The organism is Streptomyces sp. NPDC093065 (assembly GCF_044754585.1).
Classification (GTDB): Bacteria; Actinomycetota; Actinomycetes; order Streptomycetales; family Streptomycetaceae; genus Streptomyces.
On record NZ_JBIVPJ010000026.1, the window covers coordinates 1 to 56,540 of the forward strand.

48 protein-coding genes and 3 pseudogenes (1 of these 51 running past the window's edge) are annotated in these 56,540 nt (G+C 72.7%); 25 read left to right on the forward strand and 26 right to left on the reverse strand.

Going from position 1 to position 56,540, the window contains the following annotated elements; all coding sequences use genetic code 11:
• Positions 1-99: 2-oxo acid dehydrogenase subunit E2 (locus ACIQFU_RS32780; RefSeq protein WP_402556601.1), on the forward strand; the 99-nt coding region annotated here is incomplete at its 5' end.
• Between the two features lie 80 nt (positions 100-179).
• On the opposite strand, the gene ACIQFU_RS32785 is transcribed toward ACIQFU_RS32780, so the two are convergent.
• The 4 genes from ACIQFU_RS32785 to ACIQFU_RS32800 all read right to left on the reverse strand — a co-directional run bounded on the left by ACIQFU_RS32785 (position 180) and on the right by ACIQFU_RS32800 (position 3,743).
• Complete coding sequence (locus tag ACIQFU_RS32785; protein ID WP_402556463.1) at positions 180-1,163, reverse strand: BRO family protein; 984 nt, start codon at positions 1,161-1,163, stop codon at positions 180-182.
• A gap of 145 nt (positions 1,164-1,308) precedes the next feature.
• Positions 1,309-2,295 carry a DUF1648 domain-containing protein gene (locus ACIQFU_RS32790; protein WP_402556465.1) on the reverse strand — a complete coding sequence of 329 codons (987 nt, stop codon included), beginning with the start codon at positions 2,293-2,295 and terminating at the stop codon, positions 1,309-1,311.
• Positions 2,292-2,639 carry a GntR family transcriptional regulator gene (locus ACIQFU_RS32795; RefSeq protein WP_402556467.1) on the reverse strand — a complete coding sequence of 116 codons (348 nt, stop codon included), beginning with the start codon at positions 2,637-2,639 and terminating at the stop codon, positions 2,292-2,294. The genes ACIQFU_RS32790 and ACIQFU_RS32795 overlap by 4 nt, the downstream gene beginning before the upstream one ends.
• A gap of 171 nt (positions 2,640-2,810) precedes the next feature.
• A complete protein-coding gene (locus tag ACIQFU_RS32800; protein ID WP_402556468.1) occupies positions 2,811-3,743 on the reverse strand; it encodes a D-alanyl-D-alanine carboxypeptidase family protein in 933 nt (310 codons plus the stop codon).
• Between the two features lie 265 nt (positions 3,744-4,008).
• On the opposite strand from ACIQFU_RS32800, the gene ACIQFU_RS32805 reads away from it, so the two are divergent.
• Both ACIQFU_RS32805 and ACIQFU_RS32810 read left to right on the forward strand, forming a co-directional pair.
• Positions 4,009-4,659 carry a GntR family transcriptional regulator gene (locus ACIQFU_RS32805; RefSeq protein WP_402556470.1) on the forward strand — a complete coding sequence of 217 codons (651 nt, stop codon included), beginning with the start codon at positions 4,009-4,011 and terminating at the stop codon, positions 4,657-4,659.
• A complete protein-coding gene (locus ACIQFU_RS32810; protein WP_402556471.1) occupies positions 4,656-5,996 on the forward strand; it encodes a nitrate/nitrite transporter in 1,341 nt (446 codons plus the stop codon). The genes ACIQFU_RS32805 and ACIQFU_RS32810 overlap by 4 nt, the downstream gene beginning before the upstream one ends.
• A gap of 155 nt (positions 5,997-6,151) precedes the next feature.
• Here the strand turns inward: ACIQFU_RS32810 and ACIQFU_RS32815 are convergent, their stop codons facing one another.
• The gene (locus ACIQFU_RS32815; RefSeq protein ID WP_402556473.1) at positions 6,152-6,976 is read right to left on the reverse strand and encodes a maleylpyruvate isomerase family mycothiol-dependent enzyme; all 825 of its coding nucleotides are present in this window, start codon (positions 6,974-6,976) and stop codon (positions 6,152-6,154) included.
• 181 nt (positions 6,977-7,157) lie between these two features.
• Here ACIQFU_RS32815 and ACIQFU_RS32820 point away from each other — a divergent pair, with 181 nt between their 5' ends.
• Both ACIQFU_RS32820 and ACIQFU_RS32825 read left to right on the forward strand, forming a co-directional pair.
• Complete coding sequence (locus ACIQFU_RS32820) at positions 7,158-7,955, forward strand: carbon-nitrogen family hydrolase (RefSeq protein ID WP_402556474.1); 798 nt, start codon at positions 7,158-7,160, stop codon at positions 7,953-7,955.
• Positions 7,956-8,033: 78 nt separating this feature from the next.
• Positions 8,034-8,492: a DUF2867 domain-containing protein gene (locus tag ACIQFU_RS32825; protein WP_402556475.1), complete on the forward strand. Its 459-nt coding sequence runs from the start codon at positions 8,034-8,036 to the stop codon at positions 8,490-8,492.
• 21 nt (positions 8,493-8,513) lie between these two features.
• Here ACIQFU_RS32825 and ACIQFU_RS32830 read toward each other — a convergent pair whose 3' ends face one another.
• The 4 genes from ACIQFU_RS32830 to ACIQFU_RS32845 form a co-directional block, all read right to left on the reverse strand.
• Positions 8,514-9,008: an LURP-one-related/scramblase family protein gene (locus ACIQFU_RS32830; protein ID WP_402556476.1), complete on the reverse strand. Its 495-nt coding sequence runs from the start codon at positions 9,006-9,008 to the stop codon at positions 8,514-8,516.
• A 76-nt stretch (positions 9,009-9,084) separates the two neighbouring features.
• Positions 9,085-9,336: a DUF6458 family protein gene (locus tag ACIQFU_RS32835; protein WP_402556477.1), complete on the reverse strand. Its 252-nt coding sequence runs from the start codon at positions 9,334-9,336 to the stop codon at positions 9,085-9,087.
• 114 nt (positions 9,337-9,450) lie between these two features.
• On the reverse strand, positions 9,451-10,749 hold the full coding sequence (locus ACIQFU_RS32840) for a M18 family aminopeptidase (protein ID WP_402556479.1): 1,299 nt from the start codon (positions 10,747-10,749) through the stop codon (positions 9,451-9,453).
• Positions 10,750-10,879: 130 nt separating this feature from the next.
• The gene (locus ACIQFU_RS32845) at positions 10,880-12,721 is read right to left on the reverse strand and encodes an acyl-CoA dehydrogenase (RefSeq protein WP_402556481.1); all 1,842 of its coding nucleotides are present in this window, start codon (positions 12,719-12,721) and stop codon (positions 10,880-10,882) included.
• Between the two features lie 149 nt (positions 12,722-12,870).
• Between ACIQFU_RS32845 and ACIQFU_RS32850 the strand changes: the two genes are divergently transcribed.
• A complete protein-coding gene (locus ACIQFU_RS32850; protein WP_159324998.1) occupies positions 12,871-13,341 on the forward strand; it encodes an SseB family protein in 471 nt (156 codons plus the stop codon).
• Here ACIQFU_RS32850 and ACIQFU_RS32855 read toward each other — a convergent pair.
• Both ACIQFU_RS32855 and ACIQFU_RS32860 read right to left on the reverse strand, forming a co-directional pair.
• Positions 13,338-14,342 carry an IS481 family transposase gene (locus ACIQFU_RS32855; protein ID WP_402556483.1) on the reverse strand — a complete coding sequence of 335 codons (1,005 nt, stop codon included), beginning with the start codon at positions 14,340-14,342 and terminating at the stop codon, positions 13,338-13,340. The two genes, ACIQFU_RS32850 and ACIQFU_RS32855, sit on opposite strands and share 4 nt — an antisense overlap.
• Complete coding sequence (locus ACIQFU_RS32860; protein WP_402556485.1) at positions 14,339-15,511, reverse strand: MFS transporter; 1,173 nt, start codon at positions 15,509-15,511, stop codon at positions 14,339-14,341. Before ACIQFU_RS32860 ends, ACIQFU_RS32855 begins: the two co-directional genes overlap by 4 nt.
• 64 nt (positions 15,512-15,575) lie before the next feature.
• On the opposite strand from ACIQFU_RS32860, the gene ACIQFU_RS32865 reads away from it, so the two are divergent.
• The 3 genes from ACIQFU_RS32865 to ACIQFU_RS32875 all read left to right on the forward strand — a co-directional run bounded on the left by ACIQFU_RS32865 (position 15,576) and on the right by ACIQFU_RS32875 (position 18,246).
• Positions 15,576-15,926: an ArsR/SmtB family transcription factor gene (locus tag ACIQFU_RS32865; protein WP_402556486.1), complete on the forward strand. Its 351-nt coding sequence runs from the start codon at positions 15,576-15,578 to the stop codon at positions 15,924-15,926.
• 191 nt (positions 15,927-16,117) lie between these two features.
• A complete protein-coding gene (locus ACIQFU_RS32870; RefSeq protein WP_402556488.1) occupies positions 16,118-17,095 on the forward strand; it encodes a pirin family protein in 978 nt (325 codons plus the stop codon).
• A 65-nt stretch (positions 17,096-17,160) separates the two neighbouring features.
• Positions 17,161-18,246 (forward strand): AI-2E family transporter, encoded by a 1,086-nt coding sequence (locus tag ACIQFU_RS32875; RefSeq protein ID WP_402556489.1) that lies wholly within the window; start codon positions 17,161-17,163, stop codon positions 18,244-18,246.
• Here ACIQFU_RS32875 and ACIQFU_RS32880 read toward each other — a convergent pair.
• Positions 18,177-20,342, reverse strand: coding sequence for a SpoIIE family protein phosphatase (locus tag ACIQFU_RS32880; RefSeq protein ID WP_402556491.1), 2,166 nt, complete (start codon positions 20,340-20,342; stop codon positions 18,177-18,179). The genes ACIQFU_RS32875 and ACIQFU_RS32880 overlap by 70 nt on opposite strands.
• A gap of 185 nt (positions 20,343-20,527) precedes the next feature.
• Between ACIQFU_RS32880 and aspS the strand changes: the two genes are divergently transcribed.
• Positions 20,528-22,291 carry an aspartate--tRNA ligase gene (gene aspS, locus ACIQFU_RS32885; RefSeq protein WP_402556493.1) on the forward strand — a complete coding sequence of 588 codons (1,764 nt, stop codon included), beginning with the start codon at positions 20,528-20,530 and terminating at the stop codon, positions 22,289-22,291.
• A gap of 76 nt (positions 22,292-22,367) precedes the next feature.
• Here the strand turns inward: aspS and ACIQFU_RS32890 are convergent, their stop codons facing one another.
• The 3 genes from ACIQFU_RS32890 to ACIQFU_RS32900 form a co-directional block, all read right to left on the reverse strand.
• The gene (locus tag ACIQFU_RS32890) at positions 22,368-22,733 is read right to left on the reverse strand and encodes a PH domain-containing protein (RefSeq protein ID WP_402556494.1); all 366 of its coding nucleotides are present in this window, start codon (positions 22,731-22,733) and stop codon (positions 22,368-22,370) included.
• Positions 22,734-22,834: 101 nt separating this feature from the next.
• Positions 22,835-24,451 carry a methionine--tRNA ligase gene (gene metG, locus ACIQFU_RS32895; RefSeq protein ID WP_402556496.1) on the reverse strand — a complete coding sequence of 539 codons (1,617 nt, stop codon included), beginning with the start codon at positions 24,449-24,451 and terminating at the stop codon, positions 22,835-22,837.
• A 117-nt stretch (positions 24,452-24,568) separates the two neighbouring features.
• The gene (locus ACIQFU_RS32900; RefSeq protein WP_402556498.1) at positions 24,569-26,065 is read right to left on the reverse strand and encodes a VWA domain-containing protein; all 1,497 of its coding nucleotides are present in this window, start codon (positions 26,063-26,065) and stop codon (positions 24,569-24,571) included.
• 264 nt (positions 26,066-26,329) lie between these two features.
• Between ACIQFU_RS32900 and ACIQFU_RS32905 the strand changes: the two genes are divergently transcribed.
• Positions 26,330-28,408: a PhoX family protein gene (locus ACIQFU_RS32905; RefSeq protein ID WP_402556500.1), complete on the forward strand. Its 2,079-nt coding sequence runs from the start codon at positions 26,330-26,332 to the stop codon at positions 28,406-28,408.
• A 38-nt stretch (positions 28,409-28,446) separates the two neighbouring features.
• Here ACIQFU_RS32905 and ACIQFU_RS32910 read toward each other — a convergent pair.
• The 3 genes and pseudogenes from ACIQFU_RS32910 to ACIQFU_RS32920 form a co-directional block, all read right to left on the reverse strand.
• Positions 28,447-28,736 (reverse strand): annotated as a pseudogene (locus ACIQFU_RS32910) (ADP-ribosylation/crystallin J1); the annotation flags it as partial.
• 44 nt (positions 28,737-28,780) lie between these two features.
• Entirely contained in the window at positions 28,781-29,701 is a 921-nt protein-coding gene (locus ACIQFU_RS32915) for a hypothetical protein (RefSeq protein WP_402556502.1), read from the reverse strand.
• Between the two features lie 72 nt (positions 29,702-29,773).
• Positions 29,774-30,253 carry a hypothetical protein gene (locus ACIQFU_RS32920; RefSeq protein WP_402556504.1) on the reverse strand — a complete coding sequence of 160 codons (480 nt, stop codon included), beginning with the start codon at positions 30,251-30,253 and terminating at the stop codon, positions 29,774-29,776.
• A gap of 81 nt (positions 30,254-30,334) precedes the next feature.
• Between ACIQFU_RS32920 and ACIQFU_RS32925 the strand changes: the two genes are divergently transcribed.
• From ACIQFU_RS32925 to ACIQFU_RS32935, 3 genes are all read left to right on the forward strand, one after another.
• Positions 30,335-31,591 carry a PP2C family protein-serine/threonine phosphatase gene (locus tag ACIQFU_RS32925; protein WP_402556506.1) on the forward strand — a complete coding sequence of 419 codons (1,257 nt, stop codon included), beginning with the start codon at positions 30,335-30,337 and terminating at the stop codon, positions 31,589-31,591.
• Between the two features lie 114 nt (positions 31,592-31,705).
• A complete protein-coding gene (locus tag ACIQFU_RS32930) occupies positions 31,706-32,773 on the forward strand; it encodes a hypothetical protein (RefSeq protein WP_402556507.1) in 1,068 nt (355 codons plus the stop codon).
• Between the two features lie 441 nt (positions 32,774-33,214).
• A complete protein-coding gene (locus tag ACIQFU_RS32935; protein ID WP_402556508.1) occupies positions 33,215-34,564 on the forward strand; it encodes a helix-turn-helix domain-containing protein in 1,350 nt (449 codons plus the stop codon).
• Positions 34,565-34,590: 26 nt separating this feature from the next.
• Here the strand turns inward: ACIQFU_RS32935 and ACIQFU_RS32940 are convergent, their stop codons facing one another.
• From ACIQFU_RS32940 to ACIQFU_RS32960, 5 genes are all read right to left on the reverse strand, one after another.
• Positions 34,591-35,379 (reverse strand): hypothetical protein, encoded by a 789-nt coding sequence (locus tag ACIQFU_RS32940; protein ID WP_402556510.1) that lies wholly within the window; start codon positions 35,377-35,379, stop codon positions 34,591-34,593.
• Positions 35,380-35,508: 129 nt separating this feature from the next.
• The gene (locus ACIQFU_RS32945; RefSeq protein ID WP_402556511.1) at positions 35,509-37,179 is read right to left on the reverse strand and encodes a glycoside hydrolase family 13 protein; all 1,671 of its coding nucleotides are present in this window, start codon (positions 37,177-37,179) and stop codon (positions 35,509-35,511) included.
• 112 nt (positions 37,180-37,291) lie between these two features.
• Positions 37,292-38,272 carry a nucleoside hydrolase gene (locus ACIQFU_RS32950; RefSeq protein WP_402556513.1) on the reverse strand — a complete coding sequence of 327 codons (981 nt, stop codon included), beginning with the start codon at positions 38,270-38,272 and terminating at the stop codon, positions 37,292-37,294.
• Positions 38,273-38,358: 86 nt separating this feature from the next.
• A complete protein-coding gene (locus ACIQFU_RS32955) occupies positions 38,359-39,435 on the reverse strand; it encodes a M24 family metallopeptidase (protein ID WP_402556603.1) in 1,077 nt (358 codons plus the stop codon).
• Positions 39,436-39,698: 263 nt separating this feature from the next.
• On the reverse strand, positions 39,699-40,070 hold the full coding sequence (locus tag ACIQFU_RS32960; protein ID WP_402556515.1) for a DUF6479 family protein: 372 nt from the start codon (positions 40,068-40,070) through the stop codon (positions 39,699-39,701).
• A 158-nt stretch (positions 40,071-40,228) separates the two neighbouring features.
• On the opposite strand from ACIQFU_RS32960, the gene ACIQFU_RS32965 reads away from it, so the two are divergent.
• The 3 genes and pseudogenes from ACIQFU_RS32965 to ACIQFU_RS32975 form a co-directional block, all read left to right on the forward strand.
• Positions 40,229-41,860, forward strand: coding sequence for a right-handed parallel beta-helix repeat-containing protein (locus tag ACIQFU_RS32965; protein ID WP_402556517.1), 1,632 nt, complete (start codon positions 40,229-40,231; stop codon positions 41,858-41,860).
• A gap of 342 nt (positions 41,861-42,202) precedes the next feature.
• Positions 42,203-43,267 (forward strand): alpha/beta hydrolase family esterase, encoded by a 1,065-nt coding sequence (locus ACIQFU_RS32970; protein ID WP_402556519.1) that lies wholly within the window; start codon positions 42,203-42,205, stop codon positions 43,265-43,267.
• 95 nt (positions 43,268-43,362) lie between these two features.
• A pseudogene (locus tag ACIQFU_RS32975) lies at positions 43,363-43,566 on the forward strand (penicillin-binding protein); the annotation flags it as partial.
• A 24-nt stretch (positions 43,567-43,590) separates the two neighbouring features.
• On the opposite strand, the gene ACIQFU_RS32980 reads toward ACIQFU_RS32975, so the two are convergent.
• From ACIQFU_RS32980 to ACIQFU_RS32990, 3 genes are all read right to left on the reverse strand, one after another.
• Positions 43,591-43,821 (reverse strand): twin-arginine translocase TatA/TatE family subunit, encoded by a 231-nt coding sequence (locus tag ACIQFU_RS32980; RefSeq protein ID WP_402556520.1) that lies wholly within the window; start codon positions 43,819-43,821, stop codon positions 43,591-43,593.
• A gap of 104 nt (positions 43,822-43,925) precedes the next feature.
• A complete protein-coding gene (locus ACIQFU_RS32985) occupies positions 43,926-44,381 on the reverse strand; it encodes a tellurite resistance TerB family protein (protein ID WP_153178834.1) in 456 nt (151 codons plus the stop codon).
• A gap of 102 nt (positions 44,382-44,483) precedes the next feature.
• Positions 44,484-45,509, reverse strand: a complete 1,026-nt coding sequence (locus tag ACIQFU_RS32990; protein WP_402556605.1) for a sporulation protein — start codon at positions 45,507-45,509, stop codon at positions 44,484-44,486.
• 309 nt (positions 45,510-45,818) lie between these two features.
• Between ACIQFU_RS32990 and ACIQFU_RS32995 the strand changes: the two genes are divergently transcribed.
• The 8 genes and pseudogenes from ACIQFU_RS32995 to ACIQFU_RS33030 form a co-directional block, all read left to right on the forward strand.
• On the forward strand, positions 45,819-47,195 hold the full coding sequence (locus ACIQFU_RS32995; RefSeq protein ID WP_402556523.1) for a hemolysin family protein: 1,377 nt from the start codon (positions 45,819-45,821) through the stop codon (positions 47,193-47,195).
• Positions 47,192-48,217, forward strand: coding sequence for a hemolysin family protein (locus ACIQFU_RS33000; RefSeq protein WP_402556525.1), 1,026 nt, complete (start codon positions 47,192-47,194; stop codon positions 48,215-48,217). Before ACIQFU_RS32995 ends, ACIQFU_RS33000 begins: the two co-directional genes overlap by 4 nt.
• Before the next feature lie 235 nt (positions 48,218-48,452).
• Positions 48,453-50,517: pseudogene (locus ACIQFU_RS33005) on the forward strand (TerD family protein).
• A gap of 76 nt (positions 50,518-50,593) precedes the next feature.
• Positions 50,594-50,956 (forward strand): hypothetical protein, encoded by a 363-nt coding sequence (locus ACIQFU_RS33010; RefSeq protein ID WP_402556526.1) that lies wholly within the window; start codon positions 50,594-50,596, stop codon positions 50,954-50,956.
• Between the two features lie 529 nt (positions 50,957-51,485).
• Positions 51,486-52,727 carry a sensor histidine kinase gene (locus ACIQFU_RS33015; RefSeq protein ID WP_402556527.1) on the forward strand — a complete coding sequence of 414 codons (1,242 nt, stop codon included), beginning with the start codon at positions 51,486-51,488 and terminating at the stop codon, positions 52,725-52,727.
• A complete protein-coding gene (locus ACIQFU_RS33020; RefSeq protein ID WP_402556529.1) occupies positions 52,724-53,431 on the forward strand; it encodes a response regulator in 708 nt (235 codons plus the stop codon). The genes ACIQFU_RS33015 and ACIQFU_RS33020 overlap by 4 nt, the downstream gene beginning before the upstream one ends.
• 134 nt (positions 53,432-53,565) lie before the next feature.
• Positions 53,566-54,429 carry an ABC transporter ATP-binding protein gene (locus ACIQFU_RS33025; protein ID WP_402556530.1) on the forward strand — a complete coding sequence of 288 codons (864 nt, stop codon included), beginning with the start codon at positions 53,566-53,568 and terminating at the stop codon, positions 54,427-54,429.
• Positions 54,426-56,540, forward strand: the 5' portion of a protein-coding gene (locus ACIQFU_RS33030) for an FtsX-like permease family protein (RefSeq protein WP_402556532.1). 402 nt of this gene lie beyond the right edge of the window; 2,115 of the gene's 2,517 nt are visible here — the first part of the coding sequence; its start codon is at positions 54,426-54,428; the stop codon falls past the right edge of the window. Before ACIQFU_RS33025 ends, ACIQFU_RS33030 begins: the two co-directional genes overlap by 4 nt.

Below are 56,540 nucleotides of genomic sequence, written 5' to 3' on the forward strand. Positions count from 1 at the left end.
TTCGACCACCGCCTGGTCGACGGCGAGCTCGGCTCCAAGGTCCTCGCCGACGTGGCGGCGGTCCTGGAACAGCCCAAGCGGTTGATCAGCTGGGCATGAGAGCTGTGGACCGAGTAGGTTCATGACGGAGGGGCGCCGCAAGTTGGAGTTGCGACGCCCCTCTTGTTGTCTGGTCGGGCTCAGACCTGGTGCAGCACGTACACCGGAGCCCCGTCCTCGGCCCCGCCCCGCGAGCGGATGCAGGCGTGGGTGCGCAGCAGTCGCAGGCATTCGTTGACCCGCCGTACGGAGAGCCCCGTGCGGGCGGCGATCGACTCCAACGGCTCCCGCAGCTCGCCCTTCTCGACGAGCACCGGTGCGATGACCAGGGCGACCGTCCACACGTCCTCCGTCACGGACAACCGCTGCCGCCAGCCGGCCAGTACGGCCTCCGTGGTCGGTACCGGAGCCAGGTGGAGGTGGCCGCGGGGCACACCCTGGTGGAGGACGAGGGTGTCGAACCGGTCCGCGATGCGCTCCAAGGCGTGCACCATGGCCTGTTGCACGGCGAGGGTGGCCTGTTGGGTGGCGAGGGTGGCCTGCTGCGTGGACAGCATCTCCTTCTGCAACGCGATCGACGTGCGTTGGCCTGCCGCCAGCTCCTCGTCCAGCTTCAGGTTGTGCGCCTCCAGTCGGACGATGGCGTCGGCGACCTGGTCCGGCATGGCGTAGGCGATGGGGGCACCGGGTTCGACCGGCTGCACTTCCGCCTCGTCCAGAGAGTACGAACCCTCGCGCTGCACGCTCTCGATGACTTCGGCGACCCACTGCTTGAAGGGGGCGCAGGCCGGTTTGGTGCAGGCGTTGACGAGGAGGATGAGGCCCTGGAGATCGATGAGTTGCAAGTCTCGTCGCCAGTTCCTACCTGCGGGAACGCTGAGACTGTGACTTCCAGTCACAGTCTCGAGATTGTCTCGATGTTCCTCCGGGACGTGATCGAGAAGCGCCTTTCGGGTCGTGGTGTATCCCAACTCCTTGCACACGTCCACCGCCGGGAACCAGTGGCTTCCGTCCGGCATGGTCAGCCGCCGCACCCGGGCGCCGGTGGCCGCGTACACGAAGTCGCCGGCGTCGATCGCCTCGTGTCGCGCGCCGGGGTTCTGTCGCTTGCTGGGTTCGTTCATGTGAACCACCTCCGTCGCGGAACGTAGGGCGGAGGCATGGGCATATGCCAGCCAGCCCGCGGATGTTCACGACTGCGAGCGAAGGTGATTCAAAGTCCTGCGGCGTCCGACGAGTTTGTGTATGACGGCCCCGAGGCCGCCGTGCTCAGCCCCGGGTCCGGTCCGTGCGCAGTGCGTTGAGGAGCGCCGCGCCGCGTTCGGCGTCGTCGATGCTGATCGCGAAGTCGCTTCGGCGGCCCCGGGGGCGCACGACGAGGCACTCGCCGGCGCGGAGCATCACCGTGGTGCCGAGGCCGCTGAGGCGGTAGCCCCAGCCGCCGACCTGCGCGGGCCGGCGGACCTCCATCCGCGCCGTGTCGATGTCGTCGGGTGCCCAGCGGCGTCCGGGCCAGCCGAAGGGGCCGAAGGACACCTCCAGGCCGCGCTCCGAGACGCGGGCCTGGACCGAGGAGAACACGGCGCAGGCGAGGGACGCGACGGCGCAGCCGGCGAACAGTGGCCACAGGCCGCGCGGGGCGGCCAGGCCGCCGACCAGGGCGACGAGCGCGCCCACGGCCACCAGGCCGGTCGCGGCCGCGAGCAGTTGGAGCCAGAGGTTGGCGGTCCGGGAGAACCAGACCAGCCGCCTGCCCTTCGGGATGTCCAGCGCGGGGGCGCCGTCGTCCGGCGTCGTGTGGTCGGCCGAGGCGCCGCGCCGGGTCATGAGCAGCCATCCGCCCGCTCCGGCGAGTACGGCCGCGACGAGGATCGCGACGACCCAGACGGTGGGCTGGCGGGCCTCGTGCCAGTCCGAGCGGTCCAGGTTGGAGCGGATGACCGCGGCCTGCGCGCCGGTGAGGACGATGCCCATGGGGAGCAGGACCGCGGTGGTCCACGGCCGGGCCGCCGGGCCGGCCCGCATCAGCGGGACGGTGACCGCGGCCGCCGTCACCAGCCAGATCAGCGCGGGCACGAGGGACACCGCCCACAGGGGCATCGAGCCGTCGGGGGCTTCGCCGTTCAGGCCCCAGTGGGTCGCCAGCCGGTCGGGGAGCCGATCCCGGGCCCAGAGCGGCATCCCGGCGAGCACGGCCGTGACCCCGATCGTCCAGACCGCCGCCGTCGTACGTCCCGCCGCTGTCGCGTTCCTCATGGCATCCCCCTGATCATGTCGATGAGATCGGTCCTGCTGTAGCCCAGCCGAGCCGCCTCGGCGAGCAGTTCCCGGGCGCGGATCTGCAACTCGGAGTGCGGTCGGGCGCCCTCGGCCACCGTGACTCCCCGGCCCCTGCGGAACTCCAGCAGGCCCTCGTCCCGCAGGCCGCGCAGGGCGCGCAGCACGGTGTTGACGTTGACGTCCAGGGCCTCGGAGAGGTCGCGGGCCGAGGGCAGGCGGTCCCCGGGAGCGCACTCCCCCTCGGCGATGGCGCGCCGGACGGCGCCGGCCACCTGTTCGTGCAGGGGGCGGGTGTCGGTCTTGTCCAGACTCAGCAGCATGGTGCTAATGAGACTATCACCATGTGCTTCATCGGTACAGGGGAAGGGGGATGGGGGGCGAGAAGGGCCCGTCGCGTCGGCGACGGGCCCTTCTCGGTGGTGGAGCGGTGGTGGAGCGGTGGTGGAATGCTTGGCGGGTGCGGGCGCCGTGCGAGTGGTGGGACGTCAGGGCTACTTCGTGAAGGCGTAGTCCATGAGCCGCGTGGCGTCCTTGGCGCGCTGTGTCGACGACGAGGACGCCAGCACCGTGCCGATGACGGTCCTGCCCTTCCGGGTCGCGGCGAAGACCAGGCAGTACTTGGCCTCCGGACCGGACCCGGTCTTCACGCCGATCGCGCCGCTGTAACTGCCCAGCAGCGTGTTCGTGTTGGTCCAGGGCGCCATCGTGCGGGTGCCGCCCTTCTTGGTCGTCGTCTTCGCCGTGTACTTCTTGGTCTTGACGACGGTGCGGAAGGTGGAGTTCTTCATCGCACTGCTCGCGAGTTTCGTGAGGTCGCGCGGCGTGGAGTAGTTCTTGCCGTTGCCGATGCCGTCGAACGAGTCGAAGTGCGTGTTCTTCATGCCGAGACTCTTGGCGGTCGCGTTCATCTTGCCGATGAACGACTTCACGCGCGCCGCCCGTGTCTTGCCCGAGCCGAACTTGTCGGCCAGCGCGTACGCGGCGTCGCAGCCGGACGGCAGCATCAGCCCGTACAGCAGCTGGCGGACCGTCACCTTGTCGCCGACGATCAGGCGGGCGGAGGAGGCGTTCTTGGACACGATGTAGTCGCTGTATGCCATCTGGATCGTGACCTTGGTGTCCAGGTTCAGCTTCGGCTGCGCGAGTACGACCTTCGCGGTCATGATCTTGGTCGTGGAGCCGGTGGACCGCTTGGTGTCGGCGGCCTTGGTGTAGAGCGACTTGCCGGTCGCGTCGTTCATCACGAAGCCACCCTTGGCGGCGATCGAGGGTGGGGCGGGCGCCCGCAGGGCGGCAGCGGGGGCGCGCCCGTGCGCGGCGGCCTGTGCGGGTGCCGTGGCGAGGGCTCCGGTGGCGAGGACGGCGCCGCCGGTCAGGGCGGCGGCGAGGGCCCTGTGCAGACGGCTGGCCGAAATAGTGTTCATTGAGTTGATTACCCCGATTGTGGTGAAGTCACCTGGAACGCGGCCGAGTTGTGGTCGGTGGAGCTGTGGCCGCGTCATTGCGACACCCGAAGGGGGTCAATGGTTGTGCGGTGGAGGGCGGGGAGGCGCCGGGTTCCCCCTGGCGGGTGAGCGGGGTGAGCGGGGTGAGCGGGGTGAGCGGGGTGAGCGGGATGGGCGGGATGGGCGGGCGTCCGGATTGTGGGACGGATTCCTCTTGTGTCCCTGTTGTATCTATCCTGTCGGCATGACCACGGCTGTGAAGCAACCCCCCGCGGCGGACCGCGTCTACACCCACGTCAAGCAGGGCGTCCTGGAGCGCCGTTACGAGGGCGGGACGCTGCTCACCGAGGGGGAGCTGGCCGAGGCCGTCGGGGTCTCCCGCACCCCGGTGCGCGAGGCGCTGCTGCGGCTGGAGGTCGAGGGGCTGATCCGGCTCTATCCCAAGAAGGGCGCCCTGGTCCTGTCCGTCTCCGCGCAGGAGATCGCGGACGTGGTGGAGACCCGGCTGCTGGTCGAGGAGCACGCGGCCAGGAAGGCCGTACCCGCTCCGCCCGGGCTGGTCGAGCGGCTGGAGGAACTGCTCGCCCGGCAGAAGGAGCAGGCCGCCGCCGGCGACTTCGCCGCCGCCTCCGTCACCGACCGCTGCTTCCACGCCGAGATCGTCCGCAGCGGCGGCAACGAGATCCTCTCCCGCCTCTACGACCAGCTCCGCGACCGCCAGCTGCGGATGGGCGTCGCCGTCATGCACTCCCACCCCGACCGGATCGCCCACACCCTCGCCGAGCACGAGGAGATCCTCGACGCGCTGCGCTCCGGGGACGCGGACGCGGCCGTCGGCGTGGTGCGCCGGCACGTGGGGTGGTTCTCGCACCTGGCCCGGGGGGAGGTCCGATGAGCACGGCCGAACCCGGCGGTGGCGCCCTGCCCGGCGATCCTCCCCCAGTGCCTGAACGGCCTGGGGGGACCCCCAGCGGCCGGCGTGCGATCGCCGTGTGGGGCATCGGCGTGTCCGTCTACTTCGTCGCCGTCATCTTCCGTACGTCCCTGGGGGTCGCCGGTCTCGACGCCGCCGACCGCTTCCACGTCAACGCCTCCGCGCTGTCCACCTTCTCCATCCTCCAGCTGCTGGTCTACGCCGGTATGCAGATACCCGTCGGCCTGCTGGTCGACCGGCTCGGCACGAAGAGGGTGCTGGGGATCGGCGTCGTCCTCTTCACGGCCGGACAGCTGGGCTTCGCCTTCTCCCCGTCGTACGGCATGGCGCTGGCCTCGCGCGCGCTGCTGGGCTGCGGGGACGCGATGACGTTCATCAGCGTGCTGCGGCTGGGCACCCGGTGGTTCCCGGCCCGCCGGGGGCCGATGGTCGCCCAGCTGGCCGGTCTGGCCGGCATGGCGGGGAACCTCGTCTCCACCCTGGTCCTGGCCCGGCTGCTGCACGGCATCGGCTGGACGGCGGCGTTCGCGGGCAGCGCGCTGGCGGGTGTCGTCGTCTTCGTTCTGCTGCTGCTCTTCCTCAAGGACCACCCCGAAGGCCACGAGCCGGAACCGCTGCCGCACCAGGGGGCCGCGTACGTACGGCGGCAGATCGCGACGTCCTGGCGCGAGCCGGGGACGCGGCTGGGGCTGTGGGTGCACTTCACCACCCAGTTCCCGGCGATGGTGTTCCTGCTGCTGTGGGGGATGCCGTTCCTGGTCGAGGCGCAGGGGCTGTCCCGGGCCACGGCCGGCACACTGCTGACCCTCGTCGTGCTGTCCAACATGGCGGTCGGCCTGGTCTACGGCCAGGTCATCGCCCGGCACCACGCGGCGCGGCTGCCGCTGGCGCTCGGTACGGTGGGCGGTACGGCCGCCCTGTGGGCCACGACGCTGGCCTACCCGGCCGAGCACGCGCCGATGTGGCTGCTCGTGGTGCTGTGCACGGTGCTGGGGGCGTGCGGGCCGGCGTCGATGATCGGCTTCGACTTCGCGCGGCCGGCGAATCCGCCGGAACGGCAGGGGACGGCGTCCGGGATCACGAACATGGGGGGTTTCGTGGCGTCGATGACGACCTTGTTCGCGGTGGGGGTGCTGCTGGACGCGACGGGGGACGACTACGGGGTGGCGTTCTCGTCGGTGTTCGTGTTGCAGGCGCTGGGCGTGACGCAGATTCTGCGGTTGCGGAAGCGGGCCGCGCTGCGGGAGCGGGAGCGGTTGGTGGCCAGTCGGGTGGAGACGGTGCACGTGCCCGTGTAGGCACCCGGCGTGCGGGCGGGGCGGGTGCGCAGCCCGGCGTTGCGGGGTGCCTCCCCCACTCTCGGCTTCGCTCGAGCGGGACGTGCCCCCACCGCCCACCCGTGCCGCTATGGGGGCACCCCCTCTGGGGGAGGCACGACTGCCCGCAGCTGGGGTTACTGCGTCACCGTGAAGTTGCGCAGGATCGCCGCCGTCAGGTCCGGGTCGCCCTCCGTCTTGATGCGGTCCGTCGCCGACTCCGGGGTGACACGGCCGCAGGCCAGGCGGAAGTACGTCTCCCAGTCGAGGGTGAGGGTGGCGGCGGGGCCCAGGGCCGGGGACGATTCGAGGGTGCCGCGGCCCTGGATGTCGACGCGGATGGTGCGCAGGAACTCGACGGGGCCGTGGACGTCGAAGACGACGGCCGAGCTGCGCGGCGCGTCCGCCCGGTCGGCGACGACGGCGGGCAGCTCGCCGAGCAGCACGTCACGCGCGACGTGCGCGCCGGGGGAGTCGAGGTTGCCGGGACGGCCGAGTGCGGTGCGCAGGTCCTGTTCGTGGGCCCACACGTCGAAGGCGTGCCGGCGCATCGCCTCCTGCAGGGTCAGCTCGGTGCCGAGCGGGCCCCGCACCTTGGTGCCGGGCTCCCGCGACTCGTTCCGCAGCTGGCGGTTGCGCCGGATGATCATGTACTCCAGCTCGGACGTCATCTCCGGTGCCGTGTGGTGGCGGCGGACGTCGACCTGCATCTCCATGTAGCGCTGGTGGTCGTTGGTGACGTGGTAGAGGTCGCGCGGGAGGGTGTGGATGGGGCGCGGGTCGCCGAGCATCTCGGAGTCCAGGCCCAGGACGTGCGAGACGATGTCGCGCACCGACCAGCCCGGGCAGGGCGTCCGGCGGTTCCACTCTGCCTCCACAAGCGGCTGGACCAGCTCGGATATCGCCTCGATGGAGTGAGTCCAGGCGTCGGCGTAGGGCTGGAGGGTGGGATGCAGACTCACGGAACGGGACCCCTCGGCGGTCGGTACACGGGCGGTTGGCGGCAGCGGTGCCAGTGGCGGCGGCGGCAGTCGGCGGGCGTCTTGGGAGGCTAAGTTACGCTGCTGTGCGGCACCCCGGCAGTGCTTTCGTGTGACGATCGTAGGCCCGTGTGGACGGCTCGAATGCCAGGACGGTGGTAGTGTGCGCGCCTCTTTGATCCAAATCGCCGTGAACGAGGACGAAACGGTCGAAGCGCGTCGCGTGCGGGCGACGGCTCTGGTACGGGAGCAGGCGGGCGCCGATCTCGTCGTGCTGCCGGAGCTGTGGACCACGGGCGCGTTCGCCTTCGACGCGTTCGACGCGGCGGCCGAGCCCTTGCGGGGCCCGACGTACGAGGCGATGGCGAAGGCGGCGAGCGACGCGGGCGTGTGGCTGCACGCGGGATCGGTCCCCGAACGCGCCCCGGACGGACTGCTGTACAACACCTCTCTCGTCTTCTCCCCCTCGGGCGACCTGGCCGCCTCGTACCGCAAGATCCACCGCTTCGGCTTCGACAAGGGCGAGGCCGTGCTGATGGGCGCGGGGCGCGAGCCGGTGACGGTCCGGCTGGCGGACACCACCACCCTCGGCGTGGCCACCTGCTACGACCTCCGCTTCCCCGAACTCTTCCGCTCCCTCGTCGACGAAGGCGCCGAGATCCTCGTCGTGCCGGCGGGCTGGCCGGAGCGCCGACGGTCCCACTGGACGCTCCTGGCCCAGGCGCGGGCGGTGGAGAACCAGGCGTTCGTCCTCGCCTGCGGAACGGCCGGGACACACGCCGGAGTTCCGCAGGCGGGTCACTCGATCGTGGTGGATCCCTGGGGCGAGGTGCTCGCGCAGGCCGGCGCGGACGAGGAGGTCCTCACGGTGGAGTTGGACCCGGCGAAGGTGGCGCGGACCCGGGAACAGTTCCCGGCGCTCAAGGACCGGGTGCTGGGTCTGGAACCGCCGCGACGGTAGCGGAGGTTCGGGCGGGCGGCAGGGCGCGGCGGCACCGAGCTGCGCGGACGTCCCGCCGCGCCTCCTACACTCCCGCGCATGACATCGCCAGGTACCCCCGTCGTCCGCCGCGTCCGGATCCCGTCGGACGGCGCCCACTTCGCCTCGGCCTTCGCGCTCCCGGTCGCCGGGCTGCCCCGCCGGACGGCCGAGGAGTGGGCCCGCTCGACCTTCGAGGACACCCCGGCGCTGCTGCGCGAACTGCTCCGGGCCGGCTGGACGCTCGTGCTGGGCCTGCGCCTGGGACCGCGGTCCTCGGCGCGGCACGTGATGGGCTGGCGCACCGTGGAATCCGGGCGCGGCCGGATCGCCGTGGAGGCCCGCGCTCCGTCGCTGACCGCGCGCAACGTCGTGACCGTCGACGGGACGCGGCTGGTGTGGGCGACGTACGTCGACTTCGAGCGCGGGTCCGGCCGGGCGCTGTGGTCCCTGGCCGCACCGGTGCACCACCTGGTCGTGCCCCTGCTCCTCGGCCGTGCCGCCCGCCGCGCGGTGTGAGGCGCCGCGGGCCGCCGGTCCTCAGTCGTCCTCCCGCTCCTTCTCCGCCAGGTGGATCACGCACACCGTGAGGGCGATCAGCAGCGCCGGGTCCGCGTCGTCGCGTACGACGTCCACGCCGTAGGTGTCCCGTAGGGTCAGCCACCGCCGGGAGACGACGGCCAGGAGTTCGCCGTCGTACTCGATGGCGAACTCCCGGTCGAGGATCTTGCCGCTGACGTCCAGCTCGGTGCCGTCGGCCAGGGTGACGCGGTAGTGGTTGCGCAGCAGGGAGAGGCGTTTCCGCTTGAGGCGTGCCAGGGGCTCGCCGTCCCGCTCGATCACCATGGTGTCGCGCAGGGCGAACATCTTCTGGTGGATGTCGATGAGGACGCGCCCCTGGGCGTCCTTCAGCTCCCAGGTGTCCCGCAGCCGCAGCGCCTTGCCGTCGACGAGGAAGACCTTGTTGCCGTTGTCGTCCTCGATCCAGTAGTCGTCACCGATACCGAGGAGCCGGTCGTACACGAGGAATCTCATGCTCTCAACGCTTCCCCGCCGGGCGCCGCGGAACGCGGCCGGTAGGCCGACAGGCTGAGTGCCGGGCCGGGCCGGCTCAGGAGCCGTAGCCGTTCTGGTAGCCGTCCTCCGTGTGGTGGTGGGGCCGTTCCTCGACGACCGGTGTCGTCGGCGGCATCACGACGCGGCGCCGCCGGGCGATGCTGCTGAAGGTCGCGACGCCGATCAGACCGACGACCATGAAGATCACACCGACCAGGTCGAGGTTGACGCCCTGCATGTCCCAGTCGGTCGCGAACGTGAGGATGGCTCCCACGGCGATGAGGATGATGCACCCGCCGAGGCCCATGAGTGTTGCCTCCCTGTCAGATCCGGTCGGTTCCGGCTTTCCGGCCGATCCGGTTCCGTGCGGGTACCCCGGGCCTCAACCCTCATGCCGTGGGGCGGTGTTCCGCGGTCCGGTCTACGGCTGGAGGAACGCCACCAGCGCGTTGGTCAGCAGGTGCGGGTCGTCGGCGCCGCACAACTCCCGGGCGCTGTGCATCGAGAGGATGGCCACGCCGATGTCGACGGTGCTGATGCCGTGCCGGGCCGCGGTGATGGGGCCGATGGTCGTGCCGCACGGCATGGAGTTGTTGGAGACGAAGGTCTGGAAGGGGATGTCCGCCTTCTCGCAGGCGGCGGCGAACACCGCGCGTCCCGAACCGTCGGTGGCGTAGCGGTTGTTGACGTTGACCTTGAGGATCGGGCCGCCGTTGACGCGCGGGTGGTGCGTCGGGTCGTGGCGCTCGGCGTAGTTGGGGTGGACGGCGTGGCCCGTGTCGGAGGACAGACAGACCGTGCCGGCGAAGGCGCGTGCCCGGTCCTCGTAGGAACCGCCGCGCGTGAACACCGAGCGCTCCAGCACGCTGCCGAGCAGCGGTCCGTCGGCGCCCGTGTCCGACTGGGAGCCGGTCTCCTCGTGGTCGAAGGCGGCGAGGACGGGGATGTACGGCAGGTCGGCACCGGAGGTCGCGACCGCGGCCAGGGCGGCCGTCGCGGCGTGCACGGACAGGAGGTTGTCCATCCGCGGGCCCGCCAGCAGCTCCTTGTCGCGGCCCAGGTACGCCGGGGGCTCCACGGGGTGCGTCATCAGGTCCCAGCCGGTGACCTCGCCGCGGGGAACGCCGGCTTCCTCCTCCAGGAAGGCGATCAGGTCGCCGTCGCGCACGGTGTCGCCCAGGCCCCAGACGGGCTGGAGGTGGCGCTGCTTGTCGAGCTTGAGGCCGTCCGCGGAGACGTTGCGGTCCATGTGGATGGCGAGTTGCGGGACGCGCAGCAGCGGACGGTGGACGTCGACCAGGCGCGTCGAGCCGTCGCGCAGCGAGAGACGGCCGGCCAGGCCCAGGTCGCGGTCGAGCCAGGAGTTCATCAGCGGGCCGCCGTAGATCTCCACGGCGACCTGGCGCCAGCCGTGCGCCCCGGTGTCCGGGCGGGGCTTGACGCGCAGGTTGGGGGAGTCGGTGTGGGCGCCGATGATACGGAAGGGGGTGTGGGCGGCGGCGCCCTCCGGGACGTACCAGGCGACGATCGCACCGCCGCGCAGCACGTACTTGCCGCCGCTCGTCGCCTCCCAGGCGTCGGTCTCCGCGACCTGGCGGAAGCCGGCCTTCTCCAGCCGCTCGGCGGCGGTCGCCACGGCGTGGTACGGCGTCGGGCTCGCCGACAGGAAGGTCATCAGGTCGTCGGTGTGGCCGCGGTCGAAGCGGGAGGGTGCGCTCATGGGTTCACCTTAACGACGTACGAGGACCCGCTTCCCGTCTGGCGGGAGCGGGCCCTCGTGCGGGGTGTGCGGAATGGGCCGAGGCGCCGGTCCTGTCCTGGAAGGCGCCGCGGTCCCCGTCCCGGAAGTCCTAGAACGCCGCCTCGTCCAGCTCCATCAGGTCCAGCTCGACGCCCTGGGCGACCTTGCGGGCCAGGGTGACGCCGGGCAGGACGTTCGCGGCGAAGAACTTCGCGGCGGCGATCTTGCCGGTGTAGAAGGCCACGTCCTTGGACGACACAGCCTTGGCGGAGGCGGTCGGCAGCTTCTCGGCGGCGATGGCCGCGCCTTTGAGGAGCAGGTAGCCGACGATCACGTCGCCGGAGGCCTGGAGCAGGCGGGTGGTGTTGAGGCCCACCTTGTAGATGTTCTTGACGTCCTGCTCGGTGGCCGCGAGGTCGGTGAGCATCAGGCCGACGATGGCCTCCAGCTCGACGGCCGCCTTGGCCAGGTGCTCGCGGGCGCCGGACAGCTCCTCGCCGCCGGTGGCGAGCGCCAGGAACTTCTTGATGTCCTCGGCGAGCGAGTTCAGCGCGGCGCCCTGGTTGCGGACGATCTTCCGGAAGAAGAAGTCCTGGCCCTGGATCGCCGTGGTGCCCTCGTAGAGGGTGTCGATCTTGGCGTCGCGGATGTACTGCTCGATCGGGTACTCCTGGAGGAACCCGGAGCCGCCGAAGGTCTGCAGGGACTGCGCGAGCTGCTCGTAGGCCTTCTCCGAGCCGTAGCCCTTGACGATCGGCAGGAGCAGGTCGTTGAGGGCGTGCTCGGTCGAGGCGTCCTCGCCGTTCGCCTCCTTGACCTGGATCTCGTCCTGCACGGAGGCGGTGTACATGACGAGGGCGCGCATGCCCTCCGCGTACGCCTTCTGCGTCATCAGGGAGCGGCGCACGTCCGGGTGGTGCGTGATGGTGACCTTGGGGGCCGACTTGTCCATGAAGTCGGCCAGGTCGGGGCCCTGGACGCGCTCCTTGGCGTACTCCAGGGCGTTGAGGTAGCCCGTGGAGAGGGTCGAGATCGCCTTCGTGCCGACCATCATGCGGGCGAACTCGATGATGCGGAACATCTGGCGGATGCCGTCGTGCTTGTCGCCGATCAGCCAGCCCTTGGCGGGGTGGCGGTCGCCGAAGGTCATCTCGCAGGTGTTGGAGGCCTTCAGGCCCATCTTGTGCTCGACGTTGGTGGCGTAGACGCCGTTGCGCTCGCCCAGCTCGCCGGTCTCGAAGTCGAACTCGTACTTCGGGACGAGGAAGAGGGACAGGCCCTTGGTGCCGGGTCCCGCGCCCTCGGGGCGGGCGAGGACGTAGTGGAGGATGTTCTCCGACATGTCGTGCTCGCCGGACGTGATGAAGCGCTTCACGCCCTCGATGTGCCAGGAGCCGTCGGCCTGCTCGACGGCCTTGGTGCGGCCGGCGCCGACGTCCGAACCGGCGTCCGGCTCGGTGAGCACCATGGTGGAGCCCCACTGCTTCTCGACGGCGATCGAGGCGATGTGCTTCTGGACCTCGTTGCCCTCCTCGAAGAGGATGCCGGCGAACGCCGGGCCCGAGGAGTACATCCACACGGCCGGGTTGGCGCCGAGGATCAGCTCCGCGTACGCCCAGATCAGGGAGCGCGGGGAGGTGGTGCCGCCGATCTCCTCGGGCAGGCCGAGGCGCCAGTACTCGGAGTCCATGAAGGCCTGGTAGCTCTTCTTGAAGGACGCCGGGACCGGCGCGGTGTTGGTCTCGGGGTCGAAGACCGGCGGGTTGCGGTCGGCGTCGGCGAAGGACTCGGCCAGCTCGTTCTCGGAGAGGCGGGTCAGCTCCTCCAGCACGCTCTTGGCGGTGTCCGTGTCCATCTCAGCGAACGGGCCCGTGCCGTACACCTTGTCACGGCCGAGCACCTCGAAGAGGTTGAACTCGATGTCCCGGAGATTCGGCTTGTAGTGCCCCATGGCGACGGCTCCGTTGAGAGATCGGCGAGGCACTCGCTCCTCGCATCCGTACACGTACCAACTAGTAGCTACGATGATGCTACCCGTCGGTAATAAGAAGCAACCCCGGGCCGCCCATCTGTGACTCGTTACTCGTTACTCTGTGCTGCATGTACGGCTACGACCAGACCGCGGGCCAACAGCAGCAGCAGTACGCCCCGCCCCCGCAGCAGCCGATGGGCGGCGGGTACGGGCAGCAGCCGCCGCTGTACCCCGAGCCGTCCCCGCCCTCCCTCGCGGACGCGGTGCGCGCCTTCACCACCGGCCAGATGTCCGCCGAGGACTTCCAGCAGGTCTTCGCGACCTCGAAGGTCTACTGCCCGCGCGGCGACAACCCCGGCTTCCTCGCGCTGCACAACACCCAGCAGCCGGTGATCCCGATGTTCACCGGACTGAAGGAACTGCGCAGGTACGCGGGCAAGGAGTCGAAGTACTTCGTGATCACCGGCGCGGAGGTGATCGACCTGCTGCCGACCGGCTACGGCTTCGTCCTGGACATGGAGGGCGAGCACCGGATGGTGTTCGACGCCAAGGCCGTCGAACAGATGGTCGATTTCGCGATGCGCCGCATGTACGGCTAGGTGTATGAGGGCTGGACGTTCGTGACGCCTTCCCGCAACCGGGATGCCGGTGGCTGACCGCCCGCGCCTGAGTGTGGTCGGTGGTAGTTGTAGTGGGTGTTCCAGACCGCGATCGCTGCTGAACGCGCGTCCTCGCTGGTGAAGTCGCGGGCGTAGAGCAGCTCTTCGGCCAGGATTCGCTGGTAGCGCTCCACCTTCCCGTTGTGGCGAGGCGTGTAGGGCTTTGTCTTTTGATGCCGGGACCGATCGCCAACGATCCGGGCGAAGTCGCCGGAGCGGTAGCACGCACCGTTGTCGGTGACGACGCGGTGGATGTGGGTGATGCCGTGGGCAGCGAACCAAACCTTGGCGCGGGTCAGGAACGCTGCCGCAGTCGCTCCCTTCTCGTCGAGTAGTGGCTCCGTATAGGAGAGCCGGGAGAAGCCGTCGATGGCCGAGTGCAGGTAGGTGTATCCGCGCCGTGCGCCGGCTGACTTGGCGCGGTCGGCGGCCTTTGCTTGGTCGCTGTCACGACCATGGACGCGCCATCCGCCGCCGTCGGGGATCCTGCCGACTTTCTTCACGTCCAGGTGCACCATGTGCCCGGGCCAGCGGGCGGTGATCTTGCCCGGCTTGCGGTTGTTGTCGCCGCGGGGGTCGATGAACCGGCGTCGGCCGAGGCCGAGCCTGCTCAGGTGCCGGGTGACTGTCCGGCGGTTGATCCTGACCCCGAGGTCGGCGAGCTCGTCGGTGATGCGCTGGGCGGACCATTTGTGTTCGCGCCGCCAGGTCTCGATGTGTTCGATGACCCACGCGGGCGTGGCGTGCGGACTCCGATGGGGAGTCGATGGGCGGTCGTGAAGGCCAGCATCGCCGTGGTGCCGCCATCGGTTGACCCACTTCGATGCGCAGGCGCGGGAGATTCCCATCTCTGCTGCGACGTGGGCGATGGGGCGGGTCTTGCAGCGTTCGATAAGCCGGCGGCGTCCTTCGATGGACAGGGGTGCGTTGCGGTGGGTCATGCTGTGACCACGGCTGGCTGCGGCGTTCGGAATGAGGCGCTGATCCACGCGAGCGTCAGCGCGAGGGCCGCGGCGAACGGGATCCAGAGCGCCCCGGGTCCGTCGACGATGATCCCGCCGACACCGGCGGCGGCCGCGGTGCCGAGGTAGAGGCCGGAGATGTTGAGCGAGATGGCTGTCATGGGCGCGGCGGGTGCGGCTTCGATGGTGCTGGCCTGCAGGGGTGGGTTGAGGGCCCAAGCGAAGACAGACCAGGTGGCGATGCTGAGCAGCAGCAGCGGGAAGGGCGCGCTCAGTGCGAGCAGACTGCCCACGAGAGCGAGGGCCAGGGCGTGTCCGCCGACGACGATGAGCCGGCTGCGTCGCCCGCCGTACTGGTCTGCAAGCCGGCCACCCAGGAAGGCTGAGGGGACGCCGATGATGCCGACCAGCAGAAGCACCCAGGGCAGTGCCTGCGTGTTGCTCTGGCTGCGTTCCAGGAGGGCGGAGAGGTAGCTGTAGAACATCAGACCGCCCGCCCCGCAGAGGGTCACGGCAAGGACGAGCCGCAGCACGCGCACGTTGCGTAGTGGGCTGAGTCGCTCGACCAGACCCGCTGCCGGGGCTCCCTCAAGCTGGGGCAGCCCCGCTGCGAGGACGATCATGGCGGCGAGCGCTACGACCGCGATCAGCACGAATGTCGACCGCCACCCGAATAGCCCGCCAATCCATGCCCCGACAGGCACTCCGGTGAACAGTGCCACGGTCAGACCCGCGGTGACGACTGAGAGATAGCGACCCTGCCGATCGGACGGAGCGCCCTGCGCCGCGACCGCGAACGCGGTGGACGACACCACCGCAGCGGCAAGACCGGCCACTGCCCTGAGCGCGATCAAGCTACTGAATGTTGGCGCGATGGCGGCGGCGAGGTTGGCGAACATGAATACCGCCAAGGCGGTCAGGATGACCCGCCGTCGTGGATAGGGGTCCAAGACGACTGCCATCACCGGCGCACCGAGCGCGAACGTGAGGGCGAACACGGTGATCAGTTGGCCAGTTGCGCCCGTGGTGATCTGTAGGTCGGCGGCCAATTCGGGTAGGAGGCCGGCGATCACGAACTCATCGGTGCCCAACGCGAGCGTGGCGACGAAGAGGCCGATCAGCCAGCCAGGGAGTCGGTGTTGTCTCATGGACCCACCTTATTCGATGTTCGCCGAACATCGAATAAGGTGGGTCCAGTGCGATACTGAACTCGTGGCGAAAGATGCACATCACCCTGAGCTGGACGAAGTGGCGCTGACCATCGTCCTTGCCGCGCTGTCCGACCCCCTGCGGCTGGGTCTGGTGCGACTACTGTCCGACGGTGTCGAGCGACAGTGGGGTGAGTTGGATGCGCCCGTCGCGAACTCCACTCTCAGCCATCACCTGAAGGTGCTCCGGTCCTCGGGAGTCACGCGGACTCGTGAGGAAGGCACCCGCTGCTACGTACATCTCCGGGCCGACGAACTTGAAGAGCGGTTCCCTGGCCTCCTTGAGAGTTTGCTGGCCACCTCAGGGCACGGAGCAACGAAGGTCGGAGTCAAGCCGCCGCGACAGACTGCCTGATGCTCGTAGCTCGGAGGCAGGTGGGAGCCACCGCTTCACCGTCAATAACCACCTGCCCCGCAACAGCTAGGCGTCGTCTGCGGTCGTGAGTGCGAGCCCGGAGGGAATGCCCTCCGGGCTTTCGTGGTTCGGGGTGACAAGAAGTTCAATGCTCAACTAAAGTGGGGCGCACGCCGCCCGAGGAGGTCGACATGCCTGCCGTGACCGTCGAGAACCCGTTGACGCTGCCCCGTGTATCCGCGCCCGCCGACGCCGTCGCGCGTCCGGTGCTCACCGTCACGACCGCGCCCGGCGGTTTCGAGGGCGAGGGCTTCCCGGTGCGCCGCGCGTTCGCCGGGATCAACTACCGCCATCTCGACCCGTTCATCATGATGGACCAGATGGGTGAGGTGGAGTACGCGCCCGGAGAGCCCAAGGGCACCCCCTGGCACCCGCACCGCGGCTTCGAGACCGTCACCTACATCATCGACGGGATCTTCGACCACCAGGACTCCAACGGCGGCGGCGGGACCATCACCAACGGCGACACCCAGTGGATGACGGCGGGCTCCGGGCTGCTGCACATCGAGGCGCCGCCGGAGCAGCTGGTCATGTCCGGCGGTCTCTTCCACGGGCTGCAGCTGTGGGTGAACCTGCCGGCCAAGGACAAGATGATGGCCCCCAGGTACCAGGACATCCGCAGCGGCAGCGTCCAGCTGCTCACCTCCCCGGACGGCGGCGCGCTGATGCGCGTCATCGCCGGCGAGCTGGACGGGCACGAGGGCCCCGGCATCACGCACACGCCGATCACGATGGTCCACGCGACGCTGGCGCCCGGCGCCGAGGTCACGCTGCCCTGGCGGGAGGAGTTCAACGGCCTCGCGTACGTCATGGCCGGGCGCGGGTCGGTGGGCGCGGAGCGGCGTCCGGTCCACCTCGGGCAGACCGCCGTCTTCGGCGCGGGCGGCTCGCTGACCGTCCGCGCGGACGAGAAGCAGGACTCGCACACCCCGGACCTGGAGGTCGTGCTGCTCGGCGGGCGGCCGATCCGGGAGCCGATGGCCCACTACGGCCCGTTCGTGATGAACACCAAGGACGAGCTGATGCAGGCCTTCGAGGACTTCCAGAAGGGGCGCCTCGGGACCGTCCCGGCGGTGCACGGGATGTCCGACGCGGGCCCCGGCGCCTGACCGGGCGTCACCCGGGCGGGCCGTCCGCGCAGGACAGCCCGCCCGGCCCGTGATCGGGTGGGCACGTGCAGCTGCTCCCCGGTCCGGTGCGCCGGTTCGCCGCCTGGTGCGCCGTCATCCTGCTCGCCAGCGGTGTCGCCTACGTCGCGATCCGGCTCTGCGTCGAGTTGCGCACCGCGGTGACTCCGGCGCTGCTCGCACTGCTCGGCACCGCCCTGCTCAGACCGCTGCACCGGCGGCTGGTGAAGGCCCACGTGCAGCGGTCGCTGGCCGCCGGGCTGACCTGCGCCGCCGTGCTGGCCGTGGTCGGCGGGGCCGTGTACATCGTCGTCTCCGCGCTCGTCGAGACCGGCGACCAGATCGTCGCCTCGCTCCGCGACGCGGCGAAGGGCGTCGCCGAGCACTTCGGCGCGGCCGGGACCTCGCTGGACGACGTCGCCTCCAACGCGCGTGAGCTGCTCGGCAAGTTCGGCGGTACGGCCGCGTCGGGCGTGGTCAGCGGGATCAGCGTCGCCGGCGAGATGCTGGCCATGGCCGTCCTCGCGCTGCTGCTCGTCTTCTTCTTCCTGCGCGACTCCGACCGGGCCGTCGGCACGGTGCGGGCCGTCGCCCCGCCCGGCGGCGCCGACATGGTCGAGGCCATGGCCCGGCGGGCGTTCGGGGCCGTCGAGGGCTTCATGCGGGGCACCACCCTGATCGCCCTCATCGACGCGGTCTGCATCACGGTCGGACTGCTCGTCCTGCGCGTCCCCGGCGCGGTCGGGCTCGGGGCGCTGGTCTTCGTCGGCGCCTACATCCCCTACCTCGGCGCGTTCATCTCCGGTGCCGTCGCCGTGCTGGTGGCGCTGGCCGACCGGGGGTTCGTCATCGCGCTGTGGGCGCTGGGCGTGGTGCTGGCCGTGCAGGTGCTGGAGGGCCACGTGCTCCAGCCGGCGATCCAGAGCCGCACCGTCCAGATGCACCCGGCCGTCGTACTGCTCGCGCTCACCGCGGGCGCCTCAGTGGCGGGCATCCTGGGGATGCTCCTCGCTGTGCCCCTGACCGCGGCGGCGTTCGGGATCGTGCACGAACTCCAGGGACGCTACGGGGCCTCGGCCGCCTCAGGGCCGGACGCGGGGCCGCAGGCGTCGTCCGGGGCCGCGGACTCGTAGATCTCGTACCAGATGCTCTTGCCCTCGCCGCGCGGGACGACCCCCCACGCGTCCGCGAGCAGCTCGACCAGCATCAGCCCGCGTCCTGAGGACGCCATCTCCCCCGGCCTGCGCTTGTGCGGCAGGTCGTAGCCGTTGTCGGTGACCTCGACCCGGATCCGCCGCTCGCCCGGCTCCCCGACCACTTCGGCGACGAGCAGGGCGTTGGTGTCGGTGTGGACCAGGACGTTCGTCAGCATCTCCGAGAGGAGCAGCACCGCCGCGTCCCGCTGCTCCTCGCCCGGCCAGTCGTGCAGCAGGTCGCGCAGGTGCTGCCGGGCGGTGGCGATCCGCGCCGGCTCGGCCTGGGCGACCGTCAGCATCGTGCGGCGCACCGGCGCCCGGATCGCGGTGGATTCGCCGCAGCCGCAGCCCTCGCCCTGCCGGCACAGCAGCACCAGCGCGATGTCGTCCTCGCGGCGGTCGGACAGCGGGCCGACGGTGTGGTGCGAGGAGGGACCGTGCACGGCCTGGACCAGTGCGTCGGCCAGCTCCTCCAGGCCGCCTGCGTGCTCCTCCAGGATCACCCGCAGGCGGTGCCAGCCGCTCTGCAGATCGTGGCCGCCGGTCTCGACCAGGCCGTCCGTGCACAGCATCAGGGTGTCCCCGGGTTCCAGGGCGAGGCACGTCGTCGGATAGTCGGAGTCCGGGTCGATGCCCAGCGGCAGCCCGCCCGCCGTGGCGAGGATCAGCGCCGTACCGTCCGCCATGCGCACGACCGGGTCCAGATGCCCCGCGCGGGCGCTCTCCACGGTGCCGGTGGCGGGGTCGACCTCGGCGTAGTAGCAGGTCGCGAAGCGCAGGTCGCCGGGGTCGGGCTCGGACGCGGCGAGGCCGTGGAAGAAGTGGGAGGCGCGGGCGAGCACCGCGTCGGGGCGGTGGCCCTCGGAGGCGTAGGCGCGCAGGGCGATGCGCAGCTGGCCCATCAGCCCGGCCGCCCGCACGTCGTGCCCCTGGACGTCGCCGATCACCAGCGCGAAGCGGCCCCCGGGCAGCGGGATCATGTCGTACCAGTCGCCGCCGACCTGGAGGCCGCCACCGGTGGGGACGTAGCGGGCGGCGACGTCCATGCCGGGGATCTCCGGGCCGAGCATGGGCAGCATGGAGCGCTGCAGCCCCTCGGCCAGCTCCCGCTGGTTCTCGGCGGCCCCCGCCCGGGACAGCGCCTGGGCCAGCATCCGTGCCACCGTGGTCAGCACGGAGCGCTCGTCGGGCGTGAAGGCGACCGGGTAGGTGAAGGCCGCCATCCAGGCGCCCATGGTGCGGCCCGACACCGTCAGGGGGAGGAAGGCCCAGGAACGGCGGCCGAAGCGCTCGGCGAGCGGCCAGGTGAGGGGGTAGCGGGACCGGTACTGCCCGGGGGAGGAGAGATAGACGGCCCGGCCGTTGCGCACCACCTCGGCGGCCGGGTAGTCCGTCTCCAGCGGCATGTCGACGAACGGGTTCATGTCGTTCTCCGGCTGCCCGTGGTGGCCGATGACGGTCAGCCGGTCCCCCGACACCCCGAACACCGCGAGGCCGTCCGGGGAGAAGCCCGGCATCGACAGCCCGGCCGCGACCCGCAGCACCTCCTCGGTGGACCGCGCCTCGGCCAGCGCCCGGCCCGCGTCCAGCAGAAAGGCCTCCCGGGAGCGGCGCCACTCGCCGGTGACCGCGCTGCGCCCGGCGGGGGTGCCCGGTCTCGGCTCGGCGACCTCCTGGAGGGTGCCGGTCAGCACGTACGCCTTGCGCACGGGGTCGAAGGAGGGCTTGGAGCGGCTGCGCACGACCCGGACGACATGGCCGCGCTCGTCCATGATCCGGATGCGGACCTCGGCGAGGGTGCCCTCGGCGACGGCGAGCTGGACCACCCCGGTGATCTCGTTCCAGTCCACCGGATGCAGCCGGGCCCGCACCTGCGCCTCGGTGAGGGTCGCCGGTTCGGCGGGCAGGCCGAGCAGGCGGGCGGCCTCTCCGTCCACCGTGACCTCTCCCGTGGCGGTGTCCCAGTGCCACAGTCCGGTCGCGAGGGCGGCAAGGACGTCCCCCACCTCGGGCAGGGGCTCACCAGTACGCATTGCCCCACTTTAAGAAGAGGTGATCGGACACTGCCACCGGTCGCCGAGGCGCCGGACCGGCTCCGGGGGCGACCCCGGGGCGCGTCAATGGGGAAGAAGGCAGGCATGGCTGCCCGGTACGCTGGGGTTGTTTCACGTGAAACGCGAAACACCATCCCCGATCCGCGAAGGCTGGATGAACGACGATGCATCGGTACAGGTCCCACACCTGCGGCGAGCTCCGCTCCTCTGACGTCGGCACCGACGTCCGACTGAGTGGCTGGCTGCACAATCGGCGCGACCTGGGCGGCATCCTCTTCATCGATCTGCGCGATCACTACGGCATCACGCAGCTCGTCGCCCGTCCGGGCACGGAGGCCTACGAGGCGCTGGACAAGCTGACCAAGGAATCGACCGTCCGGGTCGACGGCAAGGTCGTCTCCCGCGGCGCCGACAACATCAACCCCGACCTGCCCACCGGCGAGGTCGAGGTCGAGGTGGGCGAGGTCGAGCTGCTCGGCGCCGCCCAGCCGCTGCCCTTCACCATCAACACCGAGGACGGGGTCAACGAGGAGCGGCGCCTGGAGTACCGCTTCCTGGACCTGCGCCGCGAGCGCATGCACCGCAACATCATGCTGCGCACGTCGGTCATCTCCTCGATCCGCAGCAAGATGGTGGCCCTCGGCTTCAACGAGATGGCGACGCCCATCCTCACCGCCACCTCCCCCGAGGGCGCCCGCGACTTCGTGGTGCCCTCCCGTCTGCACGCGGGCCGCTTCTACGCCCTCCCGCAGGCGCCGCAGCAGTTCAAGCAGCTGCTGATGATCTCGGGCTTCGACCGGTACTTCCAGATCGCGCCCTGCTTCCGCGACGAGGACGCCCGCGCCGACCGCTCGCCGGGGGAGTTCTACCAGCTCGACGTCGAGATGAGCTTCGTCGAGCAGGAGGACGTCTTCCGGCCCATCGAGCAGCTCATGACGGAGCTGTTCGAGGAGTTCGGCAACGGTCGACACGTGACCTCGCCGTTCCCGAGGATCCCGTTCCGCGAGGCGATGCTGAAGTACGGCTCCGACAAGCCGGACCTGCGCGCCCAGCTGGAGCTGGTCGACATCACCGACGTCTTCGAGGGCTCGGAGTTCAAGGCCTTCGCCGGCAAGCACGTGCGCGCGCTGCCCGTCCCGGACGTCTCGGCGCAGCCCCGCAAGTTCTTCGACCAGCTCGGCGACTACGCGGTCTCGCAGGGCGCCAAGGGCCTGGCCTGGGTCCGCGTCGGCGAGGACGGCAAGCTGTCCGGCCCGATCGCGAAGTTCCTCACCGAGGCCAACGTCGCGGAGCTGACCAAGCGGCTCTCCCTGGCCCCCGGCCACGCGGTGTTCTTCGGCGCGGGCGAGTTCGACGAGGTCTCGAAGATCATGGGCGCGGTCCGCGTCGAGGCCGCCCGCCGTGCCGGGCACTTCGAGGAGAACGTCTTCCGCTTCTGCTGGATCGTCGACTTCCCGATGTACGAGAAGGACGAGGAGACGGGGAAGATCGACTTCTCCCACAACCCCTTCTCGATGCCGCAGGGCGGCATGGACGCCCTGGAGAACCAGGACCCGCTGGACATCCTGGCCTGGCAGTACGACATCGTCTGCAACGGCGTCGAGCTGTCCTCCGGCGCCATCCGGAACCACGAGCCGGAGATCATGCTCAAGGCCTTCGAGATCGCGGGCTACGACGCGGAGACCGTCGAGCGCGAGTTCGCCGGCATGCTGCGCGCCTTCCGCTTCGGCGCCCCGCCGCACGGCGGCATCGCCCCCGGCGTCGACCGCATCGTCATGCTGCTGGCCGACGAGCCCAACATCCGCGAGACGATCGCCTTTCCGCTCAACGGCAACGCCCAGGACCTGATGATGGGCGCCCCGACCGAGCTGGAGGAGACCCGGCTGAGGGAACTGCACCTTTCGGTGCGCAAGCCGCAGCCGAAGTAGCCGGCGCGGAGGAGGGGCCCGGCATCGTGATCGATGCCGGGCCCCTCGCCCGTTCCGCCGCGTGTCCCGGGGCGGTCTAGCGCGCCACGAACTGGGTGAGGATCGCCTGGACCTCGTAGATGTCGACGCCCTTGGTGAAGGTCTTCTGGATCGGGGCCGCGCTGCCGGAGAGCCAGATCTTCAGTTCGGCGTCGAGGTCGAAGTGGCCGGCCGTCTCGACCGCGAAGTGCGTGATGCTGCGGTACGGGATCGAGTGGTACTCGGTCTTCTTGCCGGTGATGCCCTGCTTGTCGACCAGGATCAGACGCCGGTCGGTGAACAGGATGGTGTCGCGGATCAGCAGGTAGGCGGCGTGGACCTGCTCGCCGTGGCCGAGCAGACGCGCGTACTCCTGTTGGGCCTGGCCCGGGTCGATGCTGTGCGCGTTGCCGAAGAGTGCCATGGATGTCCCCCCACGTGAGCCGGTGCTTCGTTCGATCTTCGCAAACGCGGGGGCCCGGGAGAAGCTTCCGCCTCTCCCGGGCCCCTGCCGTAGCGAGCGCGTTACGCCGTCGGCTTCTCCTCGAGACGCGGGAAGAGCACCGCGCCCTTGGTGACCGTGGCGCCGGCGGGCAGCCGGCCCCAGTCCGCCGCGTCCTGGACCGGCTGGTCCGCGAGGGCGCCCAGGGAGGGCTCGGCGCCGAGGGAGTCCCAGAGCTTCTGGGAGGTGTCCGGCATGATCGGGTTGAGGAGGACCGCCACGGCGCGCAGGGACTCGGCGGCCGTGTAGAGGATCGTCGCCAGACGGGCCCTGCCCTCCGGAGAGTCGTCCTTCGCGACCTTCCAGGGCTCCTGCTCGGTGATGTAGCCGTTGACCTGCTTGACGAAGTCGAAGACCGCCAGGATGCCGCCCTGGAAGTCCAGCTCCTCGCCGATCTTCCGGTCCGCCTCCGTGACCGCCCCGGTCAGGCCGTCGTGGATCGCCTGTTCCGCGTCCCCGTCGGCCGTCGCGGCCGGCAGCTCGCCGCCGAAGTACTTGTTGACCATGGCCGCCACGCGGGAGGCGAGGTTGCCGTAGTCGTTGGCCAGCTCACTGGTGTAGCGGGCGGAGAAGTCCTCCCAGGAGAACGAGCCGTCCTGGCCGAACGCGATCGCGCGCAGGAAGTACCAGCGGTACGCGTCCACGCCGAAGTGCGTGGTGAGGTCCTGCGGCTTGATGCCGGTCAGGTTGGACTTCGACATCTTCTCGCCGCCGACCATCAGCCAGCCGTTCGCGGCGACCTTCCCCGGCAGGGGCAGGCCCTGCGCCATCAGCATGGCCGGCCAGATGATCGCGTGGAAGCGGAGGATGTCCTTGCCGACCAGGTGGACGTCGGCGGGGAACGTCGACTCGAACTTCTCCGGGTTCTCGTTGTAGCCGACCGCCGTGGCGTAGTTCAGCAGGGCGTCGACCCACACGTAGATGACGTGCTTGTCGTCCCAGGGGACCGGCACGCCCCAGTCGAAGGTCGAGCGGGAGATGGAGAGGTCCTGCAGGCCCTGGCGGACGAAGTTCACGACCTCGTTGCGCGCGGACTCCGGCTGGATGAAGCCCGGGTTGGCCTCGTAGTGCGCGAGCAGCTTCTCGCTGTACTCGCTCAGCTTGAAGAAGTAGTTCTCCTCGCTGAGGATCTCCACCGGCTTCTTGTGGATCGGGCACAGCTTCTGGCCCGCGTACTCGCCCTCGCCGTCGAGCAGCTCGCCGGGGAGCTTGTACTCCTCGCAGCCCACGCAGTACGGGCCCTCGTAGCCGCCCTTGTAGATCTCGCCCTTGTCGTACAGGTCCTGCACGAACTCCTGGACGCGGTCGGTGTGCCGCTTCTGCGTGGTGCGGATGAAGTCGTCGTTCGCGATCTCCAGGTGCTCCCACAGGGGCTTCCAGGACTCCGTGACGAGCCTGTCGGCCCAGGCCTGCGGGGTGACCCCGTTCGCCTCGGCCGTACGCATGATCTTCTGACCGTGCTCGTCCGTGCCGGTGAGGTACCACACCTTCTCACCGCGCTGGCGGTGCCAGCGGGTGAGCACGTCGCCTGCGACGGTCGTATAGGCGTGGCCCAGGTGAGGAGCGTCGTTGACGTAGTAGATGGGGGTCGAGACGTAGTACGCCTTCGCCCCCTGCTTCTCGTTTCCAGTGGCCGCCATGGTCGAAATCCTACTGGGCCCGCGGAGATCGGCTCACACGCGTTTCGGGGGGTGGACGAGGGGGTTCCCCTCGTCCACCCCCCCCGAAAGGGCCGTGCGTGCGGCCGGCGGGTCCGGTTACGGGCGCCAGGTGGCCAGTACGCCCTCGTACAGCTCCTTGTCGGTGAGCTCCTTCGGGCTCTCGCCGGCCAGGAAGTGGGAGGCGTTGCCCGTCTTGAGCTTGCGGAGGTAGTCGAAGGCCTTGTTCTCCGGGTCGCCGAAGGCGACGAAGGAGAAGTGGACGTCCGGGTGGTTCGCCGCCGCGTCGGTGAGGGACTGGGTGGCGGGGGTCTTGGCGTCGGGGGCGCCGTCGGTCTGGAAGACCACCAGGGCGGGGGTGCCGGGGGGTGCGTGTTCGGTGAGGTGGGCGAGGACGGCCTCGACGGCGGCGTGGTAGCTGGTGCGGCCCATGCGGCCCAGCGCTGCGTGCAGCTCGTCGATCTTGTTCTCGTGGTCGGTGAGGGTGAGGTCGCCGGTGCCGTCCACTTCCGTGGAGAAGAACGTGACGTGGACCGTGGCCTCGGGGTCCAGGTGGGCGGCGAGGGCGAGGGTCTGCTCGGCGAGGGCCTGGGCGGAGCCGTCCTTGTAGTACGGGCGCATGGAGGCGGAGCGGTCGAGGACGAGGTGGACCTTGGCGCGGGTGCCGGTGAGGTCGTGCTTCTTGAGGGCGGTGGCGGCGGCCTTGTAGGCGGTGGTGAGGGTGGGGGCCTTGGCGCGGAGCCTTGCGGGGGTTGTGGCCGGCTTCGACGCCTCGGCTTCGCCTTCGGCGTCCGTGTTCCCACGGGGTGCCTCCGGCTGGGTGGGGGCGGGGGTCGCCTCGGCTTCGCCCTCGGCGTCCGTGTTCCCACCCGCACCGCCCGTGCCGGTTTCGTTGTCGGGTGCGGGTGGCCCCTGTGGGGCGTCCTCGCCGTCGGCGGCTGCGGGTTCGGGGGTGGCCTTCGGCTCCGCCTCGGGCTCAGCCTCGGTCTCCGACTCCGGCTTCGCCTCGGCCTTGGGCGCCGGCTTCGGTACCACCTTCGCCTCTGGCTTCGGCTTCGGCTCCGAGTCCGGCTTGGCCTGCGGCTCTGCCTTCGCCTCAGCCTTGGCCTTCGGCTCCGACTCCGACTCCGGCTTGGCCTTCGCCTCTGCCTTCGCCTCGGGCTCAGCCTTGGCCGTCGGCTCCGACTCCGGCTCCGAGTCCGGCTTCGCCTTCGGCTCTGCCTTCGCCTCGGGCTCCGGCTCCGACTTGGTCTCGGGCTTGGGCTTCGTCTGGGGTTCGGGTTCTGCCTTCGGCTTTGGCTCTGCCGTCGGGTTTGAGGGGGCTTCCGTTGGCTTGGGGACCGTGATGTTGGTGAAGGCGGCCTTGACGAGGTCGTGCTCGTCGGGGGTGGGTTCCGAGCGGGGCTCGGGGATCTGGGAGGACTCCGGCCGGGCAGCGGGCTCGGCCGGTTCCGTGGGTGCGGCGGGCTGGGACGGGAGCTTCGGCTCCGGCGCGGTGACCGGCGGTGCCGTCTCCTGCGCCGCACCCTCCGCCTGAGCGGCCCGTTCCTTGCGTGACCGGCCGAACGCGTTCCGCAGGAGAGTGAGAATGCCCATGTGCGCAACCCTTCGGGTGAGTTGATGCCGTCAATCCCTGGCCAGGACGGACACGTAAGGTTAGCGGTCCCGGCTTGTGATCTTGTGCAGGGTCTGACATGCGGGCGGTGACGCGTCAAGGCCGGATCGAGACGTCGTCCTGAGACCCCCGCGGATTCCGTGGGTTCACTGCCCGTTCACCGCGACGCCCGGTCCCCGCACGTATGTGCGCCTACGGTCGCGCTGACACCAAGGGCATACAGGGATTCTCAAGGGGAGAACACAGTGCGCAAGCTCCTGCCGTTGATCGGAACGCCGTCCGGTTCGCACCCCGGTGGCCGGTCCGCGATGACCTGCCGTTTCCGGTGCGGTGACGCCTGCTTCCACGAGGTGCCGAACACCAGCACCAACGAGTACGTCGGGGACGTCATCGCCGGTGCGCTCAGCCGCCGTTCCATGATGCGGGCCGCCGCCGTCGTGACCGTCGCCGCGGCGGGCGCCGGGGCCGTGGGCGTGGCGGGGGCGCCGTCGGCGCAGGCCGCGCCCACGGCCGGAAAGGGGCACGGGAGGCCCTCCAAGGCGTCCGGTGCGCGCGGGCTGCGGTTCGCGCCCGTCGCGCCCAACACCGACGACACCGTGACCGTCCCGGAGGGGTACCGGCAGGACGTCGTCATCCGCTGGGGTGAGCCCATTCTGCGCGGGGCGCCCGCCTTCGACCCGGAGAAACAGAGCGCCGGGGCGCAGGCCGGACAGTTCGGGTACAACAACGACTTCCTCGCGCTGCTGCCGCTGCGGGGCGAGCACGACCGCCAGCTCCTCGTCGCCAACCACGAGTACACCGACGAAGTGCTCATGTTCCGCGGCTACGACCCCGAGAACCCGACCCGCGAGCAGGTCGAGACCGCTTGGGCCGCGCACGGGCTGTCCGTCGTCGCCGTGGCGGAGGAGAGGAGGAGCGGGCGGCTGACGCCGGTGTCGCGGCATCGGCTCAACCGGCGGGTCACCGCCACCACCGAGTTCCGGCTGACCGGCCCGGCCGCCGGATCCGACCTGGTGAAGACCTCCGCCGACCGCACCGGCCGCAAGGTGCTCGGCACCCTCAACAACTGCTCCGGCGGCACCACCCCGTGGGGCACGACGCTGCACGGCGAGGAGAACTTCAACCAGTACTTCGCGGGCGGCGGCCGGGACACCGACAAGCGGTACGGGATCGGGACCGGCGCCACCGAGCGCAAGTGGGAGCGGTTCGACAAGCGGTTCGACGTCGCCCGGGAGCCGAACGAGGTGCACCGGTTCGGGTACGTCGTCGAGCTGGACCCGTACGACCCGGACTCGACGCCGCGCAAGCACACCGCGCTCGGCCGGTTCAAGCACGAGGCCGCGACCGTGCGGCTGACGCCCGACGGGCGGCCGGTCGTCTACACCGGCGACGACGAGCGCTTCGACTACTTCTACAAGTTCGTCGGCAGCAAGCGGATGCGGCACGGCAACTCCCGCTGGGCGCGCGAGCACAACCTCTCGCTGCTCGACGAGGGCACCCTGTACGTCGCCAGGCTCAGCGGCGACTCCCCGGCCGCCGAGATCGACGGGACGGGCACGCTGCCGCACGACGGCGAGTTCGACGGCGGCGGCACGTGGATTCCGCTGGTCACCGCCACGGAGCGCGGTGCCGTCTCGCACGTCGAGGGGATGAGCGCCGAGGAGGTGTGCGTCTTCACGCGGCTGGCCGGGGACAAGGCCGGCGCGACCAAGATGGACCGCCCCGAGGACATCGAGCCGTCGCCGACGACCGGCAAGGTGTACGTCGCCCTCACCAACAACACCAACCGCGGCGTCGGTTCGAACGCCGGCCCCGACGAGGCCAACCCGCGCAACGCCAACAAGCACGGCCACGTCCTGGAGCTGACCGAGCACCGGAACCGGGCCGACGCCACGCGTTTCGGGTGGTCGCTGTTCCTGGTCGCCGGTGATCCCGAGGACCCGGCGACGTACTTCGCGGGTTTCCCGAAGGACCGGGTCAGCCCGGTCTCCTGCCCGGACAACGTCGCCTTCGACGACCACGGCAACCTGTGGATCTCCACCGACGGCAACGCGCTCGGCAGCCACGACGGGCTCTTCGGCGTCGCGACCAAGGGCGACCGGCGCGGTGAACTGAAGCAGTTCCTGACCGTGCCGACCGGCGCGGAGACCTGTGGTCCGCTCGTCCAGGACCGGCGGGTGCTGGTCGCGGTGCAGCACCCGGGCGAGGTCGACGGCGCCTCGGTGGAGAAGCCGGCCAGCACCTGGCCCGACGGGCCGGGGAAGATCGTGCGGCCCGCGGTCGTGGCGGTGTGGCGCGCGGACGGCCGCGACATCGGCGTCTGAGCCGATCCACCCGCCCAAGGGGAGCCACGGGAGTTCCCCGCCCGCGTGTGGAACTCCCGTACGACCTCGATGCGGCCCACGGTGTGCCGGTTGAACTCCGCGTCGGCGTCGAAGCGGGTGACGTGGCCCGAGCCGGAGGCGGGGACGTTCCAGTCGCGGGCGATGCGCACGGCGTAGTCCTCGTCGAGGACCGGGTAGAAGATCGGTTGCTCGGGCGGGCGCGGGGCCGGGCCGTCCGGCCGGAGGCCTCGACGCGTGCCGGCTCCTCGGGGCCGGTGGGACGCCACAGCGTCGTCGTCCTGGTCGGGGTCCCGTTCCCGGCGTTCATGGTCGGCGACGTCAGCCGTCCGGGTCAGAGCCCGCCACGCGGTTTCACGGGCCGGTGCGCGTCGGCCGGGGCGGGGCCGGCTCGGTGACGGGCTTCGCCGGGGACCGGCGGCGCGGCGGGCGCCCGTACCGCCCGGCGAGCCAGGAGGCCAGGGCGACCGTGAGGCCGAGGCCGACCAGGACCCAGGCGGCGGTGCGCAGGGTTTCGGTGAGGGCGTCGTAGACGGCGCCCGCGGCGGGGCCGTCCACCGGGCCGGGGAGTTCCGCGACGGTGAGCCGGCGGCCGACCACGACGGCGAGGGCGAGCAGCGCTCCGCCGAGGGCGGTGCCGATCCCGGCGGCCACGACGGCACGGCGGCGGCAGGCGGCGACGGCGATGCCGGTGACCGCGAAGACGACGGCCGCCAGCGGCAGCCAGAAGGCGGCGACGTCGAGCACGTGGTAGCCCTTCCTGAGCCGGTCCGCCTGGCGGGCCGTGAGCACGGTGACCGCGGTGTGCCGGACCGGGATGCGCCGGGCGAAGGGCACGTGGTCCTCGGCGAGCCGGTCCCGTACGCGTTCGGTGACGGGGGCCAGGTCGACCGTGACCGCGCGTCCGGCCGCCCCGTCGTCGCGCAGGGCGCGCAGTACGGCGGCGTGGACGGTCCGGTTGGCCGCGTCCCAGCCCTCGTGGAAGGCCTCGGTGCGGGTGAACGACCGGGCCGCGTCCCGCACGAAGAGCCGCACGGTGCCGTTCACGGGGCCGGCCGTGACCTCGTCGACGATCCCGGCGAAGCCGGAGCCCAGGGTGTCGGCGGCCGCGTCCCGTACGTCCGGGTCGTCGGCGAGCGGTGCCACGGCCGCGACGTACCGGCCGGTGTCGGCCGGGCCGTGCATGGCCCAGCCGGCCAGCGTGGCGCACGGTGCCAGCAGGCCGGAGAGGACGATCAGGACGGCCGAGAGGGCGCCCCTGAGGCGTGGGAACACCCTCCCAGGGAAACCCTCGCGACGCCCCGGGGCGACCGGCGTGACTGCAGATGGCCGCCCGGGACGAGCCGGTCAGGTGGTGGGGGCGGCCCGGTCCGCCTGTGCGTCCCGGCGGGTGTAGTAGTGGTAGACGAGCGCGGCCGTCACCGCCCCCGCGAACAGCAGGGACGCGAGGATGCAGGTGAACATGGCGACGCCGCTGCCCGAGTACAGGAAGCCCAGTGCGCTGCCGGCGAACGCCCCCCACAGCGCCGCGTGCCCCTCGCGCGGCAGCCGTCGGGCCACCTCACGGACCGCGAAGTAGAGGATGGCGAACGCGAGCACCGACATGAAGCCGATCAGCAGGTTCCAGCCGGTGATGGGGCCGCCGTGGCGGCGCACGGACGCGACCCAGTAGCCGTAGACCAGGGCGGTCACGACGGGCATCGCCCACTTCATCAGCAGGTGGGTCTTCTTGCCGAAGACGTCGGGCGTCGTGCGCCTCGACGTGCCCGGGCCGGTGCCGGCGCGGGCACCGGTGGGTGTTCCGGCTGTGGGTACCGCGTGAGCCATGAGAGCACTCCTCTGCCTCGCCCCGTCTGCCCTGCCCCCGTCTACCAGGGCACACCTGGGCGACTCGGGCGGCAAGTCGGGATGCGGGCCCACCGGGGACGTGCTTCGCTGGGGCCCGTGAGGGGTCGTGTCCGCAGGCCGGTGCGCGCCCGGTGGCGGCCGCTCGGCCGGCTCGTGCAGGCCGCCGGTCAGGGCGACGTCGTGTCCCGGCACGAGCTTCTCAGTGTGCGCGGCCGCAGTGTCGCCTGGCTGTTCCCGCTGATCCTGCTCGTCGGTATCGCCGCGGGCGACATCACCACCGGCGCCTTCGAAATAATCTCCTGGACGGTGCTGGTGCCGGGCATCGCCGCCGCGATCTGCGGGGTGTGGGGGACGGCCGTCTTCGCCGTGCTCGCGATCGGCGTCTACATCATGGCCGACACCGTCTGGCGGCACCGCGACGAGACGGGGCTGCCCGGTCTGGTCCTGGTCGTCCTCGGCGGTGCCATCGCCGTGGTGGCCGCCGCGTTCCGGGTCGGCGGCGAGCGGCGCATGCTGCACATGCGGGACATCGCCGACACCACCCGCCGTACCGTGCTGCGCCCGCTCCCGGTGGGCTTCGGCGGCCTCGACCACGCCGCCGTCTACCTCTCCGCGGACAGCGAGGCACGGGTCGGCGGCGACTTCTACGACATCCAGCCCGGTCCGCACGGCACCCGGGTCCTCGTCGGCGACGTGCAGGGCAAGGGGCTGGGCGCGGTGGAGACGGCCGCCGCGCTGCTCGGCACCTTCCGCGAGGCCGCCTATCACGAGCCGGACCTCGCGACGGTCGCCGAGCGCCTGGAGATCCGCATGGTGCGCCACCGTGAGCACACCGCGGGCCTCGGCCGGTCCGACGGCGACCGGTTCGCCACCGCCGTGCTGATCGGCTTCTCCCCCGGCCTGCCGGACGCCGTGGAGGCCGTCGTCTTCGGCCACGACCCCCCGCTGGCGGTCGGGCCCGGCGGTGTGCGCGCCCTGCCGGTCGTCGGCGGGCTGCCGCTGGGCATGGCCGATCTCTCACCGGGCCGGCCGGGGGCGGCACCGCCGGTGCACCGGCTGCGTCTCGCCGCGGAGGAGACGCTGCTGCTGGTCACCGACGGGGTGACCGAGGCCCGCGATCCCGTCGGCGCCTTCTACCGGCCCGCCGACGACATCGGGCGAGCCGTCGCCGCCGACGCCCGCAACGCGGCGCCCGCGCGGCTGGTGTCCCTCGTACGGGACGGCACGCTGCGCCACTGCCGGGGGCGGGTGGCCGACGACACCACCGTCTTCGCGGTACGGCGCACACCGGGCCGGGAGGAGCCGGCCGACGGGTGAGTGCCCCGCTTCGCAGCCGCAGCGGTTACGGTGCTGCCGTACGTGATCGACAGTGATCCGCGGTAACCGGCAGGGACCGCCGGGGATCCCAGGGCACCGACAGGGGGAGGGGACATGCCCGGAACCGTGCTGCTGCTCGCGGCGGCGCCCGTGGGCCGCGGGTGCCTGGTGGACGCCGCCTCCGTGCTCCCCGTGCTCGCGGCCGTGCCGCCCGCCGTGCTCTCCGGCACGGACACGGCGAACGTCGTCGAACTGGCCGACCCGCTGGAGCCGCAGGCCGTCCTCACCCGGCTGCGGGCCGCGGCGGCGGCCCCCGGACCGCTCACCGTCTACGTCGCCGGGCAGCTCCAGCTGGACCGGCGCCAGCGCCTGCCGCACCTGGCGCTGGCCCGTACGACCCCGGCGAACGTCCGCTACACCGCCCTGCCCTGGCACTGGATCCGCGAGGAGCTGCGGCTGCGGCCGAGCGGCGCGACGACGCTGCTGCTCGATCTGCACGCCGACCACGAGACCTGGCAGTGGCTGCGGGCCAACCCGCTGGACTGCGGGCGCAACAACACCGTGCACGGTCGTATCGCGCCGCCGCCCGCACGGCGGACGGTGGCCGTCCCGTCGTACATGCGGGGCGTCGCGACGATCCTGCGCAGCGGGCACCGGCCGCCGCCGGACGAGCTGCATCAGCAGGCGCTGGCCCGGGCCGCGGCCGACGGCGCGGCGACCGGCGCGGACCTGGTGCTGACGTCCCCGGGGCCGGTGGCGGGCGACCCGCACGCCGTCATCGCCGCCGCCGTGCGCTCCGGGCGGCACGGGGACGCCGACGCGCTCGCCGCCCGGCACGAGCGGGCCGCGGCCCACGCGTACGGACCCGCCTCCGAGGACGCGCTGCACTGGACGGAGGTCCGGGCCGACCTGGCGATGTTCGCGGGGGACCCGGTGCGCAGCTGCCGGGCCTGGCTGACGGTGGCCGAGGCCCGGCTCGGCGCCGGGCAGCCCCCGCAGGCGCCCGCGGTGGAGGCGGCCGTCGACCGGGCCCACCACCAGTGGGGGCGGATCCGCGACGCCGGACCCGCCCGCGAACTGGGCCCGCCGCTCGCGGTGTTGCGCGGCCGTGTACCGGGCCGCCGCGAGGGCGCCCTGGACCACGTCCGACGCGAACTCAGCCGGCTCCAGACCCAGGGCTGAACGCGGTACCCGGCCGACGGGGTGGCGGGTGGGTGTGCGCCGGGCCCGCCGGGAGGCCGGGCCGACGGGCAGCGGGGTGGCGGCCCGCGGTGCCGGTCGAGCCTGCCCCGGGGAGCCGGCCCGGTGGCCGTCGGGCGGCGGGGGCCGTCCTAGCGGGTCACGGCGGCCAGGTCGTCCGGGGCGGTGCCGGACGCCGGGACCGGGGAGGAAGAGTGTGGCGCCGGGTCCACGGGGGCCGCGTTCGCGGCCAGCAGCAGGCAGGCCACGGCGGCGACGGCGGCGGCGAGGGCTCTGGCGTAACGTTCGGCGGTGCGGGTACGTACGGGCACGGTGTCCTCTGCGGGATGAGGGATTGTGTCAAGCACGGTTAAGCGCGCTTAATACGCCGTTTAACCTAGAGCCGTCCGAGCCGAACGGCAAGAGCCTCATGGGGAGTTGGCAGTGGGGGACCGTGACGACCGAAACGCCATCGGACGCCGGGTGCAGCGACTGCGCGCCGAGCGCGGGCTGACCCAGCGCCAGCTCGCGGAACCGGCCTACACACCCGCCTACATCTCCACCCTCGAGGCCGGCCGCGTCCGCCCCTCCGACGAGGCGCTGCGGCACCTCGCCGAGCGGCTCGGCGTCGGTTACGAGGAACTGGCCACCGGACGCCCCGCCCGCCTCGCCACCGACCTGCGGCTCAGGCTCACCGAGGCGCAGCGCACCCTCGCCACCGAGGGCGCCGAACAGGCGGCCGGCCAGTACACCGAGCTGCTCGCCGAGGCCGAGGCGTACGAGCTGGCCGAGGAGCGGGCCGCCGCGCTGCTCGGGCTCGGGGAGTGCGCCGTGGAGACCGGTGAACTCGCTTCCGGTCGCCAGTACTTCGAGCGGGCCGAGCGATGCCTCGCCGACGCCGGCGCCCCGCTGCCCGCCCGCGTCCCCGCCGTCCGCGGACGCGCCCTGTCCCACTACCTCGCCGGTGAACTGCGGTACGCCGTCTACCTGCTGGAGTCCACCCTCGACGAGCTGAACCGCGGCGGGCTGCACGACCCCGACGCGCTGCTGCTGCTCTACGCCAGCGCGATCGGCCCGTACATGGACATGGGCGCCCACGCGCGCGCCGCCCAGGCCGCCGAGCTGGCCCTCTCCCTCGCGCCCAGTGCCGGCGACCCCGCCCTGGTGGCCCGCATGCACCGCTCCGTCGCCCGCACCCTGCTCGCCGAGGGCCGCCTCGCCGACGCCGACGCCTCGCTCGCCAAGGCGGCCGAGCTGTACCGCACGCTGCAGTTGCGCACCGAGCTGGCCAACTGCCACTGGATGCGCGGCTACGTCTGCGCCCAGAACGGCGAACTCCCCCGCGCCGAGGAGGAGATGCGCGAGGCCCTGGGCATGCTGTCGGCCACCCGCGCCGCCCTCTACAGCAGCCAGGTCGCCGTGGAGCTGGCCGACGTACTGCACCGGCGGGGCAAGTCGGAGGAGGCCGCCGAGCTGCTGCACGGCGTCCTCGACGACCTCTCCTCCGAACGCGGCGCCGTGCACTCCGCGGGCGCGCACCGGCTGCTCGGCATCATCGCCGAGGACGCCCGGGACACCGAGGCCGCCGAGGAGCACTACGTCCGTGCGCTGAGCCTGCTGGAGCGGGCCGGTGCGGCCGGTGATCTGGCGGACCTGTGCCGGCTTCTCGGTGATCTGTTGCGTCGCACCGGCCGTGTCGAGGCGGCCCTGGACGCGTATCGCACCGGTCTCGGGCACCGCACGGCGCCCGGTACGACCACGCTGGGGCCGGCACCCGCACAGCCGCCGCTGTAGACCGGTCCGCGTGCCCCGCCCTGTCGTCAGACCTGGACGCGGCACTGGCGCCGGACCTCCGTCAGCCGCTCCGTTCCCACCTCGGCGGCCGTCCGGGTGGCGTCGTCGGCCGGTTCGCCGAGGGTGCCGTTGGTGAGGCTGAGCGCGTCGTCGCCGACGCGGACGGCGACGAGGTCCACGGTGAGCACCTCGTCGGCGCCGCTCACCGTCACCCGCAGGCCCCGGCGGGCGTCGCCCGACTCCGGCGGCGTCAGGGCGGTGACCCGGACCTCGCGGGTGCCGTCGGGTCCGGCGGCCCGCGCCTCGAAGTGCCCGCAGACGTCCGGAAGCGTCCCCAGCCACCCCAGCGTGCTGTCGAGGTCGGCGGCGCGGTACGAGGTGATCCGGTAGTGCAGCTGCGCCCCGCCGTCCGCGTCGTCCAGGGCGGCCGAGGCCCGGGGCGCGGTGACGGCGCCGCCGCCGAAGAGGTCCTCGGTGTAGAGGACGTCGAGGAGGCGCCGGCAGTCGGCCTGCCCGGTGCGTTCCGCGGTGGCCTTGAGCAGTTCGTCCCGCCAGGTCGCGGCGCCCCGCGTCGGCCCCCACGCCTCCCCCAGGTCGGCCGCCGTGATCAGGGCCGCCCGCGCCTGCCCCCGGGTGAGCACCGGCGGCAGGGCGGGTGACGGAAGCGCGGCCGGGGACTGGGCGGTCGGCGGTGCGGTTGCGTCCGCCCGGTCCGCGCCCCGCCCGCCGGCGGTGTCGCAGGCGGTCGCCGTCAGCGCGAGCACCGCCGACAGCGCGGCGCCGAGCAACGGGCGGGCGGCGGGGGCGTGCTGCATCGGTGCCTCCTGGAGGGCCGGTGCGACCGGCGCCGTTCAGGATCGGTCACCCCTCCACGGCACCACCGTCCCCGGCCCCCCACCAGCGTGCGCGGCCGTCCGGGTGAGGGCGCCGGGCCGGACCGGCGGCTACAGCCCCAGCCACACCGTCGTGTCCGGGCCCAGCCGGCCGTCCTCCAGCGGCGCGCTGCTCAGCAGGACCTCGCCGGCCGGCAGGTCGACCGCGGCGCCGGAGAGGTTGGTGACACAGCGCCAGCCGTCCGAGCGGTCGAACCGCAGCACCCCCGCCGGGACGTCGTCCGACCAGGTCAGCGCCTCGCCGTCGAGCAGCTTGCGGCGCAGGCGCAGGGCCGTGCGGTACAGCTCCAGCGTCGAGCCCGCCACCCCGTCCTGGGCCTGGACGGCGTACGCCGCGAAGCCCGGCGGCTGCGGCAGCCACGCCGAGCCCGCCCCGAAGCCGTACGACGGCCCGTCCGTCGTCCACGGCAGCGGTACCCGGCAGCCGTCGCGGCCCTTGCGGACGTGCCCGGTCTGCTCCCAGATCGGGTCCTGGAGGACCTCGGTGGGCAGGTCGGCCACCTCGGGCAGCCCCAGCTCCTCGCCCTGGTAGAGGTACGCCGAACCGGGCAGCGCCAGCATCAGCAGCGTCGCCGCGCGGGCCCGGCGCAGTCCGGCCGCCGCGTCGACGGCGGGCGCGTGGCCGCCGGACAGCAGCCAGGCGTCGGTGTCCGTGTCCGGCGGCAGCACGAGGCGGGTGGCGTGCCGGACGACGTCGTGGTTGGAGAGCACCCAGGTCGCCGAGGCGCCGGCGGCCCGCGCGTCGGCCAGCGAGGCGGTGATGACCTCGCGCAGCTCGGCCGCGTCCCAGCCGGTCTGGAGGTACTCGAAGTTGAAGGCCTGGCCGAGTTCGTCCGGGCGGGCGTACAGCACGCGCCGGGCGCCCGGGACCCAGGCCTCGGCGACCGCCGTGCGGGGCGGGGTGTAGGCGTCGAGGATCTTGCGCCAGTCCCGGTAGACCTCGTGGACGTCGTCGCGGTCGTAGAAGGGGTGGGTGCCCGGCGCGAACCGCGACAGGGCCGCCTCGCCGCTCAGCTCGGGGGCGCCGAGGTCGCGCAGCGGCTCGGACAGGTCCTTGACCAGCGCGTGTGCGACGTCGACGCGGAAGCCGTCGACGCCCCGGTCGCACCAGAACTTGAGCGTGGTGCGGAAGTCGGCGCGGACCTGCTCGTTCTCCCAGTTCAGGTCGGGCTGCTGGGGCGCGAAGAGGTGCAGGTACCACTGTCCGTCGGGCACCCGCCGCCAGGCGCTGCCGCCGAAGACGGACTGCCAGTCGGTGGGCGGCAGTTCCCCGTGCTCACCCCGGCCGTCCCGGAAGACGTAGCGGTCGCGGGCCGCGGACCCCGGGCCCGCCCTCAGCGCCTCCCGGAACCACGCGTGGCGGTGCGAGGTGTGGTTGGGGACCAGGTCGACGACGACCTTCAGGCCCAGCCGGTGGGCCTCGGCGGCCATCGCGTCGAAGTCGTCCAGCGTGCCCAGGCGCGGGTCGACGTCGCGGTAGTCGTCGACGTCGTAGCCGCCGTCGGCGAGTTCGGAGGGGTAGAAGGGGCTCAGCCACAGGGCGTCGACGCCGAGGGCGGCCAGGTGGGTCAGGCGCTGGGTGACGCCGCGCAGGTCTCCGAGACCGTCGCCGTCGGCGTCGGCGAAGCTGCGGGGGTAGACCTGGTAGATGACGGCCTGCCGCCACCAGTTGGGGTCCTTGGACGACAGGTCGGGTGTGCCGGCGGTGCTGCGTGCGCTCACGCGGCCTCCTTCGCGGTACGTGGTTCGCGGTAGTGGGGCGAGACGAACTGATCCGTTACTTCTGTCCAGATCACCCGAAAAGCGAACCCGTGCGCCCGCGACGCGCCGGTGGCTACGCCTCCGTGCGCTCGACGGCTTCGAGGTACAGCTCGACGTAGCGGGTCACGTCCACGTCCAACGCCACGTCGACCAGCGGCTGTTCGCGCAGCCCGTCGTGCAGTTCGGACTCCCCGACGCGCGGGCGGCGGTCGACCAGGGTCTGGCCGCGTGCGGGGCCGGGGGCGAGGGAGACCTCGACGGGCAGCCGCCGCGTGGTCAGGCCCTCCGGGTCGATCACCGCGCAGACCGCGCCCGCGTCGCCGAGCCCGCCGCCGGGGTCGCAGGCGTCGGTGGCCGGTCCGCGGTGGGCGAGCAGTTCACCGGCGAGCCGGGTGCCGGGCTCGGCGCTCGCGCGCAGCCGCCGCACGTCCGGACCCGGCACGATCACCCGCTCGAACACGTCCAGCCCGTACATCGTGATCGGCACCCCGGCCGTGAGCAGGATCGCGGCGGCCTCCGGGTCGTGCCACACGTTGAACTCGGCGACCGGCGTCGCGTTCCCGCCGGCCACCGCGCCGCCCATGAACACGATCCGCTCGATGTTGCCGGTGACCTCCGGGTGGGTGCGCAGCAGGAGCGCGATGTTGGTCAGCGGCGCGGTGGGGATCAGCGTGACCGGACGCGGGGAGGCGAGGATCTCCCGGCGCAGCAGCGTCACCGCGTCCACGTCGGCGGGGGCCCGGGTGGGGGCCGGCAGCCCGAGGTCGCCCATGCCGTCGGCCCCGTGCACGTGCCGCGCGGTGCGCACGCCCTCGATCAACGGCCGCTCGGCGCCCCGGGCGACGGGGACCTCGGGGGCACCGGCCCGCTCCAGCACGGTCAGCGTGTTCCGTACCACCCCCGCCACGTCCGTGTTCCCGGCGACACAGGTGACCGCGCGCAGGTCGAGGCGCGGGTGGCGGACCGCCAGCAGCAGGGCCAGGGCGTCGTCGATGCCGGTGTCGCAGTCGATGATCACCGGGATGGGAAGCTGCTGGTCGGAGGCGGTCGTCACGGCGGGGACTCCTTACGGTGCGGGCGGGGCGCCGGTGACCCTACCCGGGTCCGGTACGGTCCCCGGGGCCCGGGGCGGGCGGGGCCTCAGTGGACGATCACCAGGTCGTGCGAGGCGGTGTTGAGCCGGCGGCCACCGTCCTGCGTGCAGGTCACGACGTCCTCGATACGGACGCCGAAACGGTCCGGGAGGTGGATGCCGGGCTCGATGGAGAAGCACATGCCGGGTTCGAGCGGCTGCTCCTCGCCCTCCACCAGGTAGGGCGGCTCATGGGTGGTGACGCCGACACCGTGGCCGGTGCGGAGCGCACCGTGTCCGGCGTGGCCGGCCTCCTCGAAGACCGCGCGGGCCGCCCGGTCGACCTCCTGGCACGAGACCCCGGGCCGCACCGCCCCGAAGGCCGCCCGCTGCGCCGCCCGTACGGTCTCGTGGACCCGGCGCTCCTCGTCCGTCGGCGCCCCGACGTGGACGGTGCGGGCGGTGTCGAACCCGTAGCCGTCCCGCAGGCCGCCGAAGTCCAGGACGACCATGTCGCCGTCCCCGATGACCCGGTCGCCGGGCCGGTGGTGCGGGTCGGCTCCGTGGGGTCCGGCGCCGACCACCGTGAAGTCGACCCGGCTGCGGCCGTGCCCGCGCAGCAGTCCGGCCAGGTCGGCGGCCAGCTCACGCTCGCTGCGCCCGCCGAAGCGCAGGGTGAGGACCTCCTCGTAGGCGGCGTCCGCCGCCGCTGCCGCGGCCGTCAGCCGGGCCACCTCGTGCTCGTCCTTGACCGCGCGCCGCATGGGCAGGACGAGGGACAGCGGCTGGTAGGTGGCGAGCGGCAGGGACTTCTGGAGGCAGAGCAGGTGCAGGGCCCAGGTCCCGTCGGAGACGGCGTAGCGGCCGTGCGGACGCAGCAGCCCGGCCGCGGCGGCGTAGGCGTCCTGGCCCTCCCACCAGTCGGAGACGCGTACCGTGCCCGCGCCGGGTGCCGCCTCGGCGGTCGGACGGTCGACCGCCGGTACCAGCAGCCGGGGCTGGGAGTTGGCGGTGAGGACGAGGAGGGTGAGGCGTTCGGTGGTGGCGGTGGGCCGGTAGCCGCACAGCCACACCAGGTCGGGGCCGGGGGTGACCAGTACCCCGGCGAGCCCGAGGGCGGCGGCCTCGTACGCGGTGCGCTCCATGCGGGCCGCGTAGACCTCGTCCGTGAAGGCGGCGGGGCTGCCGTCGCCCGGCACGGGCGTCTCGCCGGTCACCGGCACCTCACCCGCCCCGCGCGGGTCGTTCACGGCCGACGGCGGCGCGCGGCGCGTGCGGGCCTTCCGGGACCGGCCATGTCGTCGCCTCCAGGGACCTGGTGGGGCACCTCCGCGCGGACACGCGGGTCCCCTCCAGTGAAGGCCGGAGGGCACCGCCGCGCCCTCCGGTGCACCGCCGGACGGGTGACTCAGACGTGCCCCGGCCCACCGCTGCCGAAGGATCCGCTCGACCCCGGCGACCAGCGGCGCCGCTGCTGGTCGTCGCCGCGGCGGCTGCCCGAGTGGTGCAGCTGGTAGGGCATGAGCCGCGGGCTCCCGTCCTCGTTCAGCGGGATCTCGTCCGGTTCCCGCACCTCCCGCTCCTCGCGCACGGGACCGGTGTCCGGGAGGTGCGGCTGTTCGTCGGCACGGGGGCGGCGGGGCTCCCGGTCCATGACCCGCATGCCCGTGCGTACGGCCCAGACCAACGCTCCGGCGATCACCAGCCCGATCACGAAGACCACGAACACTTTCAGCCCGCCCGTGGGCGCGGCCAGCAGTACATGCGTTCCCGTACTCATGTTCTGATTATGTACCCCCAAATGATATAAAGCGCCTGATATGTCCCGCGCACTCTCCCCGTGATTGGGACGGGCCGTGTGCTGGTACCCGGACGGCGCGGGGCGGTGCCGGCCTCGGGCCTCCGTCCCCGACGCGTCACCGGTGGAAGGAGCACCCCATGACCGCGCCGTTGACGGCCGACGCCCACGAGTACGGCCTGGTCGGGGACGGTGTCGCCGACGACCGGCCGGCCCTGCAGAAGCTGGTGGACGCGCTGGGCGACGCCACGGCCGCGGACGGACGGCCGCGCACGGTGCGGGTCCCCGCCGGGCGGTACGCGATCCGGGACCGTCCGGTGCTCTGGCGCAGCGGCGTCTCCCTGGCCGGCGCCGGACGCGGCGCCACGTGCTTCGAGCTCTCCAACCCCGGCGCCCCGGCTCGGCCGGTGCCGCTCGCCTGGTTCACCACCGCGCAGCACGGCGCGGGACGCGACCACCACATCGCCGACGTCACCTTCGCCCACTTCGAGATCGACGGCCTGCGGGTGGAGACCGAGGAGTACGAGGTCCTGGCCAAGGGCCTGGGCCTGCAGTACGTGCTGCGCGGGCGCTTCACCGACCTGTACATCCACGACACCGCCGCCACCGGCTTCGGGTGCGACTTCCTCCAGGACACCGTGGTGGAGGGGGTGCTGACCGAGCGGTGCGGGCGGCAGGACCCCGGCGAGAAGATGGGCGGCGCGGGCATCGGGATCGGGGTCGGCGGGTGGGGGCCGGTCGAACGGCTGGCGGTGACGGACTGCACGGCCAACGGCAACGGCACCAACGGCATCTTCTTCGAACTCCAGCAGGACCACTGGACCCCGCCCCGCGGCATCCGCGTCACCGCCTGCCACACCGAGGACAACCGCTACGGCATCTCCGACTGGGGCGCCGACGGCCTGCTCGTCACGGGCTGCACCATGCTCGGCAACCACGTCGCCGGCTTCGACGTGTCCGCGCAGGGCACGACGAGCGTCGGCGGGCGCGGCGGCATCGTCACCGGCTGCGTGATCGACGCCAACCCGGGGGACGGCATCGCGCTCGGCAACACCCCGGGCCCGTACGGCTTCCACGGCAACCGCGTCGGCAACAACGGCCGGTACGGCTACTGGGAGCACAACCTGTCCGGCGGCGACCAGGAGCCCGCCACGGACATCGTCCTGGAGTCCAACGACATCCACGACAACGCGCTGGACGGCATCCGCGTCGACGCCCCGCTGCACGAGCCCGCGATCTCCGGCAACCGGATCCGCGGCAACGGCCGCCGTGCCGCTCCGGGGACGCGAGGAAGCGGCGAGGGCGTCCGGTGCGGGCCGCTGTCCCTGACCGACGAGCGGGCGGACTGGCTCCCCGGCGGTCACCGGGGCAAGGAGCTGACGGTCGGCGGCGGCCCCGCACAGGCCGAGGCCACCGCCGTGGTCGTCGACAACACCGCCACCGGGCTGAGCCTCGCCCCCGTGCGCCCGGGTGCCGGCACCGCCTGGCCCGACGGCACGCCGGGCCCCGGCACCGTCTACCGCCTCCCGGACTGCCCGGCCCCGCGCGCCGGCCTCACCGCCGACGCAGCCGTGACCCACCCGTACGTGCAGGGCAACCGCGTCCGCGACGACGGGCACCCCCGCACCCAGATCCACGCCGTGTGGATCGCGCCCGAGGCCACCTGGACGGGCGGCCGGGTCTCCGGCAACGACTTCGGCGGCAACGCCTCGGCGTCGACCCGCTTCGACTCGGCACCGCGCGGCGGCCGCTGGCGCGACAACGCGGGGTGACGCGTGCCGGGGCGGGCGGAGGCGGGCTGACGCGGGCCGAGGCGGCGGAGGCGGGCGTCAGGGTGCCCGCAGGGTGTCCACCGCGATCCGGGCCGCGGTGCCGATCACCGCGTCCGCGGCCGGGAGACCGCCGCGGTGCGGGCGGGCGGTGCGTGCGCCGTACCCCGGTGGCGGCACGTGAAGTGTGACTCTTCTGCAACAGCCGCAAAGCACTCCAGGTGCCGTACCAAGTCCACGACCAGTAGTCATATCGGTGAGTGCTCGATCCGACATCCATATCGGTCTTGGACAAGGGCTCGGCGGGATTGCTCTCCTCGGGCCATGCGCTCCTTCCGTGGCCCCGTGTTTGGTGATCTCGTCATCCGTGACCTCGCACTCCGTGCGCGCCGGTGGCCCGGCGTGCTCGCCCTCGCCCTCGCTCTGCCCCTTGCCGGCTGTGCCACCGGCTCCGACTCCGGCTCCGAGTCCCGCGCCGGCCGCCCGGACACGACACCGTCGGCGAGCATCCCGTCAGGCATTGGAGGCGGCACCGGTACGGCCACCCCGGCACCCGGAACCCGCGAACAGCTCCGCGTGGACGGCGACATCCGCCGGTACCTCCTGCACCGGCCCGCCGCCTCCGCCTCCGACGGCCGACGGCCCCTGGTCGTCGCCTTCCACGGCCGCGGCGCCGACGCCGCCGAGCTGCGGGCGAAGACCCGGCTGGACAAGGCGGCCACCGCGCGCGGCATGCTCGTCGCCTTCCCCGAGGGACTCGGCCACGGCTGGGGCGCGGGCACGCGGGCGACGAAGCAGCGACCGGACCCCGGCCTGGACGTGCGGTTCACCGAGGCGCTGGTCGAGCACCTGGTCCGCACCGAGCGGGCCGACCCCGGGCGGGTCTACGTCGCCGGGTTCTCCAACGGCGGCTCGATGGCCCTGCGCATGGCCGCCGAGCGTCCCGGCCTGCTCGCGGGAGCGGCCTCGGTCTCCGGCCAACTGCCCACGGGCGAAGCCGCGGTGGAGCCCGCCGGGCCCGTCCCCGTCATGGTCGTCTACGGCGCCGACGACCCCGTACGGCCCCTCGCCGGCCTCCCCTCCCCGCCGCCGGACCCCGGGGAGCCGATCCTGGCGACGCGGTCGGCGCGGGACACCGCGGCGGCGTTCGCGGCGGCCGGGGGCGCGGGCCGGCCGGTCACACGGCAGGAGAAGGGCTACGACCGGACGGTGTGGCAGCTCAAGGCCGGTGCCGCGGGCGGCGGGCGGCGGCCCGGCGGCACCGTGCAGCTCCTCGTCGTCGAAGACGCCGGTCACACCTGGCCGGGCTCGACCGTCCCGCCGCCCGAGGGGTTCGGCCCCGTCAGCGAGGCCCTGGACGCCACCGGCACGATCCTCGACTTCCTCACCGATCCCGATGCCGGCCGCTGACCCGACAAGGACCTTCCACGCCCGGGGCGGCGGACCATGGAAAGCGAACAGTCGTCCTATGGATCACCGGCGCTGGTCGCGCGGACCTGCACGCGCTCCTGGCCGACCTGCCCGGTCAGGTGGGCGCCAAGACCGGCACCGCCGAGGTCTCCGACGACCGGGACGACAACGGCTGGCTCGTCGCCCGCCGCGGCAACGTCGCCGTCGCCGCGGTCGTCGAGGAGGGCGTCACGGGCGGCGGCTCGGCGGGTCCGATCGTGCACAGCCTGCTGTCGGCCGTGCCGGACGACCCGTCCTGAACTCCCCCGCCGGCGGACGGCGGGTCAGGCCCGGGACGTGCCCTGGGTGCCGGTGCCGGGGTCCTCGCGCTCGACCGTCTCGCCCTGGATGACGCGCGGTGTCCCCGGCTCGTCCGCGTCCCTCGCCGCGCGGGCCTCGGACTTGAGGATGCGGGCCGACTTGCCCGCCGAGCGGGTCAGCTCGGGGAGTTTCTTGATGGCGAGGACGACCGCGACGACGATGAGAATGATCGCGAGTTCGCTGAGTCCGAACACGGTGCTCCCCTGGTGGACGTACGGTGCGGGCCCGCGGCACGGGCCCGCACACGGAATCTACGGCAAGCTCGCCGGGCCGGGCACCGCGGCCCGGGGACCGGGCTTCAGAGGTCGAACTCGTGCGGCGGCAGGTCGAGGGCGTAGCAGGCCTCGCGGACCACGGCCCGCTCGTCCTTGTCGAAGTCCCCGTCGGCGCCGCCGATCACGATGCCGATCTGCACCACGGCGCGTGCCTCGGCGGGCTTCTTCTTCGCCTTGGCGATCTCCTGGAGGATGCCGACCTTGCCGAAGGCGAAGTCGGCGGTGAGCTTGTTCAGGTTGTCCTCGAACCGGCGGCGCAGGTCGTCGGCGGGGAAGTTCTGCAGCACCTCGTTGGTGGAGATCAGCTGGGCGACCCGCTGCCGCTCGGAGGGGTCGACGGTGCCGTCGGCCGCGGCGACCAGCGCGCACATCGCCATGCTCGCGTCGCGGAAGGCACCGCTCTTGAGGTCGTTCTTCTTCGCCACGAGCTGCGTCTGCATCTGCGACGCGGACTCCTTGAAGCGGTCCCACAGGGCCATGAGAACTCCGTACTCCGTGCCGGTCGGACGGAAAAGGGTGATCGGGGTGGATCGGGTCCGAATCGGGGGCGACCCCGACTCTCTACATCACTGTAGAAGTTATCAGCCTTCCTCGTCCTCGGCGCCGTCCTCGGCGTCGTCCTCGAAGAAGTCCCCCACCTCGTCGACGACTTCGGCCGCCACCATCCCCCCGGCGACCCCCACCGCGCCCGCGACGACGGCGGCACCGACGCCGGGGCCGCCGCCCGAATGCGCCGGCTCGTGACCGGCGTAGCCCGACCCGTGGCCGGCGTAGCCGGACTCGTGGCCGTAGACCGCGTGGGAGCCGTACGACGCGCGGTGCTCGACCAGCTCCTGGATCCAGCCGTCGACCAGGGTGTTCCAGTCCTGCGGTCCGGACGGGCCCTCGTGCGGGACGGTGAAGCGGCTGAGCGCGTCGTGGCCGTCGGAGAACGGGCCGCCGCGCTTGTCCGCCTCCAGCACCACTTCGAGGCCGCCGGGCACGGCCAGGAAGGTCAGCTCGATCTCGTTGACCTGGTGGGCGTAGCGCGGCGGCGGGGTCAGCTCGATCTCCTGGTAGAAGGGCAGCTGCTGCCCGGTGCCGCCGATGCGGCCGTACTCCAGGTCGGCGGAGCGGAAGCCGAAGCCGAGCTGTCCGAGGGCCTCCAGGACGGCCTCCTGGGCCGGAAGCGGTGCCACGGTCAGCGGGTCCAGGTCGCCCTTGTCCCGGGCGCCGGCCACCGCCAGCTCGGTGCGCACCCCGAGCACGATGCCCAGCGGCTGCCCGTGCAGCTCGGTGGCCGGGGTCTCCCAGGGCAGCGTCACCGCGAACGGGATGCTCGTCTCCTCGCCCGCCGCGAGCCGGAAGGCGCCGTGGACGGTGTGCCGGCCGAAGACGACGACGCCCTCCCCGTCCGCTTCTCCCTCTCCGGCGCTCTCCTCGTGCTCGGTCTCCACGCGGGCCACCAGCTCCAGCGCGACGTGCTCGACGTCGTGGTCGGCGGTGCCGCCGACGAGGTGGACCCGGCCCGACAGCGTGCCTCCCGGCCGGGCGGCGCCCGGGTCGAGGACCGTGTCCACCGTGGGCCCGCCCACGCCGAGGGAACCGAGCAGCCGCTTGAACACCATCGAGGCGTTCACTCCTTCACGTTCGTGCGGGGATGCATCGTGCGGTAACTCCTGTGCCTGACACCCGGGGGAACAACCGGAATCCTCCGGTCGTTCTCTACAGGCGAGTAGAAGCATAGGGGCCTCAGGACTCCCGATCTTTTTGCTCGTCCTTTACCATGAGGGAGAACCCTCGGGCGCCCGGCCGGCACCGGCGCCCATCGACCCCGTTAAGGAGTCCCGTTCCGTAATGGAGCCCCCCAGTACCGGCCGTGCCACGGCCGGCCCGCCAGTTTCCCCGTACGTGCGTGAGGGAAGCGGGGTGGCACGGTGACCGAGGTCCTGCTGCTCCTGCTGGCCCTCCTGCTCACCCTCGCCTGCGCGGTCTTCGTCGCGGCCGAGTTCTCCCTGACCACCGTCGAGCGCGGTGACCTGGAGCGGGCCGCCGAGTCCGGTGAGCGCGGCGCCGACGGCGCCCTGAAGGCCGTACGCTCCCTGACCCTCCAGCTGTCCGGCGCGCAGCTCGGCATCACCGTGACCTCGCTGGTCATCGGCATGCTGGCCGAGCCGTCCATCGCCGTGCTGCTGCGCGGCCCGCTGACGGCGGTCGGCCTGGGCGGCGCCGCCTCCACGGTGGCGACCCTGCTCGGCGTGATCGTCTCCACCGTCGTCCTGATGGTCGTCGGCGAGCTCGTCCCGAAGAACTGGGCGATCTCCCGCCCGCTGGCCGTCGCCAAGGTGGTCGCGGGCCCGCAGCGCGGCTTCACCACCGCCTTCGGCCCCTTCATCCGGCACCTGAACGGCACGGCCAACCGTGTCGTGCGCCGCTTCGGCCTGGAACCGGCCGAGGAACTGGCGTCCGCCCGCAGCGCCGAGGAACTGGTCGCCCTCGCCCAGCACTCGGCCGCGGAGGGCGCCCTGGAGGCGGACTCGGCCGAGCTGTTCGTGCGTACGCTCCACCTGAGCGAGCTGACCGCGGAGAACGTCATGACCCCGCGCGTGGACGTCAAGGCCCTGGAGGCCCACGCCACCGCCGCCGACGCCGCCAACCTCTCGCACGCCACCGGCCTGTCCCGCTTCCCGGTCTACCGGGACAGCCTGGACGAGGTCGTCGGCACGGTCCACATCCGCGACGTGCTGGCCCTGGAGCCGGACCGGCGCCGGGCCACCCCCGTCACCGACCTGGCCACCGCGCCCCTCCTGGTCCCGGACAGCCTGCCCGCCGACCGCCTCCTGGAGCGCATGCGCCGCGCCCGCACCATGGCCGTCGTCATCGACGAGTACGGCGGCACGGCGGGCGTGGCGACCGTCGAGGACATCGTCGAGGAGGTCGTCGGAGAGGTGCGCGACGAGCACGACCCGGTCGAGACACCGGACCTGCTGCCCGCCCCCGCCGGCGCGGACGGCCGCGCGGCCTGGGAGGCCGACGGCTCGCTGCGCCTCGACCACCTGGAGCGCATCGGCCTGACCGCGCCGGACGGGCCGTACGAGACCCTGGCCGGCCTGGTCGCCACCCACCTGACGCGCATCCCGGCCAAGGGCGACGTGGTCGCCCTGGACGGCTGGCGCATCGACGTCCTCGACGTCGACCACCACCGCGCCGACCGCCTCCGCGTCACCGCCCCCGCGGCCGGACCGGCGGCGGACCACCGGGAGCCGGAGCGGTCCGAGCAGTCGGCGCACGCGGAGCGGGAGCCGGCCCGATGACCGTCGTACAGCTCTTCGTCGGGGCGCTGACGCTGCTGACCAACGCGTTCTTCGTGGGCGCCGAGTTCGCCATGATCTCCGTGCGCCGCAGCCAGATCGAGCCACGCGCGAAGACGGGCGACAAGCGCGCCCGGATGACCCTGTGGGGCCTGCAGCACATCTCCCAGATGATGGCCACGGCCCAGCTCGGCATCACCGTCTCCTCCCTGGTGCTCGGCGCGGTCGCGGAGCCGGCCATCGCGCACCTGATGGAGCCGGTGTTCGAGGCGGTCCACATGCCGCACGCGCTGGTCCACCCGGTCGCCTTCGCCATCGCCCTGACCCTGGCGACGTACCTGCACATGCTGATCGGCGAGATGATCCCGAAGAACATCGCGCTGGCCGCCCCGGCGACCACCGCGCTGCTCCTCGGCCCGCCGCTGGTCGCCCTCACCCGTGCCCTGAAGCCGGTCGTGTTCGGCATCAACGCCTTCGCCAACACGCTCCTCAAGCTGCTGCGGGTGGAGCCGAAGGACGAGGTCGGGGCCGTCTTCACCGACGACCAGCTGGCCCGCATGGTGGTCGACGCCAGCGAGGCCGGACTGCTCGCCCCGGCCGACGGCGAGCGCCTGCGCGACGCGCTGGAGCTGGGCACCCGCCCGGTCGGCGAGATCCTGGTCCCGGTCCAGAAGATGCGCACGGTCCCGCACACGGTCACCCCGGCCGAGCTGGAGCGCGTGGCCGCCGGCGCGGGCTACTCCCGCTTCCCGGTCACCGGCCCCGGCGGCACCGTCCTCGGCTACCTGCACATCAAGGACACCCTGGGTCTGACCGACCGCGAGAGCCCCTTCCCGCGCGCGGCCCTGCACCGCGTCACCCGGGTCCGCATCGACACCCCCCTGGACGACACCCTCACCGCCCTGCGCACCGAGGACAGCCACCTCGCCGCGGTCACCGGCGAGACGGGCGCGGTCCTGGGCTTCGTGACGATGGAGGACGTCCTGACGGAACTGGTGGGGCCGACGACACCGGTGGCGTCGTAACCCGAGCCGCCCCACCCCACCCCACGCCGCCCCGACCTGACGCGGCCGGCCGCCCCTCGGCCGGCCGCGTCGCGGTGCTCCGAACCGGGCCCCTTGTGCGCTCGGCCCCCCGATTGCCCCCACCACGCATTAGAGTGCCGCCGTGCGTTGATTGTGCCGTGTGTCACACAACGCGTCATGGCGGACGGGCGAGGGGAGCCCGTCCGGGCTCGAAAGCAAGTGTCTGGGGGGTTCCATGCACGAAATGGTCAAGGGGTCCAACATCGCCCTGGCGGCCCTGAGCGACAGCGTCGGCTCCGTGATCGTCAGTCTGGGCTGGTCAAGCCCGACCGGCGAGGGCGACGCGGACGTGTCCGTCCTGCTGCTGGGCGGTCACGGGAAGGTGCGCACCGACGCCGACTTCTACTTCTACAACAATCCCGTCGCCGCCGACGGCAGTGTGCAGCTGCTGGGCAAGGCTCCCTCGGGGGGAGGGCAGCGAGGACCGCATCGTCTTCGACCTGACGGCGGTTGCGCCGGATGTCGAGCGGGTGGTCGTCGCGGCGAGCCGGTACGAGGGAGCCCGGTTCGGAGAGCTGGACGACCTTCGGGTGACCCTGGCCGACGGAACCGGCGAGGGCCTGCTGAGGTTCGCCATCGACGACGCCGGGTCGGTGAGCGCCTTCATCTTCGGCGAGTTGTACCGCCGCGGCGAGGAGTGGAAGTTCCGGGCCGTCGGCCAGGGATACGACGACGGCCTCGCCGGTCTGGCGACGGACTTCGGCGTCGACATCGAGGACGACGCGTCCAGTGCGGACGAGGAGCCGTCGGCGGAGGAGCCGCCGGACGAGCAGCCGGACGACAAGACGGAACCGCGGATCCCGCACGAGCCGCACACCGCACCGGCACCGCCGGCGACGCTGGAGGCCGTCCCCGCTCCCCGCCGGTCCGAGGAGGACGCGGCACCCCCGAAGAAGCCCGGCACACGTCCCCGTACGGCCAAGAAGAAGGTCACGCTGCCCAAGGTGGTGAAGAAGCCGCTCGCGGAGAACGACTCCTGGCGGGAGGCGAGGCTCTTCCCGGTGTCCGCGCTCAAGAGCGACCGGGACCGCGAGACCCGCGCCACCTCGGTGCTGCTGTCGGTGATGGCGCAGGTACCGGAGTTCGGCAGGAGGCTCACCGCCGCTTTCGGTGCTCCGTCGGGCCGTATGGAGACCTTCACCGAGGTCTCGCTGCCGCACGGCGACACCCCGCGCCGCCCCGACGGCGTGATCCGGGTGGAACGGGCCGGCAAGCTGTGGACGGCGCTGGTCGAGACCAAGACCAACGGCAACGCGCTCAGGCCCGAACAGGTGCAGGCGTACGCGGACATCGCCGCGCGGCGCGGCTACGAGGCCGTCATCACGCTGTCCAACGACGTCGCGCTGGAGGGCAGCCCGCTCGTCGAGGTCAAGACCGACGGCCGGCGCAAGCACAAGGTGGCCCTCTGGCACCTGTCCTGGGCCGAGGTGGCCCACCAGGCACAGATGCTGCTGCGCCACGAGGGCGTCGGCAACGGCGCCCACGCCTGGCTGCTCCAGGAGCTCCTCCACTACCTCCAGCACGAGAACTCCGGCTGCCACGGCTTCCAGAACATGGGCGCGGCCTGGGTGCCCGTACGCCGGGGCATCGACGAGGAGACCCTGTGCCAGGGCGATCCGCGCCTGCTGGAGGTGGTCGAGAGCTGGGAGCGCCTCATCAGGCAGGTCTGCCTGGGACTCGGCGGCGAGCTCGGGCACAAGGTGCTCCCCGTCCGGCGCGCCAAGCGCGGAGCCGACCCCGGGGCCCGTCGGATGGAGATGGCCGACCGCCTGTGCGGGGACGGCAAGCTGCACGCCGAACTGCGCATCGAGGGCACCCAGGGCGTCCTGGCGATCACCGCGGACCTGCGCACCGGCAAGCTGCGCACGTCCTTCGACATCCCGGCCCCCGACCAGGGCTACCCCCTGACCTGGGCCAAGCGCCTCATCAGGTGGCTGGCCGAGGCACCGGCCGACCTGCACGTCGAGACGCTGGTCGAGGGGGAGGCGGGCGGACCGCGGGGCACTCTGGAGCGGCTGCGTCCGGAGCCCGGGGACATGCTGCCGAAGAACGGCGCCCAGATCACCGGATTCCGGCTCTCCCTCTTCAAGGGCATGGGCAACTCCCGCGGCAAGACCGAGTCGGGCTTCATCCGCAGCGTCGACGACGCCGTGCACCGGTTCCACGGCACCGTCGTCGCCCCCCTGGACCGGTCGGCGCCGCGCACGGCGTCCTCCGTGGAACGCGCCGCCGCGACCTGAGGTCCGAGGCGGGCCCAGGAGCCCCGGCGGCACGGCCGGGGCTCCGTGGCCCGTCCCCGTGCGGGATGCTTGCCGCATGTTCGAGACGATCCAGTGGCGCTGCCACGTACGGGCCAATGACCGGCGCGCGGCCGAGCGCGTGGTGGGCCGGGTCGCGGCCGGGCTGGACAGGGACATCCGGATCGAGACCTACGAGCGGTACCGGAAGTTCCCCGAGCTCGCCGAACTGCGTCTGACCTCGCCCCTCGATGCGGACGGCCCGGAGGCCGCGCTTCTCGCGGTCCTTCGGAGCGCGTGGCGGATCGCGACGCCCTGGTCGCTGGGGCCCCCGGGAACGGACGGTGAGTTCGACGGGGTCGCCTCGGCGAACACCGGGTCCCGCTTCGCCGTTCCGGGCGTCGAGTGGATGCAGTTCCACGTCACCGACCGGCGGATCTGACCCGGGGAACCCGCGCGTGATCACGTTCGTCTTCTGCCACGACGGCGACACGACGGCGACACGACAACGACACCCGCACCGTCGGGGGCAGGAGCAGGGCGGCCGGTCCTGGGGTGGGGCGAGGTGCGGGGACCGGACGTGCGGGACGTGGCCGTGCGGTCCGGCCGGCGGCGGCCGGCGTCCATGGCGTTCGACCCGGTACTCGTGCTGATCACGGGCGACGGCGAACGCCCACTGCTCTTCACGGTGCGCGTGGGGACCGAGGGGGACGGCACCGTCGAGGCGAGCGCCCCGTCCGCCGTCCCCGGGGGCATCCACACCCCGGACGAGTACGAGCTCTCGAGGACGTCGACCCCACCGGGGAGCAGCGGTTGGCGCTGCTGCGGGAGTGGACGGCGGCGGCGTCCAGAGTCCGTCCCCGGAGCCCGGCCGCTCCTGGAACCGCTCCCCACCCCCCTACCGGGGTATCACCGCGGTCTGGCTCTCCGGGGTGACGGCGAGGAGTCGCCGGACACCTAGTCTGGTGCCCATGACCTCAGTGGAGGAGGAGCGCCCGCGCGCGCTGCTCGCGGGGGCTTCGCGGTGGTGGGTGCGGGCGCTGCCGTGGGCCGTGGCGTTCGTGCTGTGCGTCGCGCTGCTGCCGACCACCATCGTGGTCCTCACCCGCGACTACGGGCTGAACGACGGCGTCGCCTGCGCGCTGGCCGTCGCGCAGGCGGTACCGCTGCTGCTCGCCGTCGTACGCCCGCTGCAGGCCTGGTACGTGGTCTTCGCCGCGGACGTGGCGGGAGCGCTCGCCCTGCTCACCGTCGACTTCGAGGAGCGGCTCCTGTGGCCGTTCCCGCCGATGGAGCTCGTCGGGTACATCGCCCTCTGTCTCGCGCTCGGCCTGCGCGAGCGGCGCCGGACGCTGGTCCTGGTGTGGCTGGCGACGGCGGGCGCCAACGTCGGCCTGGTATTCGCCGCACCCCACGGCGCCGGTGCCAGGGGACTGCTGTTCACCATCCTCGGGGGTGTCGCGCTCCTGCTGAGCGGGGCGCTGCGGGAGCGGTACGAGGTGCAGCGCAGGCTGGCCGAGCAGGAGACGATCAGCGAGGCCGAGCGGGGCCGGCGGACCCTGCTGGAGGAGCGCGCCCGCATCGCGCGCGAGCTGCACGACGTGGTGGCGCACCACATGTCCGTCATCACGGTGCAGGCGGACACCGCGGAGTACCGCCTCGCGGCGCTGCCGCCCCACGTGCGGGAGGAGTTCACGTCCATCGCGTCGACCGCCCGGGAGTCGCTCGGCGAGATGCGGCGCCTCCTCGGCGTCCTGCGCAACGAGGAGACGCGGGGCGAGCTCGCGCCCCAGCCGGGCCTCCCGCAGATCGGGCAGCTGGTGGAGGCCACGTCGAGGGCGGGCGGGCCGGTGGACTTCACCCCCTGCGAGGCCGAGGTGCCCGAGGCGGTGGGGCTCTCGGCGTACCGGATCGTCCAGGAGGCCCTCGCGAACGTCGTACGGCACGCGCCGGGTGCCCGCACGCACGTGTCGCTGTCGGTGGCGGAGCCCGCGGACGGCGGGGGCGGGGCCCGGCTCACCGTCCTCGTCGTCAACGACCCGCCGCCCGAGCCGCCCGCCGGACCGCTCGAAGTGGGCGGCACCGGGCACGGCCTGGTCGGCATGCGCGAGCGGGTGCGGCTCGTCGGCGGCACCCTCGACGTGGGTCCGCTGCCGGGCGGCGGCTTCCGGGTCGCCGCCCAACTTCCCCTGAGCGAAGAGGACTTCACGTGACGACGCGCGTCATCATCGTCGACGACCAGGCCATGGTGCGGGCCGGCTTCGCCGCGCTGCTGGCCGCCCAGAGCGACATCGACGTGGTGGGCGAGGCCCCCGACGGTGCGCGGGGCGTCGAGCTGAGCCGGCGTACGCATCCGGACGTCGTGCTGATGGACGTGCGGATGCCCGAGATGGACGGCCTGGAGGCCACGCGCCGGCTGCTCGCGCCGCCGCCCGGGGGTGGGGGCACCTCCCACGCCGTTCAGGCAGTGCGGGAGCACCGGCCGCGGGTCCTGATGCTCACCACGTTCGACGTCGACGACTACGTCTACGAGGCGCTGCGGGCGGGCGCGAGCGGTTTCCTGCTGAAGGACGCGCCGCCCGCCGACCTCATCGCCGCCGTACGGGTCGTGGCCTCGGGCGACGCGCTGCTCGCCCCGTCCGTGACGCGCCGTCTCATCGCGGACTTCGCCCGGCAGCGGCCCGTGGCACGGGGCAAGCCCGCACTGCGGCTCAAGGGCCTGACGGAACGCGAGACCGAGGTCCTCACCCTCGTGGCGCGCGGCCGGTCCAACTCGGAGATCGCCCAGGCACTGGTGCTGGCCGAGCAGACGGTGAAGACGCACGTGAGCCGGGTCCTCACCAAGCTCGACCTGCGCGACCGCGCCCAGGCGGTGGTCTTCGCGTACGAGTCGGGGCTCGTGGCCCCGGGGGAGTAGCCCGGCCCCCGCCACACCCCCTACCGGGGTATCAGTCCCACATTGGCTCCCGGGTATGACGCCCGGCGTGCGGCCCGACCCGCACTCTTCAACCCGTCACGAGACGCACGACGTACGGATGAGGAGACGGGACCATGAGGCTACGCAGGGGCAAGCGGCAGAAGGCCGGCGACCGGCCGGGGGCGGAGCACCGTCCCGAGGGCCCGGCCGCCACCGCCGGCACGCCCGGTCTCGCCGTCGAACTGCGCGGGGTGCGGCGGCGGTACGGCCGCGGCGCCGGCGCCGTGCACGCGCTCGCGGGCATCGACCTCGCGCTCCCGCGCGGCACTTTCACCGCCGTCATGGGGCCGTCCGGGTCGGGCAAGTCCACCTTCCTGCAGTGCGCCGCCGGGCTCGACCGGCCGTCGGCGGGATCGGTGCGGCTCGGCGGTACGGAGATCACCGGCATGAGCGAGAACGCGCTCACCGAGCTGCGCCGCAGCCGCCTCGGTTTCGTCTTCCAGGCCTTCAACCTGCTGCCCTCGCTGACCGTGGAGCAGAACGTCCTGCTGCCCATGCGCCTGGCCGGACAGCGCCAGGACCGCGGCCGGGCGGCGACGGTGCTCGCGCAGGTCGGGCTCGCCGACAAGGCGCGGCGCCGGCCCGGCGAGCTGTCCGGCGGCCAGCAGCAGCGGGTGGCCGTCGCCCGCGCCCTGGTCACCGCCCCCGACGTGATCTTCGCGGACGAGCCCACCGGCGCCCTCGACACCGGAACCGCCGCCGAGGTCCTCGGGCTGCTGCGGCACGCGGTGGACACCCTCGGCGCCACCGTCGTCATGGTCACCCACGACCCGGCCGCCGCCGCCTGGGCCGACCGCGTGCTCTTCCTCGCCGACGGCGCCTTCGCCGACCACCTCGAACGGGGCTCCGCGGAGCGGATCGCGGCGCGGATGGCCGCGCTCACCGGTCGTACGCGGGCGACTGCCGGGGCCGGCGCCGGGGCGGGGGTGGCGGCATGAGCCTCAAGCCCAACGGCCTCGCCCGCTCGGCCGTCCGGTTCAAGCCGGCCTCGTTCGTGGGGACGTTCGTCGCGCTGATGATGTCGGCGCTGGTCGTCGCGGCCTGCGGCGTCCTGCTGGAGACCGGCATCCGCGCCTCCGTGCCGGCGGAGCGGTACGCGAACGCGCCGGTCGTCGCGGCGGCCGACCAGTCCGCGCGGGTCGTCGCCGACACGGTCGACGGCCCCGAGGAGACCGAGTACCCGCTGCCCGACACCGCCCGCGTGGACGCGGGGCTCGCGGCGAAGGCCGCCGTGGCGCCGGGCGCCGCCACCGCCGTACCGGACTTCACCTTCCCGGTGCACCGGGACGCCTCCGCCTCCGGCGCGCTCACCGGGCACGGCTGGGGCTCGCACGTCTTCACCGGCACCGGACTGTCCCGGGGCGCCGCGCCGCACGCGGGCGAGGTCGTCCTCGACGCCGCCGCGGCCCGTGCCGCGCGGGCCGGCGTCGGCGACACCGTCGTACTGGAGACGGCCGACGGGCGGGCCGGCTTCCGGGTGTCCGGGCTGGCCGAGGCCGGTGCCGGGGACACCGCGGGCGAAGGGGCGGGCGGCGGGGCCACGGCCTGGTTCGCCGACGCCGAGGCGTCCGTGCTGGCCGGGCACCCCGGCAAGGCCGACGCCGTCGCCGTCATGCCGGAGGACGGCGTCGGCACGGACGCCCTCGCCGCCGCCGTCGCCAAGGCCCTCACCGGCTCCGGCGCGCAGGTGCTCACCGGCGACGACCGCGCCGAGGTCGAGGACCACGGGCTGGCGTACGCCAAGGAGACGCTGTTGGCGGTCGGCGGCTCCTTCGGCGGGGTCGCCACGCTGGTCGCGGTCTTCACCGCGGCCGGCACGGTCGCCCTCTCCGTCGGCCAGCGCACCCGCGAGTTCGCGCTGCTGCGGGCCGTCGGCGCCACGCCCCGGCAGGTCCGGCGGGCCGTCGCCGCCGAGGCGCTGCTCGTCGCCCCGCTCGCCGGGCTGCTCGGCTGCCTGCCGGGCATCGGGCTCGCGCACTGGTGGTTCGGGCAGATGCAGGACCGCGGGGCCGTCCCTGAGGCGGTCGATCTGCACGTCTCGGGGTTGCCGCTGCTGGCCGCCGTCGGTCTCGGGCTGCTCACGGCGCTCGGCGCCGGGTGGGCGGCCGGGCGCAGGCCCGCGAGGATCAAGCCGGGTCAGGCGCTCGCCGAAGCGTCGGTGGAGCGGCTGCGGCCGGGCGTCGTCCGTACCGTCCTCGGTGTCGCCGCGGTCGGCGGCGGCTCGGTGCTCGCCGGAGTGGCGGCCTCCGCCGCCGGTTCCGACGCGGCGGACGCCTCCCTCGGCGTCGTCATGCTCTTCATGCTGGCCGTCGCCCTGCTCGGCCCGCTCATCGCCCGGCTGTGCGCGGCGCTCTTCGGCCTGCTGCTGCGCGGCGGTGGCGCGTCCGCGTCGCTGGCCGCCGCCAACTCCCGTACGAACGCCCGCCGCCTGGCCTCCGCGATCACCCCGATCGTGCTGGCCATGGCCTTCGCCTCGACGCTCGTCTTCATGCACACCAGCGAGAGCCACGTCGCCTCGGAGCAGCTCCGCGACGGCATCACGGCGGACCACGTCGTCACCGACCCGGCGGGCCTGCCCGCCGACGCCGCCGACCGGGCCGCCCGCGTGCCCGGCGTCGACGCCGCCGTGAGCCTGCTGGACACGCAGGTGCTGGTGCCCGTCCGGGGCGGCGGCGAGACGTCGCTGCAGGCGACGGCGACGCAGGGCATCTCGGGGTCCGGCGCGCAGCTCGCGAAGGTGCAGGACCTGGACGTGCGCGAGGGCAGCCTGGACCGGGTGGGGCCGGGCCGCGTCGCCGTCGACAGGACCCTCGCCACCGCCACGAAGACCGGGCTCGGCGACAGGCTGTCGCTCTACCTCCCCGACGGCACGAAGGCGTCCCCCGAGATCGTCGCGGTGTACGGCCGCGGCCTCGGCCTGCCCGCGGTGACCATGGACCGCGCGTCCCTGGACGGCCACGTCACCTCCGCCTTCGCCGACACGCTGCTGGTCGGCGGCGGCCGGGCCGAGCCGCTCGGCGCGCTCGGCGAGGTCACCGACGCCTCGGGG

Coding starts and splice junctions, on each gene's coding strand:
- ACIQFU_RS32785 (WP_402556463.1), bottom strand. CDS start 1,163: ATGAACGAACCCAGCAAGCGACAGAACCCCGGCGCGCGACACGAGGCG.
- ACIQFU_RS32790 (WP_402556465.1), bottom strand. CDS start 2,295: ATGAGGAACGCGACAGCGGCGGGACGTACGACGGCGGCGGTCTGGACG.
- ACIQFU_RS32795 (WP_402556467.1), bottom strand. CDS start 2,639: ATGCTGCTGAGTCTGGACAAGACCGACACCCGCCCCCTGCACGAACAG.
- ACIQFU_RS32800 (WP_402556468.1), bottom strand. CDS start 3,743: ATGAACACTATTTCGGCCAGCCGTCTGCACAGGGCCCTCGCCGCCGCC.
- ACIQFU_RS32805 (WP_402556470.1), top strand. CDS start 4,009: ATGACCACGGCTGTGAAGCAACCCCCCGCGGCGGACCGCGTCTACACC.
- ACIQFU_RS32810 (WP_402556471.1), top strand. CDS start 4,656: ATGAGCACGGCCGAACCCGGCGGTGGCGCCCTGCCCGGCGATCCTCCC.
- ACIQFU_RS32825 (WP_402556475.1), top strand. CDS start 8,034: ATGACATCGCCAGGTACCCCCGTCGTCCGCCGCGTCCGGATCCCGTCG.
- ACIQFU_RS32830 (WP_402556476.1), bottom strand. CDS start 9,008: ATGAGATTCCTCGTGTACGACCGGCTCCTCGGTATCGGTGACGACTAC.
- ACIQFU_RS32835 (WP_402556477.1), bottom strand. CDS start 9,336: ATGGGCCTCGGCGGGTGCATCATCCTCATCGCCGTGGGAGCCATCCTC.
- ACIQFU_RS32840 (WP_402556479.1), bottom strand. CDS start 10,749: ATGAGCGCACCCTCCCGCTTCGACCGCGGCCACACCGACGACCTGATG.
- ACIQFU_RS32845 (WP_402556481.1), bottom strand. CDS start 12,721: ATGGGGCACTACAAGCCGAATCTCCGGGACATCGAGTTCAACCTCTTC.
- ACIQFU_RS32850 (WP_159324998.1), top strand. CDS start 12,871: ATGTACGGCTACGACCAGACCGCGGGCCAACAGCAGCAGCAGTACGCC.
- ACIQFU_RS32855 (WP_402556483.1), bottom strand. CDS start 14,342: ATGACCCACCGCAACGCACCCCTGTCCATCGAAGGACGCCGCCGGCTT.
- ACIQFU_RS32860 (WP_402556485.1), bottom strand. CDS start 15,511: ATGAGACAACACCGACTCCCTGGCTGGCTGATCGGCCTCTTCGTCGCC.
- ACIQFU_RS32870 (WP_402556488.1), top strand. CDS start 16,118: ATGCCTGCCGTGACCGTCGAGAACCCGTTGACGCTGCCCCGTGTATCC.
- ACIQFU_RS32880 (WP_402556491.1), bottom strand. CDS start 20,342: ATGCGTACTGGTGAGCCCCTGCCCGAGGTGGGGGACGTCCTTGCCGCC.
- aspS (WP_402556493.1), top strand. CDS start 20,528: ATGCATCGGTACAGGTCCCACACCTGCGGCGAGCTCCGCTCCTCTGAC.
- ACIQFU_RS32890 (WP_402556494.1), bottom strand. CDS start 22,733: ATGGCACTCTTCGGCAACGCGCACAGCATCGACCCGGGCCAGGCCCAA.
- metG (WP_402556496.1), bottom strand. CDS start 24,451: ATGGCGGCCACTGGAAACGAGAAGCAGGGGGCGAAGGCGTACTACGTC.
- ACIQFU_RS32900 (WP_402556498.1), bottom strand. CDS start 26,065: ATGGGCATTCTCACTCTCCTGCGGAACGCGTTCGGCCGGTCACGCAAG.
- ACIQFU_RS32920 (WP_402556504.1), bottom strand. CDS start 30,253: ATGGCTCACGCGGTACCCACAGCCGGAACACCCACCGGTGCCCGCGCC.
- ACIQFU_RS32925 (WP_402556506.1), top strand. CDS start 30,335: ATGCGGGCCCACCGGGGACGTGCTTCGCTGGGGCCCGTGAGGGGTCGT.
- ACIQFU_RS32930 (WP_402556507.1), top strand. CDS start 31,706: ATGCCCGGAACCGTGCTGCTGCTCGCGGCGGCGCCCGTGGGCCGCGGG.
- ACIQFU_RS32940 (WP_402556510.1), bottom strand. CDS start 35,379: ATGCAGCACGCCCCCGCCGCCCGCCCGTTGCTCGGCGCCGCGCTGTCG.
- ACIQFU_RS32955 (WP_402556603.1), bottom strand. CDS start 39,435: ATGGAGCGCACCGCGTACGAGGCCGCCGCCCTCGGGCTCGCCGGGGTA.
- ACIQFU_RS32960 (WP_402556515.1), bottom strand. CDS start 40,070: ATGAGTACGGGAACGCATGTACTGCTGGCCGCGCCCACGGGCGGGCTG.
- ACIQFU_RS32965 (WP_402556517.1), top strand. CDS start 40,229: ATGACCGCGCCGTTGACGGCCGACGCCCACGAGTACGGCCTGGTCGGG.
- ACIQFU_RS32985 (WP_153178834.1), bottom strand. CDS start 44,381: ATGGCCCTGTGGGACCGCTTCAAGGAGTCCGCGTCGCAGATGCAGACG.
- ACIQFU_RS32990 (WP_402556605.1), bottom strand. CDS start 45,509: ATGGTGTTCAAGCGGCTGCTCGGTTCCCTCGGCGTGGGCGGGCCCACG.
- ACIQFU_RS33000 (WP_402556525.1), top strand. CDS start 47,192: ATGACCGTCGTACAGCTCTTCGTCGGGGCGCTGACGCTGCTGACCAAC.
- ACIQFU_RS33010 (WP_402556526.1), top strand. CDS start 50,594: ATGTTCGAGACGATCCAGTGGCGCTGCCACGTACGGGCCAATGACCGG.
- ACIQFU_RS33015 (WP_402556527.1), top strand. CDS start 51,486: ATGACCTCAGTGGAGGAGGAGCGCCCGCGCGCGCTGCTCGCGGGGGCT.
- ACIQFU_RS33025 (WP_402556530.1), top strand. CDS start 53,566: ATGAGGCTACGCAGGGGCAAGCGGCAGAAGGCCGGCGACCGGCCGGGG.